At 39.3% G+C, this 57,671-nt stretch carries 52 protein-coding genes and 3 pseudogenes (1 of these 55 only partly in view); 40 read left to right on the forward strand and 15 right to left on the reverse strand.

What is annotated here, in order from left to right:
• From F885_RS20385 to F885_RS19935, 4 genes are all read left to right on the forward strand, one after another.
• On the forward strand, nucleotides 1-2,393 hold a 2,393-nt coding region (locus tag F885_RS20385), incomplete at its 5' end, for a YadA-like family protein (RefSeq protein ID WP_005312100.1).
• 70 nt (nucleotides 2,394-2,463) lie between these two features.
• Nucleotides 2,464-2,853: an outer membrane protein assembly factor BamE gene (locus tag F885_RS19945; protein WP_005312102.1), complete on the forward strand. Its 390-nt coding sequence runs from the start codon at nucleotides 2,464-2,466 to the stop codon at nucleotides 2,851-2,853.
• A 192-nt stretch (nucleotides 2,854-3,045) separates the two neighbouring features.
• Complete coding sequence (locus F885_RS19940; protein WP_005206856.1) at nucleotides 3,046-3,771, forward strand: helix-turn-helix domain-containing protein; 726 nt, start codon at nucleotides 3,046-3,048, stop codon at nucleotides 3,769-3,771.
• Nucleotides 3,772-3,792: 21 nt separating this feature from the next.
• Complete coding sequence (locus F885_RS19935; RefSeq protein WP_005312104.1) at nucleotides 3,793-4,677, forward strand: LysR family transcriptional regulator; 885 nt, start codon at nucleotides 3,793-3,795, stop codon at nucleotides 4,675-4,677.
• A gap of 116 nt (nucleotides 4,678-4,793) precedes the next feature.
• Here the strand turns inward: F885_RS19935 and F885_RS19930 are convergent, their stop codons facing one another.
• From F885_RS19930 to F885_RS20960, 4 genes are all read right to left on the reverse strand, one after another.
• A complete protein-coding gene (locus tag F885_RS19930) occupies nucleotides 4,794-5,177 on the reverse strand; it encodes a carboxymuconolactone decarboxylase family protein (RefSeq protein WP_005312106.1) in 384 nt (127 codons plus the stop codon).
• Between the two features lie 588 nt (nucleotides 5,178-5,765).
• A protein-coding gene (locus F885_RS20390) for an IS3 family transposase (protein WP_085944219.1) occupies nucleotides 5,766-6,910 on the reverse strand; the annotation gives its coding sequence in 2 pieces (ribosomal slippage) (nucleotides 5,766-6,646 and nucleotides 6,646-6,910; 1,146 coding nt in all).
• Nucleotides 6,911-6,964: 54 nt separating this feature from the next.
• Nucleotides 6,965-7,174, reverse strand: coding sequence for a hypothetical protein (locus F885_RS20870; protein ID WP_157411972.1), 210 nt, complete (start codon nucleotides 7,172-7,174; stop codon nucleotides 6,965-6,967).
• Nucleotides 7,158-7,310 carry a hypothetical protein gene (locus F885_RS20960; protein ID WP_005206888.1) on the reverse strand — a complete coding sequence of 51 codons (153 nt, stop codon included), beginning with the start codon at nucleotides 7,308-7,310 and terminating at the stop codon, nucleotides 7,158-7,160. The genes F885_RS20870 and F885_RS20960 overlap by 17 nt, the downstream gene beginning before the upstream one ends.
• 244 nt (nucleotides 7,311-7,554) lie before the next feature.
• Here F885_RS20960 and F885_RS20395 point away from each other — a divergent pair, with 244 nt between their 5' ends.
• From F885_RS20395 to F885_RS19870, 10 genes and pseudogenes are all read left to right on the forward strand, one after another.
• Entirely contained in the window at nucleotides 7,555-7,842 is a 288-nt protein-coding gene (locus tag F885_RS20395; RefSeq protein WP_081400810.1) for a hypothetical protein, read from the forward strand.
• 59 nt (nucleotides 7,843-7,901) lie between these two features.
• Nucleotides 7,902-8,945: a DUF932 domain-containing protein gene (locus F885_RS19910; protein WP_005206890.1), complete on the forward strand. Its 1,044-nt coding sequence runs from the start codon at nucleotides 7,902-7,904 to the stop codon at nucleotides 8,943-8,945.
• 177 nt (nucleotides 8,946-9,122) lie between these two features.
• Nucleotides 9,123-10,163: a YqaJ viral recombinase family nuclease gene (locus tag F885_RS19905; RefSeq protein ID WP_005206891.1), complete on the forward strand. Its 1,041-nt coding sequence runs from the start codon at nucleotides 9,123-9,125 to the stop codon at nucleotides 10,161-10,163.
• Nucleotides 10,164-10,345: 182 nt separating this feature from the next.
• Nucleotides 10,346-11,248: a recombination directionality factor gene (locus tag F885_RS19900; protein WP_005206892.1), complete on the forward strand. Its 903-nt coding sequence runs from the start codon at nucleotides 10,346-10,348 to the stop codon at nucleotides 11,246-11,248.
• A gap of 187 nt (nucleotides 11,249-11,435) precedes the next feature.
• Nucleotides 11,436-12,989, forward strand: coding sequence for a type I restriction-modification system subunit M (locus F885_RS19895; RefSeq protein WP_005206893.1), 1,554 nt, complete (start codon nucleotides 11,436-11,438; stop codon nucleotides 12,987-12,989).
• On the forward strand, nucleotides 12,986-14,299 hold the full coding sequence (locus F885_RS19890) for a restriction endonuclease subunit S (RefSeq protein WP_005312111.1): 1,314 nt from the start codon (nucleotides 12,986-12,988) through the stop codon (nucleotides 14,297-14,299). Before F885_RS19895 ends, F885_RS19890 begins: the two co-directional genes overlap by 4 nt.
• A gap of 18 nt (nucleotides 14,300-14,317) precedes the next feature.
• A complete protein-coding gene (locus F885_RS19885; protein WP_005206896.1) occupies nucleotides 14,318-14,878 on the forward strand; it encodes a nucleotidyltransferase family protein in 561 nt (186 codons plus the stop codon).
• A gap of 60 nt (nucleotides 14,879-14,938) precedes the next feature.
• The gene (locus F885_RS19880; RefSeq protein ID WP_005312113.1) at nucleotides 14,939-18,037 is read left to right on the forward strand and encodes an HsdR family type I site-specific deoxyribonuclease; all 3,099 of its coding nucleotides are present in this window, start codon (nucleotides 14,939-14,941) and stop codon (nucleotides 18,035-18,037) included.
• A gap of 1 nt (nucleotide 18,038) precedes the next feature.
• Complete coding sequence (locus F885_RS19875; protein ID WP_005312115.1) at nucleotides 18,039-19,067, forward strand: Fic family protein; 1,029 nt, start codon at nucleotides 18,039-18,041, stop codon at nucleotides 19,065-19,067.
• A gap of 25 nt (nucleotides 19,068-19,092) precedes the next feature.
• A pseudogene (locus tag F885_RS19870) lies at nucleotides 19,093-19,395 on the forward strand (recombination directionality factor); the annotation flags it as partial.
• Here F885_RS19870 and F885_RS19865 read toward each other — a convergent pair.
• The 3 genes from F885_RS19865 to F885_RS19855 form a co-directional block, all read right to left on the reverse strand.
• Nucleotides 19,385-19,669, reverse strand: a complete 285-nt coding sequence (locus tag F885_RS19865; RefSeq protein WP_005206902.1) for a putative quinol monooxygenase — start codon at nucleotides 19,667-19,669, stop codon at nucleotides 19,385-19,387. The pseudogene F885_RS19870 and the gene F885_RS19865 sit on opposite strands and share 11 nt — an antisense overlap.
• Before the next feature lie 20 nt (nucleotides 19,670-19,689).
• Nucleotides 19,690-20,688, reverse strand: a complete 999-nt coding sequence (locus F885_RS19860; protein ID WP_005206904.1) for a zinc-binding alcohol dehydrogenase family protein — start codon at nucleotides 20,686-20,688, stop codon at nucleotides 19,690-19,692.
• Between the two features lie 72 nt (nucleotides 20,689-20,760).
• Nucleotides 20,761-21,501, reverse strand: a complete 741-nt coding sequence (locus F885_RS19855; RefSeq protein WP_005228682.1) for an SDR family oxidoreductase — start codon at nucleotides 21,499-21,501, stop codon at nucleotides 20,761-20,763.
• 135 nt (nucleotides 21,502-21,636) lie between these two features.
• Here F885_RS19855 and F885_RS19850 point away from each other — a divergent pair, with 135 nt between their 5' ends.
• Nucleotides 21,637-22,536, forward strand: coding sequence for a LysR family transcriptional regulator (locus F885_RS19850; protein ID WP_005206908.1), 900 nt, complete (start codon nucleotides 21,637-21,639; stop codon nucleotides 22,534-22,536).
• A 50-nt stretch (nucleotides 22,537-22,586) separates the two neighbouring features.
• Here the strand turns inward: F885_RS19850 and F885_RS19845 are convergent, their stop codons facing one another.
• Nucleotides 22,587-23,603 carry a zinc-dependent alcohol dehydrogenase family protein gene (locus tag F885_RS19845; RefSeq protein WP_005312118.1) on the reverse strand — a complete coding sequence of 339 codons (1,017 nt, stop codon included), beginning with the start codon at nucleotides 23,601-23,603 and terminating at the stop codon, nucleotides 22,587-22,589.
• On the reverse strand, nucleotides 23,593-24,588 hold the full coding sequence (locus tag F885_RS19840) for a zinc-dependent alcohol dehydrogenase family protein (RefSeq protein WP_005206914.1): 996 nt from the start codon (nucleotides 24,586-24,588) through the stop codon (nucleotides 23,593-23,595). Before F885_RS19840 ends, F885_RS19845 begins: the two co-directional genes overlap by 11 nt.
• Before the next feature lie 467 nt (nucleotides 24,589-25,055).
• Between F885_RS19840 and F885_RS19835 the strand changes: the two genes are divergently transcribed.
• From F885_RS19835 to F885_RS19805, 7 genes are all read left to right on the forward strand, one after another.
• On the forward strand, nucleotides 25,056-25,331 hold the full coding sequence (locus F885_RS19835; RefSeq protein WP_001133624.1) for a metal/formaldehyde-sensitive transcriptional repressor: 276 nt from the start codon (nucleotides 25,056-25,058) through the stop codon (nucleotides 25,329-25,331).
• Between the two features lie 21 nt (nucleotides 25,332-25,352).
• Entirely contained in the window at nucleotides 25,353-26,465 is a 1,113-nt protein-coding gene (locus F885_RS19830; RefSeq protein ID WP_000842149.1) for an S-(hydroxymethyl)glutathione dehydrogenase/class III alcohol dehydrogenase, read from the forward strand.
• A 228-nt stretch (nucleotides 26,466-26,693) separates the two neighbouring features.
• A complete protein-coding gene (gene fghA / locus F885_RS19825) occupies nucleotides 26,694-27,524 on the forward strand; it encodes an S-formylglutathione hydrolase (RefSeq protein WP_005312120.1) in 831 nt (276 codons plus the stop codon).
• A gap of 239 nt (nucleotides 27,525-27,763) precedes the next feature.
• Complete coding sequence (locus tag F885_RS19820) at nucleotides 27,764-28,066, forward strand: putative quinol monooxygenase (protein ID WP_000920558.1); 303 nt, start codon at nucleotides 27,764-27,766, stop codon at nucleotides 28,064-28,066.
• Nucleotides 28,067-28,664: 598 nt separating this feature from the next.
• Entirely contained in the window at nucleotides 28,665-29,822 is a 1,158-nt protein-coding gene (locus F885_RS19815; RefSeq protein WP_005206919.1) for an iron-containing alcohol dehydrogenase, read from the forward strand.
• Between the two features lie 85 nt (nucleotides 29,823-29,907).
• Nucleotides 29,908-30,585, forward strand: a complete 678-nt coding sequence (locus F885_RS19810) for a type 1 glutamine amidotransferase domain-containing protein (protein ID WP_005206921.1) — start codon at nucleotides 29,908-29,910, stop codon at nucleotides 30,583-30,585.
• Nucleotides 30,586-30,787: 202 nt separating this feature from the next.
• Entirely contained in the window at nucleotides 30,788-31,915 is a 1,128-nt protein-coding gene (locus F885_RS19805) for an alkene reductase (protein ID WP_005206923.1), read from the forward strand.
• Nucleotides 31,916-31,998: 83 nt separating this feature from the next.
• Here F885_RS19805 and F885_RS19800 read toward each other — a convergent pair whose 3' ends face one another.
• Complete coding sequence (locus tag F885_RS19800) at nucleotides 31,999-32,229, reverse strand: hypothetical protein (RefSeq protein WP_005206927.1); 231 nt, start codon at nucleotides 32,227-32,229, stop codon at nucleotides 31,999-32,001.
• A gap of 104 nt (nucleotides 32,230-32,333) precedes the next feature.
• Nucleotides 32,334-32,942 (reverse strand): TetR/AcrR family transcriptional regulator, encoded by a 609-nt coding sequence (locus tag F885_RS19795; RefSeq protein ID WP_005093648.1) that lies wholly within the window; start codon nucleotides 32,940-32,942, stop codon nucleotides 32,334-32,336.
• A 143-nt stretch (nucleotides 32,943-33,085) separates the two neighbouring features.
• On the opposite strand from F885_RS19795, the gene F885_RS19790 reads away from it, so the two are divergent.
• Nucleotides 33,086-34,105, forward strand: a complete 1,020-nt coding sequence (locus F885_RS19790; RefSeq protein ID WP_005206929.1) for an NADP-dependent oxidoreductase — start codon at nucleotides 33,086-33,088, stop codon at nucleotides 34,103-34,105.
• A gap of 16 nt (nucleotides 34,106-34,121) precedes the next feature.
• Entirely contained in the window at nucleotides 34,122-34,760 is a 639-nt protein-coding gene (locus F885_RS19785; protein ID WP_005206931.1) for a glutathione S-transferase family protein, read from the forward strand.
• 412 nt (nucleotides 34,761-35,172) lie between these two features.
• Here F885_RS19785 and F885_RS19780 read toward each other — a convergent pair.
• A pseudogene (locus F885_RS19780) lies at nucleotides 35,173-35,352 on the reverse strand (hypothetical protein); the annotation flags it as partial.
• Here F885_RS19780 and F885_RS0119985 point away from each other — a divergent pair.
• The 9 genes and pseudogenes from F885_RS0119985 to F885_RS19740 form a co-directional block, all read left to right on the forward strand.
• A pseudogene (locus F885_RS0119985) lies at nucleotides 35,338-35,511 on the forward strand (DDE-type integrase/transposase/recombinase); the annotation flags it as partial. The pseudogenes F885_RS19780 and F885_RS0119985 overlap by 15 nt on opposite strands.
• 296 nt (nucleotides 35,512-35,807) lie before the next feature.
• A complete protein-coding gene (locus F885_RS19775) occupies nucleotides 35,808-37,397 on the forward strand; it encodes a peptide chain release factor 3 (RefSeq protein ID WP_005312123.1) in 1,590 nt (529 codons plus the stop codon).
• A gap of 69 nt (nucleotides 37,398-37,466) precedes the next feature.
• Entirely contained in the window at nucleotides 37,467-38,294 is an 828-nt protein-coding gene (locus F885_RS19770) for a hypothetical protein (protein ID WP_005312125.1), read from the forward strand.
• Between the two features lie 119 nt (nucleotides 38,295-38,413).
• A complete protein-coding gene (locus F885_RS19765; protein ID WP_005312127.1) occupies nucleotides 38,414-39,328 on the forward strand; it encodes an RsiV family protein in 915 nt (304 codons plus the stop codon).
• The gene (locus tag F885_RS19760; RefSeq protein WP_005312129.1) at nucleotides 39,328-40,143 is read left to right on the forward strand and encodes a TatD family hydrolase; all 816 of its coding nucleotides are present in this window, start codon (nucleotides 39,328-39,330) and stop codon (nucleotides 40,141-40,143) included. Before F885_RS19765 ends, F885_RS19760 begins: the two co-directional genes overlap by 1 nt.
• Nucleotides 40,144-40,268: 125 nt before the next feature.
• Nucleotides 40,269-43,025, forward strand: a complete 2,757-nt coding sequence (acnA, locus tag F885_RS19755) for an aconitate hydratase AcnA (RefSeq protein ID WP_005312130.1) — start codon at nucleotides 40,269-40,271, stop codon at nucleotides 43,023-43,025.
• A 110-nt stretch (nucleotides 43,026-43,135) separates the two neighbouring features.
• Entirely contained in the window at nucleotides 43,136-44,323 is a 1,188-nt protein-coding gene (locus F885_RS19750) for an MFS transporter (protein WP_005312132.1), read from the forward strand.
• A 61-nt stretch (nucleotides 44,324-44,384) separates the two neighbouring features.
• On the forward strand, nucleotides 44,385-45,155 hold the full coding sequence (locus F885_RS19745; RefSeq protein ID WP_005312134.1) for a tRNA threonylcarbamoyladenosine dehydratase: 771 nt from the start codon (nucleotides 44,385-44,387) through the stop codon (nucleotides 45,153-45,155).
• A gap of 99 nt (nucleotides 45,156-45,254) precedes the next feature.
• Nucleotides 45,255-46,361, forward strand: a complete 1,107-nt coding sequence (locus tag F885_RS19740; RefSeq protein ID WP_005312136.1) for a DUF695 domain-containing protein — start codon at nucleotides 45,255-45,257, stop codon at nucleotides 46,359-46,361.
• A gap of 166 nt (nucleotides 46,362-46,527) precedes the next feature.
• Here F885_RS19740 and F885_RS19735 read toward each other — a convergent pair whose 3' ends face one another.
• Nucleotides 46,528-47,007 (reverse strand): CHAP domain-containing protein, encoded by a 480-nt coding sequence (locus tag F885_RS19735; RefSeq protein ID WP_005184842.1) that lies wholly within the window; start codon nucleotides 47,005-47,007, stop codon nucleotides 46,528-46,530.
• Nucleotides 47,008-47,677: 670 nt separating this feature from the next.
• Here F885_RS19735 and F885_RS19730 point away from each other — a divergent pair.
• Entirely contained in the window at nucleotides 47,678-48,157 is a 480-nt protein-coding gene (locus F885_RS19730; protein ID WP_005312138.1) for a copper resistance protein NlpE N-terminal domain-containing protein, read from the forward strand.
• Between the two features lie 268 nt (nucleotides 48,158-48,425).
• On the opposite strand, the gene dusA is transcribed toward F885_RS19730, so the two are convergent.
• A complete protein-coding gene (dusA, locus tag F885_RS19725) occupies nucleotides 48,426-49,442 on the reverse strand; it encodes a tRNA dihydrouridine(20/20a) synthase DusA (protein WP_005312140.1) in 1,017 nt (338 codons plus the stop codon).
• A 135-nt stretch (nucleotides 49,443-49,577) separates the two neighbouring features.
• Here dusA and F885_RS19720 point away from each other — a divergent pair, with 135 nt between their 5' ends.
• The gene (locus F885_RS19720) at nucleotides 49,578-50,720 is read left to right on the forward strand and encodes a tyrosine-type recombinase/integrase (RefSeq protein ID WP_005312143.1); all 1,143 of its coding nucleotides are present in this window, start codon (nucleotides 49,578-49,580) and stop codon (nucleotides 50,718-50,720) included.
• Here the strand turns inward: F885_RS19720 and F885_RS19715 are convergent.
• The gene (locus tag F885_RS19715; RefSeq protein WP_005312148.1) at nucleotides 50,704-50,982 is read right to left on the reverse strand and encodes a pyocin activator PrtN family protein; all 279 of its coding nucleotides are present in this window, start codon (nucleotides 50,980-50,982) and stop codon (nucleotides 50,704-50,706) included. The genes F885_RS19720 and F885_RS19715 overlap by 17 nt on opposite strands.
• Before the next feature lie 133 nt (nucleotides 50,983-51,115).
• Here F885_RS19715 and F885_RS19710 point away from each other — a divergent pair, with 133 nt between their 5' ends.
• The 5 genes from F885_RS19710 to F885_RS19695 form a co-directional block, all read left to right on the forward strand.
• Nucleotides 51,116-51,982, forward strand: coding sequence for a hypothetical protein (locus F885_RS19710; protein WP_005312150.1), 867 nt, complete (start codon nucleotides 51,116-51,118; stop codon nucleotides 51,980-51,982).
• Nucleotides 51,983-52,390: 408 nt separating this feature from the next.
• A complete protein-coding gene (locus F885_RS19705; RefSeq protein ID WP_005312152.1) occupies nucleotides 52,391-54,763 on the forward strand; it encodes a hypothetical protein in 2,373 nt (790 codons plus the stop codon).
• 242 nt (nucleotides 54,764-55,005) lie between these two features.
• Nucleotides 55,006-55,971, forward strand: coding sequence for a YagK/YfjJ domain-containing protein (locus F885_RS19700; RefSeq protein ID WP_005312154.1), 966 nt, complete (start codon nucleotides 55,006-55,008; stop codon nucleotides 55,969-55,971).
• A 263-nt stretch (nucleotides 55,972-56,234) separates the two neighbouring features.
• Nucleotides 56,235-56,942, forward strand: a complete 708-nt coding sequence (locus F885_RS20310; protein WP_005312156.1) for a hypothetical protein — start codon at nucleotides 56,235-56,237, stop codon at nucleotides 56,940-56,942.
• Nucleotides 56,935-57,671: the 5' portion of an ATP-binding protein gene (locus tag F885_RS19695; RefSeq protein ID WP_005312157.1), read on the forward strand. It continues 67 nt past the right edge of the window; the window shows 737 of its 804 coding nt (coding positions 1-737); its start codon is at nucleotides 56,935-56,937; its stop codon lies off the right edge, out of view. Before F885_RS20310 ends, F885_RS19695 begins: the two co-directional genes overlap by 8 nt.

Genomic DNA, 57,671 nt, shown 5'->3' on the forward strand with positions numbered 1-57,671 from the left:
TCACGGTGACTAAAACCACAGGTGCCGATGGTCAAGACATCTACAACGTTGCGACCAAAGATGATGTGTCATTTGATTCGGTTCAAGTGGGTGATGTGAATATTGATGGAACCACAGGCAAAATCAGTGGAGTTACAGATGGCACAGTTGCAGCAGGCTCTAAAGATGCTGTGAATGGTGGTCAGCTGAATGATAGCGTTGCATCTACAGGCGATATCTTGGGTGGTGGCGTGACCAATGAAGGCGGTAAGCTGAATGGTCCATTTACAGTGAGTGGCAAAGGCTACGATACAGTTGCCGATGCGATTCAAGGTGAAGCTGCAGCTGCGAAAACCGAGGTGACAGAAGGTAAGAACGTCACCGTCACTAAAACTACAGGTGCTGATGGTCAAGACATCTATAACGTAGCGACCAAAGATGATGTGTCTTTTGATTCTGTTCAAGTCGGTGATGTGAATATTGATGGCGTGACAGGCAAGATCAGTGGTGTTGCAGATGGCACGATTGCAGCAGGTTCAACCGAAGCGATCAATGGCGGTCAGTTGCATGGTGTTGCGGATAGCGTTAAAACCTCTATTGGAGGAAAAACAAGCTTAAATCCAGATGGTTCAATCACCACCAGTGATGTTGGAAATACAGGTAAAAACAATATCCATGATGCAATTGATTCTGTTCGTGGTCAGGCAGTAGCAGCGAAAACTACGGTCACCGAAGGAGACAACATTGTTGTCACACAGAGCAAGAATGCAGATGGCAGTACCAACTATGAAGTTGCCACTGCAAAAGATGTGAAGTTTGACAGCGTGACAGCAACAGATGCAGACGGCAATGAAACCATTCTGGATGCCAAAGGTGTGAGCTTAAAAGATCAAGCTGGAAACACCACGATTCTTGGTCAGGATGGTCTCGGTTTCGCTGACCCGATGGGGAATAGCGTTGGCCCACGTATTAGTGCAAGAGGCATAGATGCAGGCAATACGGTGATTACAGGTGTTGCACCAGGGCGTATTGCAACTGATTCACAAGATGCAATCAATGGCAGCCAGTTAAAAGGTGTTGCAGATAGTGTTGCTGGAGCAATCGGTGGAAATACCACGGTGAATCCTGATGGCAGCATTAGCACAAGCAACATTGGTGGAACAGGAAAAGACAACATCAATGATGCAATTGGCGCTGTGGGTAAAGCTGCACAAGAGGCCAAAACCACGGTAAGTAAAGCGGCTGGCGACGAAAATGTCACTGTAAGTAGTCGTCAAAATGCAGATGGCAGTACGGATTATGAAGTTGGCTTATCGAAGGACGTTAAAGTCGATAGCGTGACTGCGGGTGATACGGTCATCAATGGCGATGGTTTAACCATTGCAGGCGGTCCAAGCGTGACTAAAGACGGGATTGATGCAGGTGATAACAAAGTTACGGGTGTCGCCGATGGGACTATTGCAGCAGGTTCTAAAGATGCGATCAACGGTGGTCAATTACATGGTGTTGCAGACAGCGTGAAAAACGTGGTCGGAGGTAATGCCAAAGTGAATCCAGACGGCTCAATTACGACCAGTAATGTGGGTGGTACGGGTAAAAACAACATTGATGATGCAATCAACTCAGTTCGAGGTGCGGCTGCAGCAGCCAAATCAACGGTCAGCAATAAAGATGGCAACATTAGCGTAAACGAAACGACCAAAGCTGATGGCAGTAAGGATTATGAAGTCGGTTTAGCCAAAGACATTCAGGTTGATAGTGTGACTGCTGCCAACCAAGTCAATGTAGGCGGTGCAGGTGGAACTACGATTGCAGCAGATGGTGTTCGTATCGCGGAAGGACCAAGTATCACCAAAGGTGGTATTGATGCAGGAAGCAGGAAAGTTACAGCTGTGGCTGAAGGGGCAATTACACCAGATTCAAAAGATGCAATTAACGGTAGCCAATTGCATAAATCTTATGAAAATGTAGCTAAGGCCTTAGGTGGCGGAGCGGGTTATGATCCAAGTGCAGGTTGGACAGCGCCGAGTTATGAGGTTGCGGGTGGAAAACATGACAATGTCGGTGATGCACTCAATGCACTTAATAATGCCGATCAGGCATTAGGTGATCGAATCACAAACCTTGGCGATCAAATGCAACAGGCCTTCTACGACACCAATCAACGGATTGACGATGTCAAAAAAATGGCGAATGCAGGAGTTGCAGCAGCAATGGCACTGGAAACCGCGCCGTATATTTCAGGTAAATATACCTATGCCGTTGGGGCTGCTTACCATGGTGGTGAAAATGCCGTGGGTCTAACACTGCGTAAGACCGCAGATAACGGCCGATGGTCACTCACAACTGGTGTTGCAGCAGCTTCTCAGGGCGATCCAAGCTTCCGAGTCGGTCTAAGCGGTGTATTTGACTGATTATTTATTTAACTTTGGGGGAGCCGTTTAGGGTTCTCCCTGACTTAAACAATAATAAGTGAGAATCGAGATGAAAAAGATGAAAGCCTTAATGATGATTAGCTTATTGGGTGCTGTATTGCCAAGCCAAGCACATAGCAAAACAGATGCCATGCATGCACAGGATGTTACTTTTCCGGAAGTCGATAAAAGTTATCTGAAATTGGTTAAACGTTATGAAATGAATGACGTTGCGCGTTTAGGTGTGGGAATGAATAAAGATCAGCTTCGCCACATTTTAGGAAATCCACATTTCAATGAAGGATTGATGCTAGTCAAAACGTGGAACTATGTATTAGATATTCGCGTACCCAATACACAGGACTATAAACGTTGCCAGTTACGTATTGATTTTGATCAGAAATATAAAGTAGAGCGTTTATCATGGAAAGGAGATGAGTGTCAGAACACTATCGTTTAAAGATAAGAGATAATCATGTGATTATTTATTTGTAACTAGCAAGTTTAGATCAAAAATTAAATTAAACAAATAGGAGAAGAAAGACCTGTTTGTTTAATTTTCCTAAAATGATTATTTATAGGATGTAAAGTGTCAAAAAAATAAGACCAAGGTTTGATAAGCTCTTAAGAGTTGAAATATGAGATGGAGAATATGTTTCATACTTTTTCACATTGTGAAAAAAATATAAGACTGCATATTATTGAAGTCGGCAATAAAGATCTAAAGCATGCAGTAATTTTTTTTCTCTTGGAGATAGATAAGTTTTTTTCTTTAATTAATAGTTTGTCTTTGGATCATTTTCGCATTGTTTTGATTTATCGCTGTGAAATATTAAATCAGGATTTTATTGGGCAAGATCTGTTAGATGGGTTTAAATGTTTAACAGATCGTTTAGTTGTTGAGAATACGCACTTTATATTTGAACCAGACTTGGATGATGCCTATAAATATGCCTTATATACCAGTGATTTATTTGACTCAGTTACGATTTGCAAAAAGTTCGATGAACTATGTATGCAGGCCTTCTTTGCATCTTGTCCACTTAAAAGTGAGGATAAGATAGATTTTATTGGTAGAGTGAATATTCAAATCAGCAATATTTTATCGGAAGGAGAACCTTATCTTATTAAAGTAGCAAAAAAAATGAGATTAACACCGCGGGTGTTATCTAAAAGAATAAGAAGTGAAGGCGAAGAATTTAAATTATTAGTTAAACAAAAAAGACATGAAAAAGCCTTGTTTTTATTAAAAAATGAAAATGTGAGTTTGTCTGATATCGCATATACATTGGGTTATACGGAGCACAGTGCTTTTACACGCGCATTTAGAGGATGGACTGGATGTTCGCCTTGCCAGTTTAGAAAGTATTTAAAGTAATTCGATCTGAGGTATAAAGTTTTGGATATTAGGGATTTAAAAACTTTTATATATGTAGCTGATCATCAGTCTATTACCGTCGCTTCCGAGAAATTAGGCGTCAATCAGTCGACGGTGACAAAACGCATTTTTAATATGGAAGAGATTGTTAAAGGTGTTTTGTTCAATCGAGGTACACGACCATTACAATTAACCCAGTTAGGAAAAAAGGTTTATTTTAAAAGTTGCTTTATATTGCGACAGTTTGAGTCACTCAAAAATTTTCATACTGAAAGTAGTGAAATTATTAAAAAAAATATAAAGATTGGTATTGCACAAGTATTGATTGATGATCTGTTGGACTTAGTCATGAGTGAATCCAACAAAATTAATCCATATTACGACATTGATATTTATAGCGGATGGGGGAGTGGTCTTATTCAGCAAGTTCATGCGGGTGAAATTGATTTAGCGGTGTTGATGCTACCACCTACCCTGAGCTTAGCTGCTTCAGTTTCTTTTGTTGACGTTGGTACGCTTCCCTTAGTTATCGTTGCTCGAAAAGGAGACTGTTATAAATATAATAGTTTAGAAAAATGTAGTAAGCGTGGATGGGTACTCCACCCTGAAAATTGCTGTTTTAGAGAAAGCTTAGCCAAACTTTTATATGAAAGAAAGTTAGGTTTTTATATCAATAAAGAAATTTATGGAGTTGAGTTGCAATTACAAAGTATTTTGAATGGTGATGGCTTCGGTATTTATCCAAAAGCTTTATTTGATAAATTTATAGTTAATCATGATGGGTTGGAGATCATTGAATTAAATGATTTCTCTCTCGATTTGCATGTAGGTGTAGTCAAATCCCAACATATTGATCATGAGGAAGCAAATGCTTTTATCGAGATCGTGAAAAATCATTATTTTTAGTTGCTCAGAATTGTATTACGAATAAAAAAGTTTTCCGAATAGCTTTAATTTTTGATGAATGAAAGCGCTAAAAGCCCTAATGTGATTAGGACTTTTAGCTTGATTTTGATTTCAGTCTATTGGGCTTGATATTCGTTGATCACTTCTAATGCTGCTCGGAAAGCCTCCTGTGTTGCAGGTGCGCCACAATATGGCAAGCTATGCAATAACACTTCTTGGATTTCCTCAACCGTTGCGCCATTGTTCAATGCACCACGAATATGCCCTTTCAGCTCGGTTGGACTTTTCAGTGCAGTTAAGAAAGCGATGGTTATAAGAGAGCGATATTTACGCGGTAGCACACCTTCACGCTGCCATGTTGAACCCCAAGCATGTTCATTGATCCAGTCTTGTAATGGTTGCGTAAAAGGTACGGTATTATCCTGTGCGCGTTTGACAAAGGATTCGCCCATCACTTCAGTACGAACTTTTAATCCATTTTCATAATCTTGTTGTGACATATTTTTACTCTTTTGGCGGTGAGAAAAGATTAGATAGTTTCTTAAATTGTCCACATAGTAACTAAATAATGACCTAAGCTAAAGCCGTTGATTCTGACATTGAAATTTTGAATTAAGCGCTTATATGTTGCAGTGATGAGATCGATATCTAGCAAATTTTTGCTTTAGAAAATATCAATGTACCGGACTCATAATGGAAATGAATGACAAGGCGGTTTCAATGCTATTTGATGTTCTATGCTGGATGATTTTTGATCTTGTTTCTGTGTTGATGGTAACTGTAAATTATTTTTCTGTAATTATAATATTCTGATAAATAAATATAAGTTTGTATGTATTTTACTACCGAGTAAAAAGTTGAAAAATTTTTTTAAAAAAAAGGCTACAATTTTGATCCTCTCTATTGATGAATTCAGCTAGAATAAAAATACGGATCAATCTCATTTGTAACGATAAGTCTGTCTGTCGTGCTTAATATTGGAGTTTACATGGGGAAAGACGCATTGGCTCTAACCGTTTCAGAAGACAGAGGTGGTCCCACATGTTTGAACAACTAAAAGCTTATTTATAAGTGATACTCTGCTCTAGTTAAGCTACCTTATTTTGTTGTGGTAGCTGGTCATAGTAAAACTCATCTGGAGTCATTTTGTCCAGACTCGAATGAGGTCGTTTCAAATTATAAAATTCAAAATATGCGTTTAATTGCTTCTTCGCATCCAAAACATTGCTGTAGGCTTTGAGATACACCTCTTCATATTTAACGCTCCGCCATAATCGTTCAACCATCACATTATCAACCCATCGACCTTTACCATCCATGCTGATTTGGATGTCATTTGATTTCAATACATCAATAAATGCATCACTGGTAAACTGACTGCCTTGGTCTGTATTAAATATTTCAGGTCGACCATATTTTTCAATAGCTTCATTTAATGTTTCTATGCAAAATGTAACCTCCATACTAATCGATACTCTATGCGCAAGTACCTTGCGGCTATGCCAATCAATCACAGCACATAAATAAACAAAGCCTTTTGCCATAGGGATATACGTTATATCCGTAGACCACACTTGATTACTGCGCTGAATAGCCAATCCTTTGAGCAGATATGGATATTTGCGGTGAGCTTGATTAGCCTGGCTTAAATTTGGTTTGCAATATAACGCATTAATGCCCATTTTCTTCATTAAAGTACGTGTATGACGTCGTCCTATATGATGTCCTTGACGATTCAACAAATCACGCATCATACGGCTACCTGCAAAAGGGTATTGCATATGTAACTCATCCATACACCGCATCAGCTTCAGATCTGATGCACTCACAGGTTTTGGGCGATAGTAATAACAACCACGGGAGACTTTCAGCAGCTGAGCTTGCTTAGATACTGAAATCTGAAGTGAGTCATCGATTAACTTTTGTGGTTGAAGCGGCCCAGTTTCTTCAACACACCTTCTAAAAAATCAATTTCTAATGCCTGCTCACCGATTTTTGCATGTAGTTTTTTTAGATCGATGGGTGGTTCTGTTGGAGCTTTTGATTGATCGAAAGCTTGCGAGGAAGCTGAAATCAGTTGATTTTTCCAGTCGATAATTTGGTTTTGATGAACATCAAATTCAGCACTCAATTCAGCAAGTGTTTTTTCTGCTTTAATCGCAGCAAGTGCTACCTTAGCTTTAAAATCATTTGAATGATTTCTTCTTGGTCTACGTGCCATAAAATACTCCATATATTGATGTTTATAACATCATTTGGGGAGCAAAATATCACTTATAAGTGTTGTTCAAATTTCCTGATCCACCTCTTGTTTAAATTGTTGAAAGCTTCTAAAATCACTTGGCGTAGATGGAATGGCTAACTTCCTATTGTTAATCATTAAAAAATTATGCTTTTTCCCTTTAGATAAATAGATAGATTCTTGCCTTAAAAGTTTAACAATGAATTGATGAATGTCTTTGTTGTTTGAAAACTTCATATCAATCATCATCGTCATAAAAATCATCATCTTGCTCAGCTTGACATGAAGAGCATAGTTCACCGTTCACGATAGAATTATAATATTCACCTTCTGGTAAAGCATCGCCATAGAGTGTTGTGTAACATTCTGCACATTGATATAAATTAGCCATGATTATCTCCTTTACAGCATGGAGGTAATATAAAATTTGTTAAATAAAATCACAGCAAAGCTGTTGGCGGAAAAATATCAAAAAAATGCAAATAGCGAAGTAGACTGAATAACATTCTAAATTATTTCAAATACATAACATCCTAATGAGAATCATGAAGCTTTTTCGAGCCATTCATGAATATATGAAAACAAAGCCTGCCACCCCGCAGGTTTTTTTATGCCCAAAATTAAGGAGTAGAGCTATGAGCTTGAGCTGTCCCTTTTGCCATTCAACGAATGTGATGTTGGTTGAAGCAAGTACGCAACAATCCAATACAACCTTATCTAGTCTGGTTACCCCAACCACATTGGGAGTATTAGGAACAACAGTCGCAAAGACATTCAATCTACCACCAATTATTGGTGGAATCGCAGGAACGGTTTTGGGAAGTGTATTGAATTCATTCACAGAATCAAGCACACCATCACAGCAAAATTTATGCTTCTGCCATAACTGCTACCAAAAGTTTCCAACACATCTTCTGTACTAAAGATTGATTCGTATCAACACAGATTCAAATTTCAATTTCAAATTAAAAGGAATAAAACGATGTCACATCAAATTGAACAAATGGCGTATGTCGGAGAAACCCCTTGGCATGGGCTCGGCAACCAACTCACCCAAAACCAACCGATAGAAGTCTGGGCACAACAAGCAGGCATGGACTGGCGCATTGAATCCTCCAATGTCAGTTATATGGCTCAAAATGAACGAGGGCAAAGTATCATCATGCCCTATGAAGAACAACGAGTCCTTTATCGTTCTGATACCCATGCTCCACTGTCAGTCGTCAGTCAACGCTTTCAGGAAGTTCAACCCAGAGAGATTTTAGAATTTTATCGCAACCTCACTGAGCAATCAGGCTTTGAGCTTGAAACCGCAGGTGTATTGAAAGGTGGAAAGAAATTCTGGGCATTGGCACGTACTGGACAAACCTCTATGTTAAAGGGTAAAGATGTCAGTAATGGCTATATGCTTTTAGCAACCGCATGTGATGGAACCCTTGCCACCACCGCACAATTTACCTCGATCCGTGTGGTCTGTAACAACACTTTATCCATTGCCTTAAAAGGACAAAATAGCAGTGCAGGTGTGGTCAAAGTTCCACACAGTACTAAATTTGATGCAGATAAGGTCAAACAGCAATTGGGTATTTCAGTACGTGCATGGGATGAACACATGTATGAAATGAAGCAACTGACACAGCGTAAGGTTAGTCAGATGGAAGCCTCTGCTTATTTTGATGCAGTATTCAATAACAACACCATGAACAACGTATTAGATCAGGAGGACAACATCATTCAGTTCTACCGTGATGTAGCCTTGCAAGCCCAAGCCAATAGCAAGGAAAAATCTGAACCGAATGCCAAATCGATGAGTAAAGCGATGGAGATGTTTAACGGTCAGGGGCGTGGTGCAGAGCTGAGCTCTTCCAAAGGAACAGCCTATGGATTACTGTGTTCCATCACAGAATTTATTGACCATGAACGCAGAGCTATGAGTACTGATCACCGTCTCGATTCAGCTTGGTTTGGTGCTGGTGCATCGATCAAACAACGAGGATTGGAGCAGGCACTCAATATGCTTGCATAGTGAGACAAATACATTTTTCAGTCATGGAAATTTAGACCTATATTCTTATTTTAAAACGGAATATTAAATTTTAAGAATAATCAAACCATAGCTTCGGCTGTGGTTTTTTTATGCCCGAAATTTGTCATTTCGATCAAAACGACTTCATAACGCTCAATTAAAAATCAGGAATTCAACATGAATACAGCAATATTAAATCCTTCCATTCAACAAGCAAGTACACCTTTTATTGCCCCAAAATTGTTTACAGCCAAACGCCTAGTGAATACCAAAAATATGACACAGGCAGAATGGCTTGAAGTAAGACGCAAGGGAATCGGCAGTAGTGACTGTGCATCCGCATGTGGGCTGAATCCCTATATGTCGATGCTTGAACTGTGGATGATCAAAACAGGGCGAGTTAAACAATCCATCGAAGATGAAAGTTCAGGACATGCACCTTTATATTGGGGCAAGCAACTTGAACCTTTGGTCGCTGAATACTACAGCATGCACACCAACAACAAAGTCCGTCGTATCAATGCTGTACTGCAACATCCCGAAGCGGATAAGCATTTCATGCTAGCTAATTTGGATTACTCCGTGGTGGGCAGTGATGAAGTACAAATTTTAGAATGTAAAACCGCAGGAGAATATGGTGCCAAACTTTGGCGAGATGGTGTGCCTTTATATGTCCTGTGTCAGGTACAACATCAATTGGCGGTGACAGGTAAAAAAGCAGCACATATTTGCGTACTGATCTGTGGGCATGAAACTCGTATTTTCAAAGTGACACGCTCGGAATCAGTGATTGAGCATATCGTCAATGCTGAACGCTACTTTTGGGAATGTGTGGAAAATGATACACCACCTGATGTGGATGCCAGTGAATCGGCAGCCAAAGCCATACAGCAGCTCTATCCACAACATATTCCGTTGACTGTTGAAGACTTGAGTCATAACGAACAAGCCAATCAATTGTTTGCTCAACTGATTCAAGAAAAGCATCACATTGAAAAACATCAAAACAATTTTGATGAAACTAAGCATCAAATTCAGATGTTGATGAGGGATGCTGAACGAGCAACCTTTGTCAGTGGTTCAGTGACATGGAAGAAATCCAAAGATTCAATCAGTTTAGACAGCAAAGCCTTACTCAAATTTCACCCAGAAATGCTTGAGCAGTTTCCGCAAAGCAAAACAGGTACACGACGTTTTCAGATCTACACAGATGACTGAATTCATCGCATCGATATTTCTAATCTTCCAAAAAGCGCAAAAAACCACCCCGATCCACCGACTCCCGAAGGAGCGGTGGACTAATAATGGCGGTCTTTGCATTTCATCTGATCTTTAAATGGTTTTGTATTTGTTTACATAACAAAGGGTCAGCAGTAAAAAAATATTAGGAGTTACAAACCATGATTAAAGGTTTAGCGATTACACCACCGGCTCTGGGACGTATCAGTATTGGCCGTATGGTAGAAAAGAATGGCAAACGTCTACCTGAAAAAGATGATCAGTTCACCATTACTTCCCAGATTCAAAGTAAAGAGAGTGGCTGGATAAAACATCCATTAGATGAACAACTTCGGGCGCAGGCACCCAATCAAAAACTTAGAACCATTCCAGTTAGAATGATCTTTAATGATCCTGATTTAAACTTACGTGCGGAGTACAGCCTATTCGATCGGCAGACCGGTCGACCTGTTTGTGTAGGTAATGGTGAAACCTGCCAACGTTTAACCAATCAAGGGGTCGAGCAACATCCCTGTCCATCACCTGATTTATGTCCATTGGCTCAAGGAGGGAATTGCAAGCCTTATGGACGTTTGCATGTGAATTTGGATGACTCGGATGAGTTTGGAACATTTATCTTTAGAACCACAGGCTTTAACAGTATTCGGACTTTGGCAGCACGCTTGAGTTACTACAGTGCAGCTTCAGGAGGCTTACTGTCGTGCCTACCATTGCAACTCACTTTAAGAGGGAAAAGTACCACACAAAGCTATCGCCAGCCGGTGTACTACGTGGATCTAACTTTACGAGAGGGTATTAGCCTGAATGATGCCATTACTCAAGCCAAGCAAATTGATGAACAGAGCAAGCAGGCAGGGTTTTATCAGGAGGCACTGGATCATATTGCCAGACGAGGTTTTGCCAATGCACGGTTTGAGATGGATATACAAGAAGGGTTAGACGTGCTGGAGGAGTACTTTCCTGAACAAGAGCAGAACCTGACGGTAGAGCAACAAGGTTCACCTGAAGGGTTTGTGCAGGATATTCAGCAGGGGTTGCAGCAGAGTGTGAGGGTGGTGAATTAAGATGGTTGAATTACAGAATTGATAAACTTGGGAGCTTCGGCTCCCTTTATTTTTTATATCTGCCTGATGCTAAATGAATGAGTGGGTAATCAGGTCTAATTGTTGATTTATCTTGTATTTGAATATTAACTTATAGGTTAATATTCGTTTTAACTTTGATTCTTATTTTTTTTTACAGGATTTGTAAATGACCAGTACCCAACAACGCGCAGCACTGCAACGCCAAATCTGGCAGATAGCCAACGATGTCCGTGGCGCAGTTGATGGCTGGGACTTCAAGCAATATGTTTTAGGTACGCTATTTTATCGTTTTATTAGTGAAAATTTTGCCAGTTATATCGAAGGCGGTGACGACAGCATTAAATATGCTGAACTTTCTGACCAAGTTATTACTACAGATATCAAAGACGATGCGATTAAAACCAAGGGTTACTTCATCTACCCAAGTCAATTGTTCGGCAATATTGCTAAAAATGCGAATAATAACGAGAGTTTGAATACTGACTTAGCTGCTATCTTTGCTGCTATAGAAAGTTCTGCCAATGGCTACCCGTCGGAGCAGGACATTAAAGGCCTATTTGCTGACTTTGACACAACCAGTAACCGTTTGGGTAATACTGTCAAAGATAAAAATATCCGCTTGGCTGCTGTGCTCAAGGGCGTAGCAGGGTTACATTTTGGGGATTTTCAAGGCAGTCATATCGACCTGTTTGGTGATGCTTACGAGTTTCTGATTTCTAACTATGCAGCCAATGCAGGAAAATCAGGAGGAGAATTTTTTACTCCGCAGCATGTGTCAAAGTTGATTGCCCAGCTTGCCATGCACAAACAAACCAGCGTCAATAAAATTTATGATCCTGCTTGTGGTTCGGGTTCTTTACTTTTACAAGCCAAAAAACATTTTGATGCTCACATTATAGAAGACGGTTTTTTTGGACAAGAGCTCAATCATACGACCTACAACCTTGCGCGTATGAATATGTTCTTGCACAACATTAACTACGACAAGTTTAATATCCAGTTAGGCGATACGTTAAGAGAACCTCACTTTGGCGATGACAAACCTTTTGATGCGATTGTGTCTAACCCACCGTATTCGGTGAAATGGATTGGTTCGGATGACCCCACTTTAATCAATGATGAACGCTTTGCCCCAGCAGGCGTACTTGCTCCCAAATCTAAAGCCGATTTTGCCTTTGTGCTTCATACCTTAAGTTATTTATCTGCTAAGGGTCGAGCGGCCATTGTGTGCTTCCCTGGTATTTTTTACCGAGGTGGTGCTGAGCAGAAAATTCGCCAATATTTGGTAGATAATAACTATGTAGAAACGGTCATTTCGCTTGCATCGAACTTGTTTTATGGCACCACCATTGCTGTCACCATTCTGGTTCTATCCAAACATAAAACAGACACTACAACCCAGTTTATAGATGCTGGTGGGTTATTCAAAAAAGAAACCAATACCAATACTCTGACAAATGAACACATTGAACAGATCATGCAGGTGTTTGACAGCAAGGCCAATTTAGACCATTTTGCCCAGTCTGTACCTTTAGAGGCGATTCAATCCAACGATTATAATCTGTCCGTGAGTAGCTATGTTGAAGCCAAAGACACGCGTGAAAAGGTGGATATTTTTCAGCTTAATGCCGAGTTAAAAACCACTGTGACTAAAATTGATCAACTTCGTAAAGAGATTGATGCGATAGTGGCAGAGATTGAAGGGGAAGACGTGGTATGAGTAATACAGATTTTATGCAAAAGCTACTTGATGGCGCACAGGTTGAATGGAAAGCAGTTTCAGAAATATTTCATTTAAAAAATGGCTATACACCATCGACATCAAAAAAAGAATTTTGGGAAAATGGTTCTGTTCCGTGGTTTAGGATGGATGACATCCGCGAGAATGGTCAAATCCTTGGAGACTCATTACAAAAAATCTCGGAAAGTGCTGTAAAAGGGGGGAAATTATTTCCTGCCAATTCCATCATAATTTCAACATCGGCCACGATTGGTGAACATGCATTAATTACTGTTCCATATTTGGCAAATCAAAGGTTTACCAATTTAAGTTTGAAAGATAGCTATGTAAAAGTTTTTGATATGAAGTTTATTTTTTATTATTGTTTTTTATTGGCAGATTGGTGTAAAAAAAATACAACGATGTCAAGTTTTGCCTCTGTAGATATGGATGGTTTTAGAAAATTTCAAATCCCCATTCCAAGCCCAGAGAATCCTAAAAAATCCCTTGAAATTCAAGCCGAAATTGTACGAATTTTGGATGCATTTACTGCTATGACTGCGGAGCTGACTGCGGAGCTGACTGCGGAGCTTAAACTGAGAAATCAACAATATCAATATTTTAGAGATAAATTATTGACATTTGATATGAGCGAAGCACAATCGCCTTCGGACGAGAGCGGACGGCGGATAGAGGCTAAATGGATGACGTTGAGAGATGTTGGTACTTGGTACGGTGGGGGAACTCCATCTAAAAGCCATAGTGATTATTGGGAAAATGGAACTATCCCATGGGTTTCGCCTAAAGATATGGGGCGACCAATTGTTGATTCAGCTCAGGACTATATTACCGAAGATGCGATTGAAAACTCTTCGACAAAGTTAGTACCAGCAAACTCAATTGCAATAGTTGTTCGCTCAAGTATTTTAGATAAATTACTGCCAAGTGCACTAATTCCTGTACCTGTTGCACTTAATCAAGACATGAAAGCTGTAATACCACACAACCATATTATGCCTAGTTACCTTGCACATATGATTAGATCAAGAGGGGAGGATATTTTGCGGGCAGCTAGGAAAACAGGCGGATCTGTAGCATCTATTGAAAGTAGTAAACTCTTTTCTTTTTATGTTCCAATTCCTCACCTTGATGAGCAAAAGCGAATTGTCACTATTTTAGATAAATTCGATACTTTAACCAGTTCAATTACTGAAGGTTTACCACGTGAAATTGAGCTACGCCAAAAACAGTATGAGTATTACCGTGATTTGCTATTAAGTTTTCCTCAGTCATCTATCCCATCACATTGATATTTGTGGAGCACCAACATGGAAAAAATTGGTCAAGTCAAACAACTCATTCGCGAAGTTAACCGTTTGCACCGTGATTTTTCCAAGGATTATTTTGAACATGGCAAAATTGAGAAAATTAACCTCTCTAAAACCATTCGGCACGTGCCTGCTGCACATATTTATAAATACCGTTTAACCTTACACGAAAGCATTAATGACTACTTGATGACCGCAGATATAGACATCAAATATTTTTACCGAGTAAAAACCCGTGAAAGTATTGATGACAAAATACAGCGCTATTCTGCTCGTGAAGACCAATATCCTGTAAATAATTGGCTTAATGATATTTTTGGTGCACGTATTATTTTAACGACTGAAGAAATTGAGAGCGTGATGGATTTGCTGGATGACTGGCAAGATGAACTAAACCTTAAAAACTGGTATTTGCGGGATAAAGAAGGCTATCGTGGTTTGCATATCTACTTTAAAAACAGAAGTAATTTTTATTTCCCTTGGGAATTGCAAATTTGGAATCATGAAGATATTCAAAGCAATATTGAAAATCACGAAAAATTTAAACGCAATTTTATCTAAAAAATTCTAAAAATCACTTTGGACCTATCTTCTCGGTCAAAAATCAATGGAATCAAAACCATGACTAATTATAAGCCTATTGCCGAAACTAACAATTTTATTGTCTTAGATAAATATTGCAAAGAATGGCAAGCGGTTGACAGCTACCAAAGTGAAGGGGATTTAGAGCGCGAATTCATTCAGGACTTGGTCAATCAAGGCTATGAATATTTGCCCATTTTAAACAATGCTAAAGCTTTGTTGGCAAATGTACGTGAGCAACTTCAAGCATTGAATAACGTACAGTTTTCTGATGGCGAATGGTTACGCTTTGTTGAAATCTATTTGGATAGACCGAGTGACAGTGTTGTTGATAAAACCCGCAAGATTCATGACGACTATATTCATGATTTTGTCTTTGATGATGGGCATATTCAAAACATCTACCTTTTAGATAAGAAGAACGTTGCTCGTAATAAAGTGCAGGTGATTAAGCAGTTTGAGCAAAAAGGCAGCCATGCAAACCGTTACGATGTCACCATTTTAGTAAATGGCTTGCCTTTGGTGCAGGTCGAACTAAAAAAACGTGGCATCGCCATCCGTGAAGCTTTTAATCAGGTACACCGTTACAGCAAAGAAAGTTTTAATAGCGAAAATTCCCTCTATAAATATTTACAGCTGTTTGTGATTTCTAATGGGACTGATAGTCGTTATTTTGCCAATACGACGACACGTAATAAAAATAGTTTCGACTTCACTATGAACTGGGCCAAGGCCGATAATAGCCTAATCAAAGATCTGAAGGACTTCACGGCTACTTTTTTCCAAAAAAATACTTTGCTGAATGTGCTGCTGCATTACTCTGTTTTCGATATCAGCGATACCTTGTTGGTGATGCGTCCTTACCAGATTGCGGCTACCGAGCGCATTTTGTGGAAAGTCCAAAGTTCGTATCAAGCCAAAAACTGGAACAATACCGAAAGTGGCGGTTTTATTTGGCACACTACAGGTTCTGGCAAAACCTTGACCAGTTTTAAAGCAGCACGTTTAGCAACTGAGCTGGATTTTATTGACAAGGTTTTTTTTGTGGTAGATCGCAAAGACCTTGATTATCAGACCATGAAAGAATACCAGCGCTTTTCGCCCGATAGCGTCAATGGTTCAGACAGTACCGCAGGTTTAAAACGGAACTTGGATAAAGATGATAATAAAATTATTGTCACCACCATCCAAAAACTCAATAACCTGATTAAAAGTGAAGGTGACTTGCCCATTTATAACAAGCAAGTAGTATTTATTTTTGATGAATGTCATCGCAGCCAGTTTGGTGAAGCTCAGAAAAACCTGAAGAAGAAGTTTAAAAAGTACTATCAGTTTGGCTTTACGGGTACGCCTATTTTTCCACAAAACGCCCTTAGTGCTGAAACTACAGCCAGCGTATTTGGCCGTGAGTTGCATTCTTATGTCATCACCGATGCGATTCGTGATGAGAAAGTGCTGAAATTTAAAGTGGACTACAATGATGTACGTCCACAGTTTAAAATCATCGAAACCGAACAGGATGAGAAAAAACTCAGTGCAGCGGAAAACAAACAAGCCTTATTGCATCCCGACCGCATCCGTGAAATTAGCCAGTACATCCTGAATAATTTCCGCCAGAAAACGCACCGCTTACAAGCGGGTAGCAAGGGCTTTAATGCCATGTTTGCCGTCAGTAGTGTAGAAGCTGCCAAGCTGTATTATGAGTCACTCAACAACCTGCAAAAAAACAGTGACAAGCCTTTAAAGATTGCCACTATTTTTTCCTTTGCAGCCAATGAGGAGCAAGATGCCGTAGGTGATATTCAGGATGAAAGTTTTGATATTTCAGCCATGAACAGTAGTGCAAAAGAGTTTTTAAACGCCGCAATTGCGGACTACAATAAATTGTTTAAAACCAATTTTAGTGTTGATAGTAAGGGTTTTCAAAATTATTACCGTGATCTTGCCAAGCAAGTCAAAGCCAAAGAAATAGATTTGCTGATTGTGGTAGGGATGTTCCTGACAGGATTCGATGCCCCTACGCTTAACACTTTATTTGTAGATAAAAATCTACGTTATCATGGGTTGATGCAGGCCTATTCGCGTACCAATCGTATTTATGATGCCACCAAAACGTTCGGCAATATTGTTACTTTTCGAGACCTAGAGCAAGCGACCATTGATGCGATTACTTTATTTGGTGATAAAAACACTAAGAATGTGGTGCTAGAAAAAAGTTATAAGGAATACATGGAAGGCTTTACCGATGTGGTGACTGGTGATGCACGGCGCGGTTTTGTGGATATTGTGAAAGAATTAGAACAACGCTTTCCTAACCCCGATGAAATTTTTAAAGAATCAGATAAAAAAGCCTTTACGAAATTATTTGGCGAATACTTGCGTGTAGAAAATGTGTTGCAAAACTACGATGAATACGCCAGCCTAAAGGCTTTGCAGAATGTTGATGCGAATGACCTTGTGGCAGTTGAAGTATTCAAGACCCAACATTACTTAAGCGATGAGGATCTGTCAGCCTTGCAAACCATTCAGATGCCAGCTGAACGAAAAATCCAAGATTACCGTTCCACTTATAATGATATTCGTGATTGGTTACGTCGGGAAAAATTGGCTGAACAAAAAGAAAAATCGACCATTGATTGGGATGATGTAGTTTTTGAAGTAGACTTGCTGAAATCACAAGAAATCAATCTGGATTACATTCTAGAGCTGATTTTTGAGAACAATAAAAAGGTGAAAGATAAGGCAACGTTAGTTGAGGATGTGCGCCGAGTGATCCGTGCTAACCTAGGCAACCGTGCCAAAGAAAGTCTACTGGTCGATTTTATTAATCAAACAGACTTAGATCAGATTGGTGATAAGGCTAGCGTGATTGATACTTTCTTCACCTTTGCTCAAGCAGAACAACAGCGTGAAGTACAAGAACTGATTGGCGCCGAGAACCTGAATGAGGATGCAGCGAGACGTTATATTGCGACCTCGCTGAAACGGGAATTTGCCAGTGATAATGGCACTGAGCTCAATGCTATTCTGCCTAAAATGAGTCCATTAAACCCACAATACTTAACCAAAAAGCAGAGCATTTTTCAAAAAATTGCAGCGTTCGTTGAAAAGTTTAAAGGGGTAGGGGGAAAAATTTAGTATGAAATACCAACCGCCTTATACCATCACCTCAAAAATCATTCATCTGATTGCTCAGATCAGTGAGAATATAGGGCGTTTGACTGTTTTAGAGGAAATTCAGGACAGCTTAAAACTCAGAAAAGCCAATCGTATCCGTACTATTCAAGGTTCACTTGCGATAGAAGGGAATACGTTAAGTACAGAACAAATCACGGCGATTCTAAATGGTAAGACTGTGATTGCACCTCCGAAAGAAGTTCAGGAAGTGCGCAATGCCATTAAAGCCTATGAAGCATTTCAACAATGGCAGCCAAGCCAAGAAGTAGACTTATTACAAGCACATCAAATTTTAATGACAGGCTTGATTGATGAAATCGGTCAATATCGTCATGGTGGTGTGGGCGTAATGTCAGGTGATCGAGTGGTACATATGGCTCCACCTGCCAATCAAGTTCCACGTTTAATGGCTGATTTACTAGAATGGTTAAATGATAGAGAAATACATCCACTAATCCAAAGTTCAGTATTTCATTATGAGTTTGAATTTATCCATCCATTTGCAGATGGTAATGGCCGAATGGGTAGACTATGGCAAACATTGATCCTGAGTGGGTGGAATTCAATCTTTGCCAATATCCCAGTTGAAAGTCTGATCTATCAAAATCAAAAAGCTTATTACGAAGCATTGCAAGCAAGTACAGATCGTACTGATTCAGCACCATTTATTGAATTCATTTTGCAGATGATTTTAGATGCAATCCTTGACTCTACACAAAGCGATCAAGACACCGCTCAAGCTAGCGATCATGTTACCGCTCAAGCTGGCATACATGTCCATAAAGAACTCAGTGATCAAGTACAGCGTTTAATTTCAGCATTAGGGCAAGATGATTATACCTTGGCTGAGTTGATGCAATTTGTGGGTTTAACGCATCGAGCAACGTTCCAAAAGAATTACTTGAATCCAGCAATAGAAGCAAATTTGATTGAACGTACCATTCCTGATAAACCGAAAAGTCCGAAGCAAAAATATAGATTAAAAAGATAACAATACTTTCAATTATGGATAAATCCCCTATGGGTGCTTGCATATGAATTTGGATGACTCAGATGAATTTGGGACCTTCATCTTTAGAACCCCTGGCTTTAATAGTATTCGAACCTTGGCTACACGATTGAGTTACTACAGTGCAGCTTCAGGAGGCTTACTGTCGTGCCTACCATTGCAACTCACTTTAAGAGACAAAAGCACCACACAAAGCTATCGCCAACCTGTGTATTACGTGGATCTAACTTTACGGGAGGGTATTGGCCTGAATGATACCAGTACTCAGGCCAAGCAAATTGATGAAAAGAGCAAGAAGGCTATATTTTTTTGATTTCTACAATATCACTTGATTCAATGAGCGATTGGATATTACCAAATAAACTTTGAATATAATCAGACGCTATATGGATATCTAAATCCTCCCTGCTACGCCATTCTTCTAAGAAGAAATATCTACTCGAGTCATTTTCGCTAATATAAAGCTCATATTTCAAGCATCCTTCTTCTTGAAGCGTAGGCTCTATTACACTTTGTAAAAGCGCTTCTAACCTCTCTTTTTGATCTGATTTTGCCTTAAAGTTCGCAATTACTGAAATAGTCATTATTTCACCTTTAATTTGTTTTAGAAGTTTTCTAGTACAATTTTGCCTTTTGACTTGCCTGATTCAAGTAACTTATGCGCCTTCTCCAAGTGTGAAGCGTTAATTTTGCCTAGATTTTGGTTGAGGGTACTTCTAATTTTTTGCTGGTCAACTAATTGGGCAACCTGTTGCAACAGATCACCTTGCTTTTCAATATCATCGGTTTCATACATTGAACGAGTGAACATCAACTCCCAATGGATAGAAATAGATTTAGTCTTAAACGGCATAATATCAAATGTTTGTGGATCATCGATCAATCCAAGCTTGCCTTGTGGTGCAATCAGAGAAACTATTTGCTTGATATATGTTTCTGTATGATTTGTAGAGAATACGTATTTTGGTTTTGCAATGCCTAGTGTCTCAATTTGTGCATTTAAATCTTTGCTATGATCAATGACATGGTCGGCACCAAGTGATTCCACCCAAGATTTCGTTTCTTCACGCGAAGCAGTTGCTATAACCGTCAGATTTGTTTTTGCTTTTAGGAGTTGGATAGCGATTGATCCTACACCGCCTGCACCACCAATAATTAAAATACTGCCAACTTCTGTTTCTGAAATTTGAAACCGATCAAAAAGCATTTCCCATGCCGTTATTGCAGTTAATGGCAATGCTGCTGCTTCTGCATTAGATACTGTAATTGGTTTAAGACTGATAATTCGTTCATCGACTGCTTGAAACTCAGCATTACTACCATCTCGGGTTAAATCGCCAGCATACCAAACAGAATCTCCTACTTTAAACGAGGTAACTTTTGAGCCAACTTCGATAATTTCCCCAACGGCATCCCAACCTAAAATACGATTATTTGCTTCAGACGAATTTTTTCTCACTTTGGTATCAACTGGATTCACAGAGATTGCCTGAACTTTTACCAGTACATCACGCTCCTTAAGCGTAGGCTTTGCTTTTTCAATATCTACCAATGAATTTTTAAAATCATCATGGTTATTTATAACATACGATACGGCTTTCATAGATTTGTCCTTAAATTTAAAAAATATAGTAAAAATAGGAGCGAAGTGCTCCCATTTTATGTTATTCAATAATTAAAACTCTTGGCTCGTTGGGCGCAAAACAATTTCATTAATATCTACATCCGCAGGCTGTTCAATTGCATAAGCAATTGCTCGAGCGACTGAGTCAGCTGGTATGGCTTGTTTGTAGAAATCAGTAACAAACTCTGAGCTTTCTTTATGAGAAGAACCAAATTTTAGTTCTGACTCAACTGCACCAGGCTCAATAGTAGTCGTTCTAATGGTTCCCCCAACTTCATGACGAAGTCCTTCTGAGATGGCTCTTACAGCAAACTTAGTACCGCTATAAACAGTACCTCCTGGACTAAATACTTTTATCCCTGCAACAGATGCGAGATTAATAAAGTGTCCAAAGTTTTGTTTTTGGAAAACAGGTAGGGTAGCTGCTATACCATAAAGAACACCTTTAATATTAATGTCGATCATACGATCCCATTCATCAACTTTTAGCTCACTTAATGGTGCAATAGACATTAATCCAGCATTGTTTACCAATACATCGATTTGACCAAATGCGCTTAATGCCTTTTCAATAAGTGCTTGTACTTCATGTGGTTTGGTTATATCCATACCAATAAATTCAGCTTGACCACCTTCAGCACGAATGTCGTGAACAATAGCCTCTAATTTTTCATTACGTCTAGCACCAAGTACAACCTTTGCACCTTTTTTAGCAAGTAAGCGAGCAGTAGCTTCACCTAAACCACTACTTGCACCTGTGATAACAATAACTTTATTTTCTATATTATTCATACAAGTAACCTTCAACCTATCTGTCAATCATATTTGCTGGATTAAGTATTACAGCCTTGTTAGGTATAATAAATGAATAATATTATCTTTCAGAATTCCTATTTACGGAATAATTACCAGAACACAGGATTGGACATGCAGAACAAATTGGAAATGATACGTATCTTTTGTGTCGCAGCAGAGTCTCGAAATTTTAAAGAGGCAGCAACTCAGCTGGGTATTTCCCCACAGGTAGTGACACGGGCAATAAAAGAGCTAGAAGAGCAGCGCGGAGAGATTCTGTTCTACAGGAGTACTCGACAAATTAAAATTACCGCTGATGGTGAGCGTTTGGCAAAGCAAGCACGTTTTGCGGTGGGATCCATTGATGCTTTGCTTGTAAAAGACACCAAGGAAAAACGAGATGAAATGCGTGGGACTGTCCGTCTTACTGTGTCGTCTGTGTTAGGGCGTAAATTGGTAGTACCTGCACTAGCAGAATTTGCCACACGTTATCCAGATATTGTCGTGGATTGTGTGCTAACAGATTCACACTCGGATGTGATCGATGAGCGGATAGATATCGGGATCAGATTTGGATTTTTGCCGGACAATCGATATGTAGCAAGGGAATTGGCGAAAGTGAACTTTTATTCTGTGGGTACGCCAGAGTTAATTGATAAGGTTGGAATGCCTAAAAAAATTATTGACCTTGATAAATACCCTCTAACAGCACTAGTCGATCATAAAACAGGGCGTTACTGGCCATGGACATTCACCGAAAGTCGAAACTTTACGCCATCAAATCCCCGTTTTATTACAGATGATCTAGAAGCTGAATTTCAAGCGATTCTCGCTGGAGTCGGATTCGGACACATGCCTGGATTTCTAGTTTTGCCGTGGCTTAGGAGTGGTAAGCTCATTCAGATACTTCATGAGGAAACCTCTCCCGTTTGGCGCCTGTATTTATATCGTCCACAGCGGGGCCCGACACCTTTGCGAATCAGAGCATTGTTTGATTACTTAACGGAAGTGCTGGGCCATATAGAAACCTGAATCAGATGGAACTAACCTTTTTTCTAGAAAGTAGAAATCAGATAAGACCATCATGTATTTAGAGTAACAACAATTTTTCCTATTTGCTGATTTGATTCAAGATAGCGCTGAGCATCATGCATGTCCTCAAAGTCAAAGCAACAGTCGATCACTGGACGAAGATATCCTGCACCTATACTGCTAAGAATAAATCGTCTGGCTTGCTCCCTTAGAACAGGGTCATGGAGAACCTCAAGGAACAAAAAACCTCGCATGGTTAAGCTCTTGCGTAATGCAACTTTAAGGGGAAATGGTGTGATCTCCGGGCTAAGTGCACCATGCATAACCATAGTTCCTCCTATAGACATCGCTTTTGCAATCTGTTCAATATGTGGCCCTCCTACAGCATCGAAGGCGACATCAAGATATTCTCCACCCAAACGTGAAACAAGCGCCTCATACAAATCTGGTTCATCTTCACTGGCTATAACATTTTTAACACCGAGATCCAGTAAACGTTGCTTTTTCTCTATCGTTTGTGTACTTGCAATGACCTTAGCACCCGCTGCTTCAGCTATCTGTATCGCAGCTAGTCCTACACTACTTGAAGCTGCTGTGATCAAGATCGTTTTTCCTTTCGAAACTCCACCAGCATGGATTACACCACCCCAAGCCGTCAAATACTGCATCCAGATTGAAGAAGCTTCTTCCCAACTTAAACTATCGGGTTTGTGAACTAAAAAAGTTTCTGGAATCAGAAGCTTGTCCGCATATGTCCCATATTTGGCTAGATTGTCAGTCGGAAGAATCGATACTGCATCTCCTGGAGAAAATTGGCGTACACCTTCACCTATCGCCAGAACTATGCCTGCTCCCTCATATCCCAGACGAGAAGGGAATACTGCCTTTTGAATATAAGTACCACGCCGAAACATTACATCAGCCCGGTTGAGTCCGATCGTTTTCATCTGGATTAGAACTTCTCCTGCGGCTGGTAAAGCCACAGGAAGTGTTTCTAATGTCAGAACATCTGGATCTCCAATAGAATTGAAGCGCCAAGTCTTGGCCTGAAGTGCATTAAATGACATCAATCACGACCTTAATATTGGCAGAGCGATCTTGAACAGCATCATGAGCCTCAATCGCTTGGTCTAGAGTAAAATGACGAGGATCAACAATAGGACGCAGTTTACCTTCCTCAACGAGACGAGTCGCGATCTTAAGGATATCACCATGATGAGCACGGCGATTGCCTGTTAACATCGGCATTAGGACGAATACGCCAGACACTGTGGCACAACGTAGAGATGAACTCGCTAAATTATGATTACCAAATGCAGCACAGCTGGTAATGTGGCCATAGTGAGTTGTCATGGAAAGTGAAGCTTCGAGTACTGGACCACCCACAGTGTCGTAAACAATGTTAAAACCTTGACCCTCAGGGCTTGCAGCAATAATGTCATCGGAAGATGCTGTTGTGTAATCGAGAGGTGTTGCACCGAGTTCTGAAATCAGTGATTGATCAGCTGTACGACCAGTCGCCCAAACATTTGCATCAAGTGCTTTTGCAAGCTGAACCACCATATAACCAACGCCACCAGCACCACCCTGAACCAGTACAGTTTGCCCTGGTTGGACCTTCGCATTATCCACTAAACCTTCCCAAGCGGTGAGGAACGTCAATGGTAGTACTGCTGCCTCGCGCATAGAGATATTGCGTGGCTTTAATGCGATCAGATCAGCATCTGCTACAACATATTCTGCTAAAGATCCTTGAAGACCACGAACGCCACCTATCAGACCGTAAACTTCATCTCCGACGTTGAAGTGGGTGACACCTTCACCAACAGCAGTTACAACCCCAGCCATATCTGTTCCTAACACGGCAGGAAGTTCTGGCATAGCATATGGTGCTTCACCAAGACGAATTTTATAATCAATAGGGTTTACACCACTAGCATGAATACGTACTAGAACTTGCCCAGCCTCTGGTTGAGGTATAGGGAGTTCTACACGTGTAAATTCATGATCGCCAAAATTTTCTAGGATAAGAGCATTCATCATCTTATTCATAGTTGTTCCTTATTCTTAACTGGGGGATGATATGCACAGTACCAAAGTAAATTAATCCAATAAATGATATTTATAGGATTTAATAATTCCTAAATAATGAATAATAAATATCATCCGCTCACTAAAAATATTCTAGTACAGTCTGTAAAGGCAGTTTAATCTAAACTGTCGGTAGTATTTTCAAGGCTTGAAACGTTTAAAATATCTACAAAGTGGCTAAAATTTGAAACATAATTCTAAAAGGTCACAGCATTACAAAGAACATGAGCCAAAATAAAAAATGGGAGCTAAAAGTCCCATTTTTTTGTGACTTTCGCATAAGCTCTATGATGTTAATTTAAAAAAAACTAAAAACAGGGATAGAAAATTTTCGCTAAAGAGCTTTTTGATTTTCGATTTATAAAAAATATTGCTTTTTTTATACTATGGGGTACTATAGTATAAAAGCTAGCAAATAAGGAGGTCTGATGCCTAATCAGGTTGAAGACAAAAAAAAGATTCTTCTACGCGTCAGAAAGATCAAAGGTCAGACGCAAGCGATTGAAAAAGCGTTAGAAGACAATGTGGAATGTGGTGCAATTCTGCAACAAATATGCTCTGTGCGTGGTGCTATTAATGGTTTAATGAATGAGATGTTAGAGGTTCATTTAAAGGACACTTTAGTATCAGGTGAAACCACAGAACAACAACGAAAAGAAGAATTGGCTGAAATCGCTAAGATTCTAAAATCATATTTAAAATAGATCTGTATAAGGAATTATTCCATGAAGTCACGTGCTGCCGTTGCGTTTGGTCCTGGTCAACCTCTTCAAATTGTTGAAGTTGATGTTGCACCACCGAAGAAAGGTGAAGTATTAATCAAGATCTCCCATACCGGTGTGTGTCATACCGACGCATTTACTTTATCTGGCGATGATCCTGAAGGTGTTTTTCCGGCTATTCTCGGTCATGAGGGTGCTGGTGTTGTCGTTGAGGTTGGTGAAGGCGTAACTAGCGTCAAACCAGGTGATCATGTCATTCCACTTTACACCGCTGAATGTGGCGAGTGCGTATTCTGTAAATCTGGAAAATCGAACTTGTGTATTTCCGTTCGCGAAACTCAAGGTAGAGGCGTAATGCCAGATGGTACCACTCGTTTTTCCTACAATGGTCAACCGATTTACCACTATATGGGCTGCTCAACGTTCAGTGAATACACGGTAGTGGCAGAAGTATCATTGGCTAAAATCAATCCTGAAGCCAATCACGAACATGTCTGCTTACTGGGTTGTGGTGTAACAACAGGTATCGGTGCAGTACACAACACGGCTAAAGTACAAGAAGGTGATAGTGTTGCGGTCTTTGGTTTAGGTGGTATTGGTTTGGCAGTCGTACAAGCCGCACGTCAAGCTAAAGCAGGACGTATTATTGTGGTTGACATGAATCCAGATAAATTTGCGCTGGCAAAAGAGTTTGGTGCAACGGACTTCTTGAACCCTAAAGATTACGACAAACCAATCCAGCAAGTCATTGTCGAAATGACTGGCTGGGGTGTAGATCATTCATTTGAGTGTATTGGTAACGTGAATGTGATGCGTGCAGCCCTTGAAAGTGCACACCGTGGCTGGGGACAATCCGTAATTATTGGTGTAGCTGGCGCAGGTCAGGAAATCTCTACCCGTCCATTCCAACTGGTTACTGGTCGTAAATGGCTAGGTTCTGCCTTTGGTGGCGTAAAAGGTCGTACGCAACTTCCAGGAATGGTTGAAGATGCCATGAAAGGTAAAATTCAATTAGAACCATTTGTGACACATACGATGGGCTTGGATCAGATCAATGAAGCCTTTGATCTAATGCATGAAGGTAAGTCAATTCGTACTGTAATTCATTACGAATAATTGCGTCAGACCTTATAGTTTTCCATGCATGTGCATCATGAATGACATGCATGGAATCCTCTAAAACGGCACATTATCTGTAAAACCGATCTATCTGTGTAGGCATCGTGTATAGGTTCAATAAACCTGCCTACATTTTAAATCTTTATCACTATTCTCTGTGGAGAATGTGAGACTCTTTGTTTACTCGATTTCTCATGAAGTCTTGCTCAACATAGGTAATTGATTATGGAAATAATTGAGAAACATGCTTCTTTTGGTGGATCGCAAGAAGTGTATCGCCATCAGTCAACAGCATTAAACTGTTCAATGAAATTCTCAATATATCTGCCACCTCATGACAAAGATGAGCGGTTGCCAGTTTTATATTGGTTATCAGGGCTGACTTGCAACGAACAGAACTTTATTACTAAAGCCGGAGCACAAAAGTATGCGGCTGAACATAAAGTCATTATTGTTGCACCAGATACCAGCCCACGTGGAGAGGATGTACCAGATCATGCAGATTATGATTTAGGCCAAGGCGCAGGATTCTATGTGAATGCAACACAAGCACCCTGGTCACAGCATTTCAAAATGTATGATTATATTGTGGAAGAACTCAGAAATCTGATTGACCTGAATTTTCCGACCAATCAAGTCCAAAGCATTATGGGTCATAGCATGGGTGGTCATGGTGCATTAGTAATTGGGTTAAAAAACCCTGAGCTGTATAAAAGTATTTCTGCTTTTGCACCAATTGTTGCACCTAGCCAAGTACCTTGGGGGAAAAAGGCTTTTACACACTACCTAGGTGAAACCGAAACTTTATGGAAAAGCTATGATGCGATTGAATTAATCAAAAACGCTGAAGTTCATTTACCTATTTTAGTCGACCAGGGAACAGCTGATGATTTTCTTGAAGAACAGTTAAGACCTAATCTTCTTAGTAATATTTGTTTGGAACAAGAATATCCTCTTACACTTAACCTAAGAGAAGGGTATGACCATAGCTATTACTTCATTGCGAGCTTTATAGAGAAACATATAGAGTTTCACAGCAAATTCCTAGCTAAATAACTTTCATAGATATGAGGATGTACATGTTGTTCTTGAATGCTTCTTGAGCAATATTTTTTGATTCAAATGTTAATGATATTAACTTGAATAAATTCATAGCATTATGTCGAAATAAACACCCAGATTTTGGCTCAGCTATGGAAAATTGTTTTTAACTTTTGTACAACAAAACTTTCTGACATGCATACATTAGCAATGTCAGAATGAGTTTTAATTTTAATCAATAGTGGAGTTTAGTCATGCTTAAAACAGCTTTATATGTCCGTCTTGAAGCTAAACCGGGTAAAGAAGACGAAGTGGAAGCTTTCCTTAAAGCCGGTTTACCTATTGTAATGGAAGAACCTGCGACAGTTGCGTGGTTTGGCCTACGTCTTGGACCTACAACATTTGGTATTTTTGATGCATTTCCTGATGAGGCGGGTCGCCAAGCACATTTATCTGGCAAGGTTGCAGCTGCGTTGATGGCTCAGGCCGAAGAGCTATTTTCAGAGCCACCGTCTATTGAAAAAGTAGATGTTTTGGCAAGTAAACTACCAGCTTAAACCGACGCTTAAATGTATAAATGTGCTGCCTGAAATTTTGAATGAAAGGCAGCACTTCAACCCTGTGAGGTTTGTCAGAGGCTTTTTATTCAAGTTGGGCTACTTTATTTAATGGCTTAATCTCATCATTTACATGGGTCAATATCCAAAACAGGGTAAATAAACGAATGCACCGATATACATGCTTTATATTGAACCAATATATCTAATTTACTGTCGCATTTGTACATCTCTTAAACCATGCCAATCTGCTTTTAAAATATTTAATTATTGCTATTTTGTATGAGCCATTCACTGCTTTAGCGAATGCGTTCACGACCATATCAGTAGTCATACGTGATGATACCTTCCATCCAACTATCGCTCGTGAAAATACATCAATAATAAAAGTGATATAGAACAAGCCTGAATTTGTTTAACCATCACACAAGTCGGCAAGCTGAGATATTTTTTATAAAAATAGACGACTGGTCTATTTTTATGTATAGTTAGCACATGGTGCAGTCAAAAGCCGCAATGTTGTCCAATTTTTTAAAGTTTATTTGATGAATAACGGTGGTTTTTCAAATCAATTAGCTGATCATCCTAGGATAAAAATATGCTGAATTTTAACTTTTATAATCCGACCCGCATTATTTTTGGTGGCGATACAATAGCTAAAATCAATGACTATGTGCCTACAGAAGCAAAAGTATTAATGTTGTTTGGTGGTGAAAGTGCACGTAAGAATGGTACTTTAGCTGAAGTGCGTGAAGCATTAGGTGCAAGAGAAATTCATGAATTTGGCGGAATTGAGCCGAATCCGAGTTATGAAACCCTCATGAAAGCTGTAGAGCTGATTCGAGAACAAAATATTGATTTCTTGATGGCTGTCGGTGGTGGATCGGTAATTGATGGTACTAAATTTATTGCAGCAGCAGTCAATTATACAGGGGATACATGGGAGATTTTAGAAACCCATGGTACTAAAATTACTCAAGCTTTGCCCTTTGCGAGTGTACTCACCCTTCCAGCAACTGGTTCAGAAATGAATAGCGGTGGGGTAGTCACCAGAAAATCGACCCAAGCCAAATTGTCATTTAGCAGCCCCTATGTTTTTCCGCAATTTTCCGTACTCGATCCGAATAAAACTTTTAGTTTGCCGACGCGCCAGTTAGCAAATGGCGTGGTTGATGCATTTATTCATGTCATGGAACAGTACTTAACTTACCCTGTCAATGCACAAGTACAAGATCGTTTTGCCGAAGGTCTATTGCAAACTCTGATTGAGATTGGGCCGAAAATCTTGGAAGATTCAGCAGATTATGACACGCGTGCGAATTTGATGTGGGCTGCTAGCATGGCACTGAATGGGCTAATTGGAGCTGGTGTACCACAAGATTGGTCAACCCATTTGATTGGGCATGAGCTCACGGCTTTACATGGTATTGATCATGCTCGTACCTTGGCCATTGTGTTGCCGGCCAATCTACAAGTGCGTCGTCAAGAGAAGCGAGAAAAATTACTACAGTATGCAGCTCGAGTCTGGCAGATTGTCGAAGGTGATGAAGAACAACGTATTGATACTGCTATTGCTCGTACTCGAGCCTTCTTTGAGCAACTTGGATTGCCGACTCGTCTTAGCGATTATGGACTGGGGGAGACGGATATTGAGATCATCATTACGCAACTTAAATCACACAATCTTACACAGCTAGGCGAACATAAAACTGTTTCATTAGAGATCAGTCGCCAAATTCTCGAGACGAGTATCTAAATAAGCGTATCTGTCATGGTCACGCTACACGACAAGTGATCATGCAACAATGCTCCTCAATCCTGAAAAATATCGGAGAAATAACATGAAAATTTTAATCGTTTTAACCTCACATGATCAACTTGGCAATACGGGTAAGAAAACAGGTTTCTGGCTAGAAGAACTTGCTGCACCGTATTACACCTTTATTGACTCTGGTGCTGAAGTTACGCTGGCGTCGCCTCAAGGTGGGCAGCCACCACTAGATCCTAAAAGTAATTTGGCAGAAGCACAAACTGAAACCACTCATCGTTTTGAAGCAGATCCAACTGCAATGCAAGCATTGGCACAGACGCATAAACTTAGCGAAATCTCTGTAGCTGATTATGATGCAGTGTTTTATCCAGGCGGGCATGGCCCATTGTGGGATTTAGCAGAAGATCCGATTTCAATTTCTGTGATTGAACAGGCGATTCAGTCTGGCAAACCTGTTGCAGCAGTGTGTCATGCCCCGGGTGTTCTTCGTCATGTGAAAGCGAGTAATGGAGCGCCTTTAGTGAGCGGTAAATTAGTGACTGGTTTCACCAATACTGAGGAGGCCGCTGTAGGTTTGACTGAAATTGTACCATTTTTAGTTGAAGACATGCTTAAAGAAAACGGTGGTCATTATTCTAAAGTAGATGATTGGCAAGTATATGTTCAAGTTGATGGCTTGCTGGTTACTGGACAAAATCCAGCATCTTCTGCTGCAACTGCCTCAGCATTACTTCAATTGTTGAAATAAAGAGTAGCTGGTGTCTGTTGTGGTGCTTAGCAGTGAATAAACTTCTGACGCTGAGCAACTGACGCAATAAGCAAAATAACCCTCCCTTAATGGTGAAGGGCCTGAGTGAATAGCTTTCCTTCCTTTAATTTTCTATATACAGGAAGGAAGGGTATTTTTTTAATTTAGATCAATTTAGTCATGATTACTTGGATACAATGAAATGAAAGCCAGCAAACTTTTTCAAAACTTAAACTTAGGCCCTTATGTTTTGCAAAACCGTATTGTATTGCCACCATTAACGCGGTCGCGCAGTACTCAGCCAGGGAATATTCCAAATGAATTGATGGCAACCTATTATCAACAGCGTACCGGGGCAGGATTTATGGTCACCGAAGGTACGCAAATCGAGCCACGTGGTCAAGGCTATGCTTGGACTCCCGGTATTTACAGTCCTGAACAGATTGCTGGATGGCGTAAAGTGACGGAAGCAGTGCATGCTAAAGGAGGCATTATTTTTGCACAACTTTGGCATGTTGGGCGTGTTTCACATACATCTTTGCAACCCAATCATGCATCACCGGTCGCGCCTTCGGCTATTGGGGCTGATAGTAATGTTAAAGTCTTTATTGAGACCGGGCCCAATGCGGGGGCCTTGGCTGATCCTTCCATGCCACGTGCTTTAAGCAATGCAGAGGTTAAAGAATTAGTGCAACTCTATGCTCAAGCAGCACGCAATGCCTTGGCTGCTGGTTTTGATGGGGTTGAAATTCATTGTGCAAATGGTTATTTGGTAAATCAATTTATCTCTGCACATAGTAACCACCGTGAAGATGAATATGGGGGATCACTAAACAATCGTTTGCGTTTTTTACGTGAAGTAGTACAGGCAGTTGCTGAGGTGGTTGGTGCAGATCGTTTAGGAGTGCGTTTTGCCCCGCTATTTGAAAGTACAGAGGAAGATCGTGTTTACATGGGGTTGGTTGAAGATGATCCACATGTGACTTATATTGAAGCCATAAAAATACTTGAAGAAGTTGGGATTGCCTATTTATCGATTGCAGAAGCTGATTGGGATAATGCACCAGAACTTCCTCATGATTTTCGTAAAGATGTCAGAGACACTTTCAGTGGTCGGATTATTTATGCAGGTCGATATACGGCAGAAAGAGGGACTCGAATTTTAGAGGCAGGGCTGGCCGATTTAATTGCATTTGGACGCCCATTTATTGCGAATCCAGATTTACCCGATCGCATCGCCAATGGCTGGCCATTGAATGCAGTAGATGCAAGCACTATGTATGGTGGGACGGAAAAAGGCTATATTGATTATCCAGCTTACGCAGATTAATATTGACTTAATGAGTTATTTTGCCAACCTTTGTGGTTGGCAAAATAACGACTTAGGATTGCTGTTGCCAGCACAATTTCTTCTTAAAACAGGCTCTTAAAATTTTTTAGCTGTGTAATGAGCCAACCTGCCAGTGGGAAAGAAATCAGTTGCGTTACTGGCACTAATACTATGACTTCAATCAACACCATCATCGGGAAACTTTGATGCTGAGTAATTGGCTTTAATAAAGTGAGTACCAGTAATAGTGTGGGATATAAGCCTAAATATCCGACTAAAATACGAGTCATGAGGGCTTTAGAAGGAGAATTCATTGTGCGCTATACTCATGGATTGTAAATTGATCTAATAGCAACACATTAATAAGTAATTATTGGGCTGCTGTCATTAATTATGTAATTGATATTTAATCTAATTTTTATGAATCTTCACTTTTTAATAGAAATTTAGTTGCTCTCAGAGCTTGATGTAATGGTGTTTTATCTTTTTGCAACTTACTCAGTAATGCTGCACCTAACCACATTTGGTAAAGTACTTGTGCCAACGTCGAGGCCTCAGTATCTGCTTGGATAGACTGATCCTGTTTTCCCAAATCAATTAAACCAGCAATACGTTCGATTACATCATCGACGCCAGCGGACATAATGGAGCGCATATCTTCAGATAGATCGGCAACTTCTGCGGCAAGTTTCACAATTAAACAGCTATCCGCCCAACCACACTGTGTTTCAGGATCTTCTATCCATAAATTAAAATACTCAATCAGCTTTTGATAAGGGGATTTATCGCTACGCCATACATCATTTAAACGGACTTGGTAATTGTCTACATAATGCTGTACCAATTCACATCCGAAAGCTTCCTTGGATTGGAAATAATGATAAAACGAGCCTTTGGGGATCTCACAGCTCTGTAAAATTTCCTGTAATCCTACACCGGTAAAACCTTTATGCAAAATCAGGTCTGAACTAGTGTTAAGAATGTGTAAGCGTTTCGCTTCAGACTTTTTAATAGGATTAGGCTTCATATTAATTATTTACTCTATTGTAAAAAATAGACCAGTCGTATTGTTTTTTAGTATAACTCATCTACAATGGTTGTAAAGAAATTTTAATCATAATTTTTGATTGTGAAGAGAAATACTTCTAAATAAAACATGGAGTTATATTTGTGAAAACAGTTATTAATCAACGCATCGTTTTAGCTAAACGGCCAGTGGGTGAGCCAAAACACAGCGATTTTCGTATTGAGCAAATTGAGCTCAATGAACTTAAACAAGGCGAGATATTGTTAAAGACCATTTACTTGTCACTCGATCCTTATATGCGTGGTCGCATGAGTGATGCTCCTTCATATGCAGCACCGGTTGAAATTGGCGAAGTGATGGTCGGTGGAACAGTCAGTCAAGTGGTGGCCTCTAAAAACCCAAAATTTAAAGAAGGCGAGTGGGTTCTTTCCGGAAATGGCTGGCAGAGCTACGCAATTTCTAATGGGTCTGCCTGTCAAAGCTTAGGTATGCAACCTGAACATCCATCTTGGGCATTGGGTATTTTGGGAATGCCAGGATTTACTGCTTATATGGGGTTGTTGGACATTGGCCAGCCTAAAGCTGGTGAAACTTTGGTCGTTGCAGCTGCAACAGGACCTGTTGGTGCTACGGTTGGACAGATTGGCAAACTTAAAGGTTGTCGCGTGGTTGGCGTCGCAGGTGGGGCTGAAAAATGTCGTTATGCAGTAGAAGAACTCGGCTTCAATGCTTGTATCAATCATCATGATGAAAATTTTGCAGAACAATTACAACAAGCAGCTCCCAACGGTATTGATATTTATTATGAGAATGTGGGGGGTAAAGTGTTTGATGCTGTATGGCCATTGCTTAACTCTGCGGCACGTGTACCGGTGTGTGGTGTGGTTTCCCAGTATAACGCTACCGAGCAAGCACAAGGGCCAGACCGTTTACCGGGCTTTATTTCTACCCTTTTAAAAAAACGTATTCGCATGCAAGGCTTTATTATTTTTGATGATTATGGCAGTCAGTATCCGGAATTCTATCAGCAAATGTCTGAATGGTTGAAAGACGGAAAAATCAAATATAAAGAGCATATGGTGCAAGGTTTAGATAACACGATCAATGCTTTCAATGGTATGTTGAAAGGCGAAAACTTTGGCAAAGTCGTTGTAAAAATTTAAAAAAATAGGAATTATCATGATTACACTACATCATTTAGATCAATCACGTTCTTTTCGCATTTTGTGGTTACTTGAAGAAATCAAGCAGCCTTATGAGCTGAAACGCTATTATCGTGACTCAAACACGCATTTGGCCCCTGACTCTTTAAAAACCATCCATCCTTTAGGGAAATCTCCAGTATTGGAATGGGATGGCAAAGTTATTGCAGAGTCAGGCGCAATCGTTGAGTTATTAATTCAGAAACTTGCGCCGCATTTAGGACCTGATATGGATGAACCTACCTATGTCGATTATCTACAGTGGATTCATTTCTCAGAAAGCTCTGCCATGCTGCCATTTTTATTAAAAACGTTTAATGCGATTGAAACCAAGCAGGGTACGAAGTTGGTATTTCTAGAAAATTATACCCAAGTTGAGTTCGATAAAGTATTTAGCTATTTAAATGAATATTTAAAAGATAAAGAGTTTCTAGTGGCAGACCGTTTAACCGGTGCTGACTTTATGATGGGCTTTGGACTACATGCTTTAGTTTATCATATGGGACAAGGTGAAAATTATCCCCATATCCAACGTTATGTAGCAGGTTTAAGCCAACTACCTAGCTGGCAAGCCGCAGTACAAATTGAACAAAATGGTGTGAAAAGTCAAAAATAGCAAGATTGATTTTTAAGGCAATTGAGAAAAAGAATCGTGATTGTCAAGTACAGCTAGTTATAAAATAAGCTGACACATATTTAAGTAAACGCCTAATGAATTTCATCGGGCGTTCTCTATTTTAAAGATAAGGAATTACCATTATTTAAGACAAGTTGCGCCTGTTCTTCCACTGTAAATTCCTATCAAAAGAGCTTGAATATCGTGACGGTTACGTTGAAAGATATAATCAACTTTTGAAAGAAAGAAACGTGGCTAACGCACAGCAAGATTAAATTATTCCTCGGGGTCTTAAACAAGTAAACTACATCATTTTACTAACATAAACACATATACGTAAAAATCAGGCCCCGTTTAACTGGCAATAGTTTTTGAACTCTTGTATAAAAGCTTAAAAGAATCTAGCAAGTCTTTATTTAATGTTAATATTCATCCAGTATTGAGGTTTTTTATCTTTTCTTGCCTGTGATCTAGGTTGTAATACTCTAATTTCATACTCACCTGAAGCAGGTAAAATATAAATACCATTATCATCAAGCTCTGGAGAATATTCTCCAAGATTGATGGAGTCTTTTAATTGATTACCCCTGCTCTCAGCATGGCTGTTGGCAATCATAAACCATCTCGAAAATTAATCGTTCACTCGGACAGAGGAAGCCAATATTGCAGCCATGAATATCGCAATATGATTGAAAAATATGGATTTCAGGCTTCGATGAGTAAAAAAGGCGATTGCTACAATAATGCACCAAATCAAATGGCAGAGGACTTTTACAAGTTGCCTGCCTAGAATCTCCTAAGTAAGAGTGTCCTGTTAATCCAGCAAACATCAATTCCCGATAAGCCGAAAAGTCCGAAGCAAAGAGATAAATTGAGTTTATAAAACTAGGTGTTTCCCCCCCCCAAAAAAAAGCCACTGGATTTCCACCTATGCCTATACAACTCTAAATCTGCTACAATTACGCCAATTTTGAATTCCCACTTTTTCAGTTTTAGTACATATTTAGAAATGTGTACATAACTGTGTACATATTGTAGATTTTTCTTATGTTTAAAGATGAATTAGCTAGAGAAGTAAAGGCTCGTAGAACCTTTGCCATCATTTCCCACCCCGATGCGGGTAAGACCACCATGACAGAAAAACTGTTGTTATGGGGTAAGGCCATTCAGGTTGCTGGTATGGTAAAAAGCCGTAAGTCTGACCGTTCTGCAACGTCTGACTGGATGGAAATGGAAAAAGAACGTGGTATCTCGATTACCACGTCGGTGATGCAGTTCCCTTATAAAAAGCACACCATTAACTTACTCGATACGCCGGGGCATGAAGACTTCTCGGAAGATACCTATCGTACCTTGACCGCAGTGGACTCTGCCTTAATGGTGATCGATGGTGCAAAAGGTGTCGAAGAACGTACCATTAAATTGATGGAAGTGTGTCGTATGCGCGACACACCAATCATTTCATTTGTGAACAAAATGGACCGTGAGATTCGTGAGCCTTTAGAGTTGCTCGATGAAATTGAAAATGTCCTGAATATTCGCTGTGTTCCAATCACATGGCCTTTGGGTATGGGACGTGATTTTGCAGGTGTTTATAACTTGCTTGAAAACAAACTGTATGTCTATAAAGCAGGTTTTGGCTCAACCATTACCGATATCGAAGTTCGTGATGGCTATGACCATGCCGATATTCGTGAAAAAGTAGGTGAGTTGGCATGGGCTTCCTTTGAAGAATCACTTGAATTGGTGCAAATGGCAAATGAACCATTAGACCGTGAGTTATTCTTACAAGGTAAACAAACTCCTGTATTGTTCGGTACAGCATTGGGTAACTTTGCGGTTGACCATGTCTTGGATACCTTTATTAATTGGGCACCAGAGCCGAAGGCACATCCAACGCAAGAACGTATTGTGGATGCCAATGAAGAAGGCTTCACAGGCTTCGTGTTTAAGATTCAGGCAAATATGGACCCGAAACACCGTGACCGTATTGCCTTTATGCGTATTTGCTCAGGTAAATATGAAAAAGGCTTGAAAATGAATCATGTACGTATTGGTAAAGATGTCCGTATCAGTGATGCATTGACTTTCCTTGCGGGCGAGCGTGAGCATTTGGAAGAAGCTTGGCCGGGCGATATCATTGGTTTGCATAACCACGGTACCATTCAGATCGGTGATACCTTTACCAGCGGTGAAAATCTTCATTTCACAGGGATTCCACACTTCGCACCTGAAATGTTCCGTCGTGTTCGCTTAAAAGATCCGTTGAAATCGAAGCAATTGCAAAAAGGTCTGAAAGAGTTATCTGAAGAGGGTGCAACTCAGGTCTTCATGCCACAAATCAGTAATGATCTGATTGTCGGTGCTGTCGGTGTGTTACAGTTTGATGTGGTCGCTTATCGTTTAAAAGAAGAATATAAAGTGGACTGTATTTATGAGCCTGTCAGTGTACATACGGTTCGTTGGGTGCATTGTGATGACGAAAAGATCCTGAATGAGTTTAAGAAAAAAGCGCATGATCAACTTTCAGTTGATGGCGGTGGCCACTTAACTTATCTTGCACCAAGTCGCGTAAACTTGCAGTTGATGCAAGAGCGTTGGCCAGACATTCAGTTCCGTAACACACGAGAACACTAAGATAGACAAAAACAGCTTCTAATTAGAGGCTGTTTTTAATTGAATAATCAGAAAATAAAGGATGATGTGATGAACACTTTAAAACCACTTTTTGCTGTCAGTGTATTGATTGGAATGATGGCTTTAACCGCATGTGATCATCCTAAGAAAAATGAGACTGGTGCCGCTCAAAGTAAAGAACAAGTAGCTTTGTCTGCCGAAAAAGCCGAAGTTCTACCTTATTTAAATATGAAAGAAGCCAAGGCAGATTATGCTTTGCCATTTTGTGAAAAGAAAAATTGTATTGATGTCGATATTCAAACAATTAAAACCCAAGATGATTGGCTGAATGCGTGGATTGCGAAAAATCAGGCCAACGTGATTCAACAGCAGATTGAGTTAAATAAGAATCTAACCTTGCAACAAGCGATTAATGCCTATGTAAAAAAATCGGATGAATGGCAGGATAAATATTCTAAAAACAAGGCTTATGAACTGCATTTAAATACCCGAATTGCCTCACAGCGAAATCAATATGTATTGTTGCAAGTTGGGGTAAATGCGCAGCAAGAGGATATTGCAGTTAAAGATCGTTTCTATTTCTTTGTCGCAGATCGCAGGCTACAAAAAAGTGTCAGCGTCTTAGACGTGATTCAAAAGAATCAGCAAAATGCATTAAACGAAATTATTCAGACGCATTACCAACAATGGATTGAGAAGCAATCTTCAGAAGTGAAAAAGCAGCTACCGAAAAAATTGTATTGGGGGCAGGCAGATTGGTTCTTTGATGGTGAGGGCATTGGATTACATTATCGTGCCAACGAAATTAGTAAGGATGCACCACAGTTGGATATTTATCTCAGCACTGAACAAAGTAAACAGATGCTACAAGCTGAAATTTACCAGCAAATGTTCTAATCAGATTGAGTACAAGATTTTTGAGATTCGTATAGAAATTGCATGCACTGCTAGCGGTTTTGTATGAAGTTCGATAGCATTTAAAAATCTTGTGTAATAACAATGCTGATAGGTTTTAAATGAAAACAATTGCTAAATACAGCGTGCTTGCTTGTGCAATTCTACTTGCTGCTTGCCAACCGAAATCAGAACCTAAAGAATCACAGGATAAACCGACAGATCCACCAGCGGCACAGCAAGCTGCCGAACCGATTTTGCGTGGTGAAACGGTGAAGCTACAGGTGACGCTACCTGAATGTAAAGGTAATACCTGTCCAGATTTTACTGTTGAACGATTACAAAGTAATTTCCCATTCATTGACCAGTTACTGGATCAGCAGATTCTCGATCAACTGAGTAAAATGCTCGATGTCGTTGATGCCGATGCTTCAGCAGCATCTATACCAAAAACGACTGAGCAAAAAACAGGTTTAGATGCTCAGGCACAAGCCTATGCCAATGCCTTTGTTAAAATAGATGATGAGTTAAAAGCACTGAGTAGTAGTCATCAGATCAGCTTGATGGTTAAGCCAAAGATTTTACAACCGAAAGGCCAGCTAGCAACCGTAGTGTTGAATAGCAGCAGTTATTTGGGGGGAGCGCATGGTTCAACCTCACAACGTTACTATAACTTTGATTTAGCGAACCAAAAACAGATTCAATTGCACGACCTATTATTGCCGAAGCAAAAAGCAACTTTAGACAAACTGGCGCATGAAGCTTTTAAAGTGTGGATTGTCGATTCAAAACTCGCAACAGATCCGAAAGAATATGAACAGGCTTGGCCATTCCAAGTCACCGATAATTTCTTATTGGGTGAACAGGGTTTAATTCTGCAATATGGCGAATATGAGATTGGTCCTTATGTTGTCGGTTTACCGCGGTTAGTGATTCCATTTAGTGAATTGCAGGGTGTTTTAAAACCTGAATATTTACCAAAAATTGATACGCCAGCAGCATCTACGCCTGCTGCAAGTACGCCAAGTCAAAGTTAATGCAACTGTTCGATACCCATACCCATTTTGATGTTGCCGATTTTGATCATGATCGGCAACATCTGGCTGAGCAAGCAAAACGGGTTGGGGTCGATGCTTTGGTGTTAATCGGTTTTGTTGAGTCTAGATTTGATGAACTGATTCATACCCATCAACAATTACAGGCTTGGGGCAAGGTGCCAATCTCTTATCTGGCGCCAGGCTTACATCCATTTTATATCGAACAACATCAGCCAGAACATTTACAGCAGCTTGAGCAAGTCTTACAGCAGCATGACTGTGTGGCTGTAGGTGAAATCGGTTTAGATACTTTTTTAAAACAGCATAAACAGCCCGAACTGTTTGCCAAGCAACAACATTATTTTATTGAGCAACTTGTATTGGCAACTCAATATCAAAAGCCTGTGTTATTACATATCCGTAAGGCGCATGCAGAAACCATTGCCATTTTAAAAACACAAAAATTCAAATTAGGTGGCATTGCCCATGCGTTTAGTGGTGGCGTCGAAGAAGCCAAAACCTTGGTTAAACTGGGCTTTAAAATTGGGGTGACAGGACAAATCACCAATCCAAATGCCAAAAAACTGCATCAAGTGGTACAAGCGATAGGCAGTGAAAATTTGGTGATTGAAACAGATTGTCCAGATATGACGCCGTTGTGTTGCCAAACTTCAACCGAGCATCGCACACGTAATACCCCAGTCAACCTACCCTATGTTCTGGAAAGTTTGGCTCAGACCCTTGACCAGCCTGAGTTGCAGCTGGCTGCACAATTATGGAAAAACTCATTGGCTGCGTTGCGACTTAAATTTTAAGAGAATAAGCAAATAATCTCGTTAAAAATAAGATACTAAAAGGGAACACATGCTTTTCTAAACAGGGGTACATTAAAAGAACAATTTGATAATAAACAACCAGCCAATACTGGGAGGGTAACCTTATGGCCAGATATAGCAAAATCAATAGTTTCAATGCATTACAAACACTCACCGTCGGTTCGACATCCTATCAAATCTATAGTTTAGCGCGAGCAGCTGAAACACTTGGCAATATTGATAAATTGCCAAAGTCTTTAAAGGTTTTGCTAGAAAATTTACTCCGTTTCGAAGATCAAAAAAGTGTAAAAGTGGAGCATATTCAGGCCTTGGTTGATTGGCAGAAAACCAAAAGTTCTGATCAGGAAATTCAATATCGTCCTGCACGGGTGTTAATGCAGGATTTCACTGGTGTTCCAGCAGTGGTCGATCTGGCTGCGATGCGTGCCGCAATGTCTCAAGCAGGCGGTGATCCTAACCTGATTAATCCTTTGTCACCCGTTGATCTGGTCATTGACCATTCGGTGATGGTTGATCATTTTGCTGATGAAAATGCCTTTGCCGAGAATGTTGAAATTGAAATGCAACGCAATGGTGAGCGTTATCAATTCCTGCGTTGGGGACAATCTGCATTTAATAATTTTAGTGTGGTGCCACCCGGTACAGGGATTTGCCACCAAGTCAATTTAGAATACTTAGCGCAAGCGGTCTGGTTAGGTGATGATGAAGGTCAGGTTTTTGCCTTTCCAGATACCTTAGTTGGAACAGATTCACATACCACCATGATCAATGGCCTTGGTGTACTTGGTTGGGGTGTGGGTGGTATTGAAGCCGAAGCAGCGATGCTCGGGCAGCCTGTATCCATGTTGATTCCAGAAGTGATCGGATTCAAACTCACAGGCAAATTGAATGAAGGCATTACTGCGACCGATTTGGTTCTGACCATTACCCAAATGCTGCGTCAAAAAGGCGTGGTGGGTAAATTCGTTGAATTTTATGGTGATGGTTTGGCTGATTTACCATTGGCTGACCGTGCCACGATTGCAAATATGGCACCTGAATATGGAGCAACCTGTGGTTTCTTCCCGATTGATGACGTGACATTGGGGTATTTAGCCCTAACTGGTCGTAAACAAGAACGCATAGATTTAGTCGAAGCCTATAGTAAACAACAAGGATTGTGGCGTCATGCAGGCGATGAACCTGTATTTACCGATACCTTGAGTCTGGATATGAGTACCGTACAAGCCAGTCTGGCTGGGCCAAAACGTCCACAAGATCGGGTTTTGTTGGGTGATGTTCCGAAAACATTTAATGCATTGATGGAGCTGAATTTAAAACCTGCGAAAGAAGCCAAAGAACGTTTAGAGAATGAAGGCGGCGGAGGTACGGCTGTTGAAGCCAAGAAAGCGAATTTAGCGCATGAAGAACCTTCGTGCACCATTGAAGGTAAATCTTATCCATTGAATCATGGTGATGTGGTGATTTCCGCGATTACCTCATGTACCAACACTTCCAATCCAAGTGTCATGCTGGCAGCAGGTTTGCTGGCGAAAAAAGCCATTGAAAAAGGTTTGCAACGTAAACCGTGGGTGAAAAGTTCATTGGCACCGGGTTCTAAAGTGGTGACCGATTATTTAGCGGCGGCAGGCTTAACACCGTACTTGGATGAGTTGGGTTATAACTTGGTCGGTTATGGTTGTACCACTTGTATCGGTAACTCTGGGCCTTTACCTGAACCGATTGAAGAAGCAATTCAATGCCATGATCTGAATGTGGCTTCGGTGCTTTCAGGTAACCGTAATTTTGAGGGACGTGTCCATCCATTGGTAAAAACCAACTGGTTGGCGTCTCCACCTTTGGTCGTGGCTTATGGTTTAGCGGGGAATATCCGTACTGATTTAACCACGCAACCAATTGGACAAGGCAAAGATGGACAAGATGTTTATTTGAAAGACATTTGGCCAAGTCAGTTTGAAATTGATCAAGTACTGCAAAAAGTGAATACCGACATGTTCCATAAAGAATATGCAGCAGTATTTGATGGCGATGCAACTTGGCAGGCGATTCAGATTCCACAAAGCCAAACTTATGCGTGGCAAGATAATTCGACTTATATTCGCCATCCACCATTTTTTGAGGAAATTAATCAGCCTCCGAAAGCCATTAGCAATATTGAACAGGCGCGCATCTTGGCGGTATTGGGCGACTCAGTCACCACCGATCATATCTCTCCAGCAGGGAATATCAAGAAAGACAGTCCGGCAGGTCGCTACTTACAGCAGCAGGGAGTTGAACCGAAAGATTTCAACTCTTATGGTTCTCGACGTGGTAATCATGAAGTGATGATGCGCGGGACTTTTGCCAATATCCGGATCAAGAATGAAATGCTGGATGGTGAAGAAGGTGGCAATACCATCTTTATTCCAACGGGTGAAAAGTTGGCGATCTATGATGCATCCATGCTGTATCAGCAACAGAAAACACCGTTGGTGATTATTGCAGGTAAGGAATATGGAACGGGTTCGTCACGAGACTGGGCGGCAAAAGGGACCAATCTCTTAGGCGTTAAAGCGGTCATTGCTGAAAGTTTTGAACGGATTCATCGTTCGAATCTGGTCGGCATGGGCGTCTTGCCATTGCAGTTTATAGATGGGCAAACACGTCAATCCTTGAACCTCACTGGCCGTGAAGTACTGTCGATTCATGGATTATCTGATGATATCCAACCACATCAAACTTTGGATATTCAGGTAGAACGAGAAGATGGTAGTCAAGACCAATTCAAAGTGTTATGTCGTATTGATACCTTGAATGAGGTGGAATATTTTAAAGCAGGTGGTATCTTGCATTATGTATTACGAAATCTGATTGCTGCATAACGAAACACACTCTTAAAAAAAAGATGAAAGCTGGTCTTTCATCTTTTTTTGTTTGAATTTCAAACATTCAGCGTTAAGGTAATCAGGCCCGATTAAATTGGATAAAGGCTTTGAATCAGTTACCTCGCTATGTTTATTACCTCTTGGTTGCACAGGCCTTTAACTTAATTGCTGCGGTGCTGTCTGTTACCGTGGCTGCAATTGTGGGGTTAAAGTTAGCGCCAACTCAGGCTTTGGCTACGGTTTCATATGGTTTGCAGTTTTTAGCGATGCTACTGACCACTTTTATTTTTTCTTTTCTAATGAAAAAGCTTGGGCGGCATCTGGTTTTCCAGTTTGGTTGCATCTGTCTTTTCTCTGCTGGTGTTCTCGGTTATTTGGCTCTACAGCAGCAACAATTTTATTTATTGTGCCTGAGCCATTTTTCATTGGGTTTATTTATCTCAACTGCGAATTTTTATCGCTTTGCTGCTTCTGATCGTTTGGCCGCTGATTTGATTCCAAAGGCAACAGCCATGGTGATCTCTGGTGGGGTGATTGCAGCAATTATTGCACCCATATTGGCAATTCAATTTCAACAGGTAGCAGGCTTACCCGATTTCACTGCGATCTATTTCATCTTTAGTGTCTTGGCCTTGTTGCTTTCTCCGATCTTGTATCTATGGAACAAAAAATTCCAACGCCAGCAGATACAGCAAGTGCTGATTGAACCAACTCAACGTCGCAAACTGCCAAGCACTTTGATTATCGCTGCGGTGATCAGCGGTGCATTTGCCTACTATATTATGAATGTCATGATGATTATGTCCTCCTTGCATCTCAAGGAACATCACTCATTTCATTATGCTTCGATCTCGATTCAGTTACATGTGCTGGCAATGTTTATCCCATCTTTCTTTGTGTCGAAACTGATTCAACGCTGGGGAATGCATACCACGATTTATGTTGGTTTTGCTATGTTGATGTTATCGTCTTTAATTCCAATGTTTGGACAGGTCGGCATCTATATTAATGTTGCCTTGATCGTTCTAGGCGTGGGTTGGAATTTTGCTTATTCAGGTGCATCAACCTTGTTAGCGGGTCTTAACGAGCAGCAAAAACATCGTGTCCAAGGTATCAATGAAACAGGAATTGCTTTGTTTGCGACTTTGGGAGCATTTTTACCTGCACCGATTTTGAGTAGCCTCGGATGGATCAATGCAAACCTGTTGGCTTTATGCATGAGCCTGATCGTTTTTATCTTGTTGGTGATTTTAATTCGCCGAGATCAACCATCAAGTAAAGTTTCAGTGGGCTAACCTAAAACCAGTTAAACGCGGTAAAATACTGCTTTGATTTAAAAGATAGACCACGACTGTTATGACCGATGTTCCTGTAAATGATGAATATGAGCGCCGTTTTGCTGGTGTCGCCAAAATTTATGGAGAAAATGCATTTTCGCATTATGAACAAAGTCATGTCATGGTGATTGGGATTGGTGGCGTCGGCAGTTGGGCTGTTGAGGCATTGGCACGGACAGGGCTTGGTGAGCTGACCTTAGTCGATATGGATGTGGTGGCAGCGTCGAATATTAACCGTCAGTTGCCAGCGATGAGTTCGACACTCGGACAAGAAAAAATCGAAGTGATGGCAGAGCGTTGTCGTCAAATTAATCCACGTATGAAAGTAAACGTGATTGATGATTATCTGACACCTGAAAATGTCAAAGAGATTTTAAATCCAGTACCAAGCATTGTTTTGGATTGTATTGATGACGTCAAAGCTAAACTTGCTTTGATGCTACATTGTCGTTTTAATAAAATTCCGCTGATCGTTTCAGGTGGTGCAGGTGGAAAGCTTGATCCACTTAAGATTCGCGTGGCAGATTTGTCCAAAACCGAACAAGACCCTATGTTGGCAAAGTTACGAACTCAACTGCGTTCCAAAGGCATCTGTAAAAAGCCAAAAGAAAAATTCGGCATTACTTGCGTGTATTCGATTGATAATCCATTTTCAAGCGCAGATGTTTGCCCAAGTGCGGGTCTACGCTGTGGCGGATATGGTTCGGCGGTGGTGGTGACTTCAAGCTTTGCCATGGTGGCAGTGGCTGAAGTCCTGAAAAAGTTGGATCGTATGCAGATTAGCAAATAGTTGTTGAGGGTGATCAGCCCTTATTTAACAGGCATTTAACAACCACGGCAATTGAGCTAAATTGATTAGTGATAGATAAAAAAGTAGAGAATAATCAACATGAGTGTAAAAAATACTTTAGTCAATACAGAACAGCTTATATCAAACAATCAAAATAGTTATGCAGAGTTTTGGCAATGGTTTCAGAAGCATCAGCATGAGTTTTATCAAATATTAAATGCAAAGAATCAAGACGCAATCCAAGAAGGTTTTTTTGATAAATTATGGACTGAATTAGTGAATGTTCATGATGGAATTTTTTTCCTAGCAGGAATGGCCGATGAACACACAGCTGAACTGATATTGACACCAGATGGGGTGATTCGAAATATTATCTTTGTAGAAGAACTTATTGCCGCAGCACCTGAAATTACAGGGTGGAAATTTACAGCCCTTAAACCCGCTAGTGAAATCCATCAGACCTGTATTGGCATGCATGACTATGAATTTAGTCAAGACACCTTATCTTTTTACTTAAAAGACCACCCTGAATGTCCAGATGAAATAGATCTCTTTGTGGTTCATGATGAATATAATGAAGCGCAAAAAAGTGAATTTTTACAAGGAGTTTATATTTTCTTAGACAATTACTTAGGAGAATATGATTCGGTAACCAAACTCGATCAAGTTTCAGTACAATCCAGACAAGATGCTGAAAAAGAATTAATGCCGATTGCAAATTTAAAGAAAATTTTAACCTTAAAGAACAGTGAAATTTCTCGTTTTGATAAAGTGACTCGCTCAAATACAGATGAGGATGAATATATAAGTTTAGAAGGGGAGACCCATGAGGGTTTGCCACTTATTGCGACGTTGAATAGTACATTATTAGCGTGGGATAAAAAAGCATCGCATCCTTGGTTGATGATTATTGAAATACCTTATGATGGTGAAAATTTTAACGGTATGCCACCATCAAATGAATATGAGTTGCTTGAAAGTATTGAGCAGACATTAGTGGCTGAGTTAAAAGATGTAGAAGGGTATTTAAATATCGGTCGAGAAACTGGCAATAATTTAAGAACGATATACTTTGCTTGTAAAGATTTTAGAAAACCATCCAAGATAATTGACCAAATTATTCAAAATAATAGAGATAATTTTGAAATTGATGTTAGTTTTTTCAAAGATAAATATTGGCGTTGTCTGAATAAATTTGGGAGATAAAAAGCGTCATCAATTGAATGCTAAGGTAAATAGATCATTGCTATCTAACTGCTATTACTCAAATTCATGCAAATAGTATTTTTATGATGACTAGAGGAACTATGTCCATAGCGATTGAGCTACTTGGGTATATAAGTTTGGTGAGTTCATAATGACTCACCATAGGTTAAGCCTGCGGATACTGTGGTGCTAAGCGGTAATAGCTATACGTCACATTCGGATCTTTATAGACATCATAGCTAGTTTGCTTATAGTCAGACACCCATTGTGAACCGGTAAAGCCTGCAATGTGCCCATAGCGATGCTTTTTAGTGCGGTGGATAATGTAGATATCACCAGGTTGTGGGTTGTTAAATTCAGGATTAATTTTCTGATAACCAATTTGCTGTAAGGTGCGTCCCCAGTCTGATGCTGCAACAGGGTGCTGTACAATTTTAGCACCTGCTGACTGTAAAGCGATTCTGACAAATTTGGCACATTGCGATGAGCTACGATAAGACGCTCTTTTAGCCAACTTTTGAGAGAATTTACTGACATCAATGGCTGGCTCTGATGGAGCCTTCGGCATTTCTCGATAAGGAATAACCACCTGTTGCGAAGGTGGGTGAATCATACTGTGATCAACTGAAGGTACATCATAAATCATTGTGAATCTCTACCGCATTTTCAAAACAACTGAACGTGTGCCAGAATTTATTACGGCGCCCATAGTAAGCGATAAATCTTAAAAAAACTGAAATGTAACGTAATAATATAACATTTTAGCTGTTATCCAGATCACTTAGCTAAATTGCTATTTAAGAATCTTTTTCATTATCAGTAAGTTGTTGGTTGATTAGTTTAGATAAAATGATTTGTAAGATTATATTTCATTTTTGATTAAAAAATATACATATTGGCATGGGTATTAGATCTGCTTTGATGCATAGTTTTTATATAAGTTTCTGTTTAATATCATGATACAGGGTGAGTTGTTTGAATTGCTCCGTCCTGCGAAATCTTCTAATCTTCATCAGTATAGTGCAATGAATTCAGAGATATATCAAAGATTTTGTTTTGAATAGCTGAGTGTTTAAAATATTCAGTTCAATATTGCGATGCTTGATGGTGAATACTCCAATATCAATCACCTTATTCTGAATAAAAAACAGAGCCATTTCCTAAGACTGCTTTTTGCATAAAATCTAAAAATATTCCTTTGGCTGACATCAGTATTGCAGTACTTGCCATGGCGCCATTCCTGAACGTATAGTGATGCGCCGCGTTATGTTGAGGCTGCGATGAATGTTAAATATTGAGTTTGAGGGAAATCGTATATGAAAAGGACATTACTGACTTCCTTTGTTTTTGCCAGTATCAGTTTGGGATGTTCACAGTCTAATGAGGCACAAAATCAAAGCAATACGCAAGCACAAACGCCAGATCTACACTCAAATAAGCAACATTTCGTCAATCATCCTGAGCTTAAAGCATGGGTCGGGCATTATTCTGGCGTGGTTCCATGTGCGACTTGCGTAACCAGTTGTGATGGCTGTCTGGGGACAGGAATTGATCTTAAAATCAACGCAGATCAGACCTTTGTCTTGGAACAAAGCAATAATAATGATAATAGCCCAGCTAAAATTTATGTAGGGCAATTTAAGTTTCTGGATCATGATCAATTAAAAATTCAGCTACAAGGTGTTCCCACCCGAAATATGATTATGTTAGGTGATGAACTGACTGAAATCATTGATACAAAAACACAGCTGCCTTTTGATTCTTATGAAGAGTTCCAGTTAGCTAAAAAAGCTTAACTTTGGTTATGTTCATATTGAAAGGGCATCGGTCATACTGAGCCATGACACATTTTTAAAGATCGACAAATCCTGCCCTCAAGGGACATCAATTTTGGTTGCTTCTGGAAGATGTAATTGCGAAATTACGCTTGAGCATAACCAGGAGTTTAAGTGGTTAAGCTCAAGTGATTGGTGAGACTTTTAGCTTATCGCAAGCTCAGTGGTGGTGGAACATAGCGGATTGCACCATGTTCCGAAGCCGAAAAGTGATGTTTAGCAGATCAGATTAGTTCTGATGCTCTTTTAAATAATCTTCAGTGCGTTGCATCGCAGCCTGAATATTTTGAATGGCCTGTTCAATATCAGCGATGGTTTTGGCATTACCGCCACTCAGCGCTTGACGCCATTTACGTGCGCCCGGCAAGTTTTGAAATAAGCCCAGAATATGACGGGTGATAATTGAAAGCGGTGCGCCTTCGGCCACACGTTGATGAATATAAGGCATCATTTGCTGCATGATCTCAAAACGATCAGGTGCTTCCAAATTCCAGAGTTGGCCCATCTCTGCCAATAAATACGGATTGTGATAAGCCTCACGACCAATCATCACCCCATCAACATGCTGTAAATGCTGCTGTGTTTCTTCAAAGGTTTTAATGCCACCGTTAATCTCAATGGTGAGGTGTGGGCGTTCTTGTTTAAGGCGATAAACATCTTCATAGCGCAAGGGTGGAACTTCACGGTTCTCTTTTGGAGATAAGCCCTGCAAGATGGCAATACGCGCATGTACGATAAAATGGGTACAGCCTGTTGCTGCTACCGTATCGACAAAATGTAGCATTTCTTCATAGGAGTGCATGTCATCAATCCCGATACGATGTTTCACCGTCACTGGAATCGAAACAGCTTTTTGCATGCTGTGAATACATTCTGCAACGAGATTGGGTTCAGCCATTAAGCATGCCCCAATTTTGTTGTTTTGCACGCGATCACTTGGGCAGCCTACGTTTAAATTGACTTCGTTATAACCCCAGTCTTCAGCCATTTTGGTACAGGTGGCCAACTCTTGTGGATTGGAGCCGCCGAGTTGTAACACAATTGGATGTTCTTGTTGGTTGAAGTCTAAATGACGGTTTGTTCCACCATAGATAATCGCACCCGTGGTCACCATCTCTGTATAGAGAACCACATTTGGATTAAATAAGCGTGCAAAAAAACGGTAATCCTTTGTTGTCCAATCCATCATGGGGGCAACACTGATGCGAGGTTCTTTAGTGTTATCAATGGTTTTTTCAGTAATCATATTAAAAAACATACCTTTACAGTGTTGCTGATTTTGATCTATTTCGATTTTTTACGCCTCATTTAGCACTATTATTTTTGATATTTACGCCAAATTACGCCATTATAGCCTTAAGAAAACAATAAGGCGTAAATCATGGGGACAATTTCACAGCGTAAATTAGCCGATGGAACCATACGCTTTCGGGCTGAAATTAGAATAAGCCGTAAAGGGTTTGCAAATTTCAAGGAAAGTAAGACGTTTAGTTCTATGCGACTCGCTCAAAAATGGCTTGCAATGCGTGAAGAGGAAGTCGAAGAAAATCCAGATATTTTATTAGGTAGATCGGATGTGACGAATATCACTTTAGCCAATGCCATAGACAAATATCTTGATGAAGTTGGCAGTGAATATGGTCGTACTAAAACCTATTGTCTTCGCCTAATTCAGAAATTTCCAATAGCGCAATATATTATCACAAAAATTAAGCCAGCCGATATTTCAGAACATGTCGCTTTGCGTAAGGCTGGATATGCTAAATTAGATTTAAAGCCGATAGCGACAAGTACGTTGCAACATGAGTTATTGCATATTCGTGGCGTATTGTCTCATGCTTCAGTCATGTGGGATGTAAATGTTGATTTGGCAGGATTTGATAAAGCAACAGCACAATTGCGAAAGACTCGACAAATATCTTCTAGTGGTAAACGTGATCGCTTGCCGACAACGGCAGAGTTAAAAAAACTGACAGAATACTTTTATCGAAAATGGCAAAAGCCTGTTTACAGCTATCCCATGCATTTGATTATGTGGTTTGCAATATTTTCATGTCGTCGTGAGTCAGAAATTACTGAAATGTTATTGGCTGATTATGACGAGGATAATGAAGTGTGGAAAGTACGGGATTTAAAAAATCCGAATGGCTCAAAGGGTAATCATAAAGAATTTAATGTATTAGAACCTTGCCGAAAAATGATTGAACTTTTACAGGTGAAGAGTACGCGAAAACGTATGTTGAATCGAGGATATGACAAGGATTTGCTCATTCCTCTAAGTCCTAAAACGATTGGAGGTGAATTTAGAAATGCTTGTAAAATCTTGGGAATTGATGATTTACGTTTTCATGATTTAAGGCATGAAGGTTGTACTCGTCTTGCTGAGCAAGGTTTTACAATTCCTCAAATTCAGCAAGTGAGTCTACATGATTCATGGGGGAGTCTGGAAAGATATGTGTCAGTGAAAAAAAGGAAAAAGACAATAGAGTTGGATGAAGTGTTACCCTTCATTGGTGAAGAGTAACATGATCTTGATTAGCATATTTATATTGTAGATCTAGGACGCGAGCTAGATCTTTGACATGGACAAAGTACGGAGCTTTTTGGCTATTATCTAGTCGGAAGCAAGAAAATGGAAAATCTTGATTTCTTGCTTTTTCTAACATTTTTACTTTACTGAGATGAGGGTAGTAATCCTTGACTACATCCTCTAGTTTAACTGTTGTGCTGCGGTAGCGCATAAATAAGTAATCAGATGTGGAGAGTTGTAGAGCAGCGCCATTCATGATTTTATTCCTATCATTTTGGTTGATGTGCTCACTGTAAATTTAATGGAATTTAAAAAGTAGAGTGATGCTTAATTAGTAGATAATTAGCGTATCATGCTATTTAATACATTGTTATTTAAGGTGATTTTAAGTGGTGAATTTAGACATCATTTCTGATTTGAATGATTTAGAGCAAGAAATACTTTTCACATTTAAGTATTGGTATGACTGTGATTTTGAGGCCGATATTACGCATCCCTCATATCTATTAGCTAGAGATAAAATCATACTGAGAATGCAACAAAATGATTACTTAAAGAATCCACTTAGAGTGACAGTACTTCCACAGTTTTCAAATGATCCTAGATTTAAACCGAATCAAATATATGATTTTTTTATAAAAATAGATTTACTAAAAAGTGAAAGAAGTAATTTATCTTCAAGAACTTGTAAACAAAGGTTCTCCGAAATTTTAATGGGATATGTAGATACAATGGGGGCTTACTATTATTGTTATAACATTGGATTAGCAAGAAAAGTGAGTGCAATTCGAGCAGTTAGGGCGCGCTATGATAAAAAATTATTACCTAGGCGTGAAATTTTATACAGTGTTTTACGTGAGCAATGTACTTTAAATGGGCGTAAATGGAAGAGCTTGAATCAGGCTGTAACTTCAATAATTCCGACATTGATAAAAGAATTCGAAAAATTTGATGTTGATTGGGTGAAAGCCTTAATTAAGGAAAAAGAAGAACAGTTAGGAGAGGTCATAAGCGATGGGTATAAGCGTCGTAAAGTATTATCTGACAAAAAGGCTAGGCAAGTAAAAGAATTACAGGAAGAAATTGAAAATCTAACAAGCATTCTAAATTCGAAAAACCCCTCCGCTGCATTAAAGAGTTTTGGCTACAATATGCCATACAACAATACTGACTACATGGAGGAAACAATTATTCACGAGTTAAGAAAAAATCAAGATTTATTGAAAGAAATTTTAATTCCAAAAAATGAAAGTTAAATAAGAGAGAATCACATTTTTACTGTTACACCCAATTATTCCCTCATATGGATTAGGGGGAGCTGCACTTATTACAGTACTCTTTTTATTAGATTGCTATCAGATTCTACAACTCTACTTCCTCCACATAAATCGCACTGAATTCACTTTGTATTTTTTAAGTATCGTCAGCAGTAGTAGCCTATTTTACTTTGCCGAGCTAAGAGGATTTTTGCCCAAAAAAAATTCAAACGACATTTAAAAATTGAACAGTTGTGTTTGATTTTTGGGGCTAATGGCCTTTCTGATATTTTGAATAATAACTATAAATAGTGTGATTTTTGATTTATAAAATATGATTATTATGATAAAAAATACTGAATAATATTGTATTAAAAATTTCATAAGTACCGTATATCGAGGGTTTTAATGAGAATAACTCCAACTTTATCTAAAATTTCAAAAGAAGAAATGTATGATTTGCTTAGGGTTCGATATAGAAAGACTTATGACGAAGCCAAGCAAGAGGGAGTGAATCAGAATATTCTCATTTTTAGGGAATCAATAGATGTCATTCAGTTCTATGATCGTTGGCTGCTAAACATCAAGAATGATGAGGTGATGAGTAAAAGAAGATTTGAAAAAATGGACTTTAAGAGCAGAGAAAATTTCTTAAAAGATGTTGGTTCTTTGCAATATGCATCTGGATTATTGCCTGAATGGCATGGATTGGAGATACCCGCATTTAGAAAATTTGTACAATATTTGATGGAACCAGAAGTGCAAGGCGGGTGGGGAAATCAGACAAATATTGTCAGGTGGTTTAATCAGTTTTTTCAACAAAATAAATTTTGTATGAACAGCCCTCAGGATTTTAGTTCCATTTCTGGTGAGCAATTGACACAGGTTTATTTTGAAATATCTGAATATTTAAAACCAAAAATGAAAACTGATGAAACAGTTAAAGAAACATTTGCCTTGTCGGATGAAGAAGAGAGCTATTTTCAGTATTTCAAAGACACATTAGATCGAAATGGGCAAGTGTATGTCATGTGTTTGGACATTAAGTTATATGCACCTTCCGATGATTGTTCAGACAGTTACACCAGCTTATTCAAAGTACTAAAAGGTAAAATTGATGCTATACGCCAGTTGATAGCTCAAACTGAGAATTTACAAAGTTATTTATTAAAATTAGAGCCGATGCAAAAAGCTGGTCTAAATTTGCATTGTATATTGATGTTTAATTGTAAACATTCGAATTTCTCAGAAGATGGGATTATTGCTCAGTTACATAAGAAAATGAAACAGGAGGCTGGTCTGTCTGCTGAAAGTTACACCCTAAGAAATTGGAATAAGCATCTCCGCACTTATCATCAAAATGCCGTGGGTTTAATAAAAAAGGGTAAGGGCAATGAGCTTTCACTTTATTATTGTTGGTACTGGGTTTACAGCTATTTTTTTTCTGTAGACCAAGTCATAAGCCTGAACATAGACGGCTATAATAGTAACGATGATATTTTTAAGGCACTTTCAAATCAGTCTTTAATGCCTCAAGGGGCATTACTGAAAAAGGATATAACAAAACAGATCACATTTGATGAGCTTTTAACACTTTCTAAGCGCCATAAAAGCTACGATTGCCAGCACCTTCCTCAAATCACCCAAAATTATCTCGATAAAGTTGCATTGATGGATTTACGTTCTGTTTTACTTCCTATCAGTCACAAGGATAAGATTCCACGCAGTAGCTTACTTTATTTGATGGAGCTGTTCTGTGAGACGTTGAAAACGGTTCCAGTAAAACTATTCAATGTGGTAATAACGCCAGCCACGTCTAATAAGAATCGTTCTCCCAAATTTTATAGCGATAGCCTGACGCGTTTAGGGCGTATTTGGTTTGGTCTTTTCAAACACTTAAACGGTGTGGATTATCCTTTTACTCAAATAGAACTACTTGGTTTCGAATCACAAAATGTAATCGATTTTAGGAGATTCTTTTCTTCCAAGGCGGGTGAGTTATTGGATTTATGTAATCACACAATAAGCCCTGAAACAATTCAAAAGTATGAAGAGTTATTAAGAAGGTTTAAAGTAAGTCTGAATGTGAATACTTATAACAAGCAGCTTAAAGAATTAGATAAGTCATTTGAAAAATTGTCAAAATATGCTGATTACCTTTTAGAAAATGACATACTTGTTCATCGATTGCATCTTAAATTTGGTCGTCTGCATGGTGGCAAGTTTAGCAAAAAAGAGCAATCGGCAATTTTGACAGAGTTCCTGCGGGTAGGGCGCTCAACTCAACCTTTACGTTGGTTAAGGGGGTATATCCTGCGTTGGGATGAAAAAGGATTTGAGGTTGGGCAAGACAAAACGTTGTATGCAGACCTAACCTTGATTTTTAATTATGACTCAGAGTTACAGTCTATTGATATATATCAAAGTTTAGATTCATTTTTGAAAAGGTTTATTGACCAGCGCAATGAAAAATATCGAAATTCAGAGGATTTATCTCATAGTGGTTCTCTTGCTTTTATAAAAGCAGAGTTTACTTACCTTCTAGATCCCCAGGTTATTTGGGATGGAGTGATCGAACTTTCGTCAAAACCCTTAAAAATTGAGACTATAGACAAAGTGACTAGGGGAGCTTTTAAAGAAAAGTATTTGCTATATATTTGTTACAAGAGTCTATTTAGCCCAATTCAAGGTTGGGTGCTTAAAGAAAAAAGGCTAACACCAGGGCAAAAACCTAAATCAAAGCATGTACTTGTCAAGAAAAATGACGATGAACAATCATGATTGTTTGCGTGTTTTTTCATTGAAAGCGTTGAATAACTTTAGCTTTGTTGAAAATGAACAATTTCATAAGATTCCCTAGGGTAAATTGATTGAAATGTTTCTATATTCCAATGAATCCTAGGGCATTTTTTTGTCTGAAAAGCTGTAGTAGATATTATATATATGAATTATATAACTAAAGATTAAGAATTAAAAAATACTCAAACACCTGATCTGATGAGCATATTACGGAATTACTCATCATGAACATTCATCAACACACTCTCCTTGAACCAAGACTACTGATTGAAATTGAATCCTTTACCAAGAGGATTATCAACAATGGATTGAAGAGAAAAGACCTACCTGAACTGGTTAGACTGATAGATGCCTTTGAACAAATCTATTCCTGTAATCATGTATATGCAGACTACGTTGAGGTATTCCATGTCATTGCTAAAGGTGAACTTCAACGTTACAGGAAAATGGGAAATGGCTACTTTACGTATGGATCTCTTTTAAATATAGATGAGAGGATATTGAATGAATACAGCAAATTGTTTCAAGAGTATCAGTCAAAAGCTAAAAGTGATCTACGTCAGTATAGGTTTGGAGTAAGTGTAAGGTTTAAAAGGCTTAAGCAACTCTCAGAAAGGTTATTTTCCCGTTATAGCCGTAATCTCGTTGTCAGGGTGGATTTAAAGTATCACGTGGATAAACAGCATATGGTTGATATTGAAATGTTTAATCTACATGTTCAAACGCTTCGTAACCGTATGGCAAATAAGCATACGTGTTTTAAAAACCTGAAACTGAATGCTTGGTGTTTAGAGCAGGCTCCTCTAGGGAGTTATCACGTTCACTTGTATTTGATCTATGATGGTTCTACATCTACGTATGACTGTAAGCTCGCTAGATGGGTAGGCAAGGTATGGATGGATGAAATCACGGGAGGGCTTGGCTATTATTGGAATTGCCATACGTGTAAACATGCAGATGAAGATTTGGAAGACAGTGACACTACGGTAGCAAATACAGAAAACAGTCAGAAAAAGGAAGGTTATAAATATCTTAATGGTTTGGGTATGATTAAGCGTGAAGACCCAAGAGGATTAGAAAGACTTAAATCTGTGTATGGCTATTTAGCTCGTATGACTGTTGAAAAGATTGAGCAACGGCTTAGAGTCCGTGTGAAAGGTATGAGGGCTTTTGGCTGTTCTTCATGTTGATTGAGCAAAAGGTTATATATCTCAATACAGTAGGCTAGAGTTATACATTATTAGTTAAAAATACCATTTGGGACTTTTTAAAGGAATTGTGTCAGAAGTGGCTCAATTCCTACAGGAGAGATCTATTTTAACGCTCTACTAAGGGCTTACATTTCACACAACAGATTTTATGTTTAATGAACTTAATGAGGAAGATCAATAACTCAGCGAGTATTTTATAGTTTATAATAATTTAAATTATTTAATTATTTATAGTGATAAGTATGCTTTTGGATTGGGTAGTTAAAAATAAAGAGTGGGTATTGTCAGGTTTTGGTGTGGTTTTAATAATGACTTTTAAGGATTTAATAGTGTCTTTTATAAAATTTTTGTGGAATAAATTATTTGGTAAATCTACTGAACAAAGTCTCCCTGTTGCTAGTCTTCAGCCAAGTGTTACCAATCAAATAATTATTGGAAATCAGCCAAGTACACAAGCGCCTATTACTTCTACACAGGCTCTTGCGACTCCAATACAGGCTCCTGCGACTCCAATACAGGCTCTTGCGACTCCAACACAGGCTAATCAAATGATATCAATGGCTGATTTGAAGAAAAACACTCACATTCTTTTTGTAGATGATAAAACTTTTAAAATAGTTAAAACATTAGTGGATGAAGGTTGGATACATACGAAATTAGTAAAAGATATTACAACATTGGATAGCCCATTAATTACTGGAAATGAGATCTTTTTCATTGATATTCAAGGAGTAGGGACTAAACTTTTTAATAACGAAGGTATTGGTTTAGCTAATATTATTCAAGAGCGTCATCCAGAAAAAAAAGTCATTCTCTATTCTGCTGAAACAACTGGAAATCGATTCGACCCTACACTAAGGAAAGTTGATGCAGTGTTAGAGAAAAATGCTGAACCGTATGAGTTTATTCAATTGGTAGAAAAATTTGCTAGAGAAATTAGTAATGCATAAGCGGAATGAAGATGTAAGAATACATTTATTAGATGTTAGTAATAATATTCTATTTTCTAACTTGCTAATTTCTGAAAAAGACAAAATAGAAAGTTTATCTTCTAATCAGATTATAAAAAGTGGGAATTCTAGGGTTGCAAAAATAAGTACAGATCATTGCACACTATTTATAATTTCCAGCAATGAGGACTATGTAAAAAGTTCCCAAAAGTTCAAAACATTAGTCTCGACTTATGAGGCTAGTCTTGAAAGTTTGTATAGTACTTATATGCAAATGCAAGAAACTAGCAACAGAAATACTTCAAGATTATTGCATAACGTTGTCTCTTTAAATGCTCATAATATTCAAGAATTTTTTAGTGTGATTCCACAATCAGAATTAATGAATCAACAACAGCAAAGGCAAATTATCTTTGTTGAAAATAAAATTAAAAACAATCTTAGAGAAGTTGCTAAAATTTTATTAAGAATGGCAAAAAATAATGCTGCTATAAAATCTGAATTTACAGTTTTTAATAAGTTAATCGCGAAACAACAAAATTTGAGAATTGATGAACATAATGTTCATAAAGTAATCAGAACAGTTATTGATATGTTCTTTTTAGATTTGATTGAAAAGGAAATTCGTGTTCAATTTTTTTCATATAGTGATGAAACTTATGCATATTTTGACTTTGAATGTGTTCGTGTCGCCTTATATCATATACTTCAAAATACAGTTAAGTATGC

The organism is Acinetobacter higginsii (assembly GCF_000369845.1).
Taxonomy (GTDB): Bacteria; Pseudomonadota; Gammaproteobacteria; order Pseudomonadales; family Moraxellaceae; genus Acinetobacter; species Acinetobacter higginsii.

Coding starts and splice junctions, on each gene's coding strand:
- F885_RS19945 (WP_005312102.1), top strand. CDS start 2,464: ATGAAAAAGATGAAAGCCTTAATGATGATTAGCTTATTGGGTGCTGTA.
- F885_RS19940 (WP_005206856.1), top strand. CDS start 3,046: ATGTTTCATACTTTTTCACATTGTGAAAAAAATATAAGACTGCATATT.
- F885_RS19930 (WP_005312106.1), bottom strand. CDS start 5,177: ATGTCACAACAAGATTATGAAAATGGATTAAAAGTTCGTACTGAAGTG.
- F885_RS20870 (WP_157411972.1), bottom strand. CDS start 7,174: ATGACGATGATGATTGATATGAAGTTTTCAAACAACAAAGACATTCAT.
- F885_RS20960 (WP_005206888.1), bottom strand. CDS start 7,310: ATGGCTAATTTATATCAATGTGCAGAATGTTACACAACACTCTATGGC.
- F885_RS20395 (WP_081400810.1), top strand. CDS start 7,555: ATGAGCTTGAGCTGTCCCTTTTGCCATTCAACGAATGTGATGTTGGTT.
- F885_RS19910 (WP_005206890.1), top strand. CDS start 7,902: ATGTCACATCAAATTGAACAAATGGCGTATGTCGGAGAAACCCCTTGG.
- F885_RS19905 (WP_005206891.1), top strand. CDS start 9,123: ATGAATACAGCAATATTAAATCCTTCCATTCAACAAGCAAGTACACCT.
- F885_RS19900 (WP_005206892.1), top strand. CDS start 10,346: ATGATTAAAGGTTTAGCGATTACACCACCGGCTCTGGGACGTATCAGT.
- F885_RS19895 (WP_005206893.1), top strand. CDS start 11,436: ATGACCAGTACCCAACAACGCGCAGCACTGCAACGCCAAATCTGGCAG.
- F885_RS19890 (WP_005312111.1), top strand. CDS start 12,986: ATGAGTAATACAGATTTTATGCAAAAGCTACTTGATGGCGCACAGGTT.
- F885_RS19885 (WP_005206896.1), top strand. CDS start 14,318: ATGGAAAAAATTGGTCAAGTCAAACAACTCATTCGCGAAGTTAACCGT.
- F885_RS19880 (WP_005312113.1), top strand. CDS start 14,939: ATGACTAATTATAAGCCTATTGCCGAAACTAACAATTTTATTGTCTTA.
- F885_RS19875 (WP_005312115.1), top strand. CDS start 18,039: ATGAAATACCAACCGCCTTATACCATCACCTCAAAAATCATTCATCTG.
- F885_RS19865 (WP_005206902.1), bottom strand. CDS start 19,669: ATGACTATTTCAGTAATTGCGAACTTTAAGGCAAAATCAGATCAAAAA.
- F885_RS19860 (WP_005206904.1), bottom strand. CDS start 20,688: ATGAAAGCCGTATCGTATGTTATAAATAACCATGATGATTTTAAAAAT.
- F885_RS19855 (WP_005228682.1), bottom strand. CDS start 21,501: ATGAATAATATAGAAAATAAAGTTATTGTTATCACAGGTGCAAGTAGT.
- F885_RS19850 (WP_005206908.1), top strand. CDS start 21,637: ATGCAGAACAAATTGGAAATGATACGTATCTTTTGTGTCGCAGCAGAG.
- F885_RS19845 (WP_005312118.1), bottom strand. CDS start 23,603: ATGTCATTTAATGCACTTCAGGCCAAGACTTGGCGCTTCAATTCTATT.
- F885_RS19840 (WP_005206914.1), bottom strand. CDS start 24,588: ATGAATAAGATGATGAATGCTCTTATCCTAGAAAATTTTGGCGATCAT.
- F885_RS19835 (WP_001133624.1), top strand. CDS start 25,056: ATGCCTAATCAGGTTGAAGACAAAAAAAAGATTCTTCTACGCGTCAGA.
- F885_RS19830 (WP_000842149.1), top strand. CDS start 25,353: ATGAAGTCACGTGCTGCCGTTGCGTTTGGTCCTGGTCAACCTCTTCAA.
- fghA (WP_005312120.1), top strand. CDS start 26,694: ATGGAAATAATTGAGAAACATGCTTCTTTTGGTGGATCGCAAGAAGTG.
- F885_RS19820 (WP_000920558.1), top strand. CDS start 27,764: ATGCTTAAAACAGCTTTATATGTCCGTCTTGAAGCTAAACCGGGTAAA.
- F885_RS19815 (WP_005206919.1), top strand. CDS start 28,665: ATGCTGAATTTTAACTTTTATAATCCGACCCGCATTATTTTTGGTGGC.
- F885_RS19810 (WP_005206921.1), top strand. CDS start 29,908: ATGAAAATTTTAATCGTTTTAACCTCACATGATCAACTTGGCAATACG.
- F885_RS19805 (WP_005206923.1), top strand. CDS start 30,788: ATGAAAGCCAGCAAACTTTTTCAAAACTTAAACTTAGGCCCTTATGTT.
- F885_RS19800 (WP_005206927.1), bottom strand. CDS start 32,229: ATGAATTCTCCTTCTAAAGCCCTCATGACTCGTATTTTAGTCGGATAT.
- F885_RS19795 (WP_005093648.1), bottom strand. CDS start 32,942: ATGAAGCCTAATCCTATTAAAAAGTCTGAAGCGAAACGCTTACACATT.
- F885_RS19785 (WP_005206931.1), top strand. CDS start 34,122: ATGATTACACTACATCATTTAGATCAATCACGTTCTTTTCGCATTTTG.
- F885_RS19775 (WP_005312123.1), top strand. CDS start 35,808: ATGTTTAAAGATGAATTAGCTAGAGAAGTAAAGGCTCGTAGAACCTTT.
- F885_RS19770 (WP_005312125.1), top strand. CDS start 37,467: ATGAACACTTTAAAACCACTTTTTGCTGTCAGTGTATTGATTGGAATG.
- F885_RS19765 (WP_005312127.1), top strand. CDS start 38,414: ATGAAAACAATTGCTAAATACAGCGTGCTTGCTTGTGCAATTCTACTT.
- F885_RS19760 (WP_005312129.1), top strand. CDS start 39,328: ATGCAACTGTTCGATACCCATACCCATTTTGATGTTGCCGATTTTGAT.
- acnA (WP_005312130.1), top strand. CDS start 40,269: ATGGCCAGATATAGCAAAATCAATAGTTTCAATGCATTACAAACACTC.
- F885_RS19745 (WP_005312134.1), top strand. CDS start 44,385: ATGACCGATGTTCCTGTAAATGATGAATATGAGCGCCGTTTTGCTGGT.
- F885_RS19740 (WP_005312136.1), top strand. CDS start 45,255: ATGAGTGTAAAAAATACTTTAGTCAATACAGAACAGCTTATATCAAAC.
- F885_RS19735 (WP_005184842.1), bottom strand. CDS start 47,007: ATGATTTATGATGTACCTTCAGTTGATCACAGTATGATTCACCCACCT.
- F885_RS19730 (WP_005312138.1), top strand. CDS start 47,678: ATGAAAAGGACATTACTGACTTCCTTTGTTTTTGCCAGTATCAGTTTG.
- dusA (WP_005312140.1), bottom strand. CDS start 49,442: ATGATTACTGAAAAAACCATTGATAACACTAAAGAACCTCGCATCAGT.
- F885_RS19720 (WP_005312143.1), top strand. CDS start 49,578: ATGGGGACAATTTCACAGCGTAAATTAGCCGATGGAACCATACGCTTT.
- F885_RS19715 (WP_005312148.1), bottom strand. CDS start 50,982: ATGAATGGCGCTGCTCTACAACTCTCCACATCTGATTACTTATTTATG.
- F885_RS19705 (WP_005312152.1), top strand. CDS start 52,391: ATGAGAATAACTCCAACTTTATCTAAAATTTCAAAAGAAGAAATGTAT.
- F885_RS19700 (WP_005312154.1), top strand. CDS start 55,006: ATGAACATTCATCAACACACTCTCCTTGAACCAAGACTACTGATTGAA.
- F885_RS20310 (WP_005312156.1), top strand. CDS start 56,235: ATGCTTTTGGATTGGGTAGTTAAAAATAAAGAGTGGGTATTGTCAGGT.